The sequence below is a fragment of the Jidongwangia harbinensis genome (genome assembly GCF_020216025.1).
GTDB lineage: Bacteria > Actinomycetota > Actinomycetes > Mycobacteriales > Micromonosporaceae > Actinoplanes > Actinoplanes harbinensis.
The window spans coordinates 1-57337 of record NZ_JAIWNC010000004.1; the positions used below are offsets into that span (position 1 = coordinate 1).

Annotated in this window: 47 protein-coding genes, 3 tRNA genes and 2 pseudogenes (1 of these 52 cut by a window edge); 29 read left to right on the plus strand and 23 right to left on the minus strand. The window is 68.8% G+C overall.

Translation table 11 applies throughout. The features are described 5' to 3' along the window. Nucleotides 1-617: DUF5984 family protein (locus LDL48_RS06755; RefSeq protein WP_225254147.1), on the plus strand; the 617-nt coding region annotated here is incomplete at its 5' end. Between the two features lie 131 nt (nt 618-748). Here LDL48_RS06755 and LDL48_RS06760 read toward each other — a convergent pair. Then, nucleotides 749-1153 (minus strand): hypothetical protein, encoded by a 405-nt coding sequence (locus LDL48_RS06760; RefSeq protein ID WP_225254148.1) that lies wholly within the window; start codon nt 1151-1153, stop codon nt 749-751. A 509-nt stretch (nt 1154-1662) separates the two neighbouring features. On the opposite strand from LDL48_RS06760, the gene LDL48_RS06765 reads away from it, so the two are divergent. After that, nucleotides 1663-2109, plus strand: a complete 447-nt coding sequence (locus LDL48_RS06765) for a hypothetical protein (RefSeq protein ID WP_225254149.1) — start codon at nt 1663-1665, stop codon at nt 2107-2109. An 861-nt stretch (nt 2110-2970) separates the two neighbouring features. Here LDL48_RS06765 and LDL48_RS06770 read toward each other — a convergent pair. Further along, nucleotides 2971-3123, minus strand: coding sequence for a hypothetical protein (locus LDL48_RS06770; protein WP_225254150.1), 153 nt, complete (start codon nt 3121-3123; stop codon nt 2971-2973). Nucleotides 3124-3583: 460 nt separating this feature from the next. On the opposite strand from LDL48_RS06770, the gene LDL48_RS06775 reads away from it, so the two are divergent. The 3 genes from LDL48_RS06775 (at nt 3584) to LDL48_RS06785 (ending at nt 5228) form a co-directional block, all read left to right on the plus strand. Beyond that, nucleotides 3584-3898: a hypothetical protein gene (locus LDL48_RS06775; RefSeq protein ID WP_225254151.1), complete on the plus strand. Its 315-nt coding sequence runs from the start codon at nt 3584-3586 to the stop codon at nt 3896-3898. After that, complete coding sequence (locus tag LDL48_RS06780) at nt 3895-4389, plus strand: Imm10 family immunity protein (RefSeq protein WP_225254152.1); 495 nt, start codon at nt 3895-3897, stop codon at nt 4387-4389. The genes LDL48_RS06775 and LDL48_RS06780 overlap by 4 nt, the downstream gene beginning before the upstream one ends. Nucleotides 4390-4787: 398 nt before the next feature. After that, nucleotides 4788-5228, plus strand: coding sequence for an SMI1/KNR4 family protein (locus LDL48_RS06785; protein WP_225254153.1), 441 nt, complete (start codon nt 4788-4790; stop codon nt 5226-5228). Between the two features lie 949 nt (nt 5229-6177). Here the strand turns inward: LDL48_RS06785 and LDL48_RS06790 are convergent. After that, complete coding sequence (locus tag LDL48_RS06790) at nt 6178-6474, minus strand: putative quinol monooxygenase (RefSeq protein ID WP_225254154.1); 297 nt, start codon at nt 6472-6474, stop codon at nt 6178-6180. A gap of 111 nt (nt 6475-6585) precedes the next feature. Here LDL48_RS06790 and LDL48_RS06795 point away from each other — a divergent pair, with 111 nt between their 5' ends. Further along, nucleotides 6586-7563 carry a GlxA family transcriptional regulator gene (locus LDL48_RS06795; RefSeq protein ID WP_225254155.1) on the plus strand — a complete coding sequence of 326 codons (978 nt, stop codon included), beginning with the start codon at nt 6586-6588 and terminating at the stop codon, nt 7561-7563. 818 nt (nt 7564-8381) lie between these two features. Here LDL48_RS06795 and LDL48_RS06800 read toward each other — a convergent pair. Both LDL48_RS06800 and LDL48_RS06805 read right to left on the minus strand, forming a co-directional pair. Beyond that, a complete protein-coding gene (locus LDL48_RS06800) occupies nt 8382-9587 on the minus strand; it encodes a serine hydrolase domain-containing protein (protein WP_225254156.1) in 1206 nt (401 codons plus the stop codon). A gap of 107 nt (nt 9588-9694) precedes the next feature. Continuing rightward, on the minus strand, nt 9695-10405 hold the full coding sequence (locus LDL48_RS06805) for a TetR/AcrR family transcriptional regulator (protein WP_225254157.1): 711 nt from the start codon (nt 10403-10405) through the stop codon (nt 9695-9697). 23 nt (nt 10406-10428) lie between these two features. On the opposite strand from LDL48_RS06805, the gene LDL48_RS06810 reads away from it, so the two are divergent. Beyond that, nucleotides 10429-11472, plus strand: a complete 1044-nt coding sequence (locus tag LDL48_RS06810; RefSeq protein WP_225254158.1) for an alpha/beta hydrolase family protein — start codon at nt 10429-10431, stop codon at nt 11470-11472. A gap of 75 nt (nt 11473-11547) precedes the next feature. On the opposite strand, the gene LDL48_RS06815 is transcribed toward LDL48_RS06810, so the two are convergent. Then, a complete protein-coding gene (locus tag LDL48_RS06815; RefSeq protein WP_225254159.1) occupies nt 11548-12030 on the minus strand; it encodes a MarR family winged helix-turn-helix transcriptional regulator in 483 nt (160 codons plus the stop codon). Between the two features lie 127 nt (nt 12031-12157). On the opposite strand from LDL48_RS06815, the gene LDL48_RS06820 reads away from it, so the two are divergent. After that, complete coding sequence (locus LDL48_RS06820) at nt 12158-13147, plus strand: quinone oxidoreductase family protein (RefSeq protein ID WP_225254160.1); 990 nt, start codon at nt 12158-12160, stop codon at nt 13145-13147. 481 nt (nt 13148-13628) lie between these two features. After that, nucleotides 13629-15015, plus strand: a pseudogene (locus tag LDL48_RS06825) (IS3 family transposase). Here the strand turns inward: LDL48_RS06825 and LDL48_RS44410 are convergent. From LDL48_RS44410 to LDL48_RS06845, 4 genes and pseudogenes are all read right to left on the minus strand, one after another. Next, nucleotides 14906-15340: pseudogene (locus LDL48_RS44410) on the minus strand (transposase); the annotation flags it as partial. The pseudogenes LDL48_RS06825 and LDL48_RS44410 overlap by 110 nt on opposite strands. Before the next feature lie 271 nt (nt 15341-15611). Further along, complete coding sequence (locus LDL48_RS06835; RefSeq protein ID WP_225254161.1) at nt 15612-16643, minus strand: hypothetical protein; 1032 nt, start codon at nt 16641-16643, stop codon at nt 15612-15614. Between the two features lie 831 nt (nt 16644-17474). After that, complete coding sequence (locus LDL48_RS06840; RefSeq protein ID WP_225254162.1) at nt 17475-18488, minus strand: hypothetical protein; 1014 nt, start codon at nt 18486-18488, stop codon at nt 17475-17477. A 64-nt stretch (nt 18489-18552) separates the two neighbouring features. Beyond that, complete coding sequence (locus LDL48_RS06845; RefSeq protein WP_225254163.1) at nt 18553-24750, minus strand: RHS repeat domain-containing protein; 6198 nt, start codon at nt 24748-24750, stop codon at nt 18553-18555. Between the two features lie 403 nt (nt 24751-25153). Here LDL48_RS06845 and LDL48_RS06850 point away from each other — a divergent pair, with 403 nt between their 5' ends. Further along, nucleotides 25154-25762, plus strand: coding sequence for a hypothetical protein (locus tag LDL48_RS06850; protein WP_225254164.1), 609 nt, complete (start codon nt 25154-25156; stop codon nt 25760-25762). A gap of 342 nt (nt 25763-26104) precedes the next feature. Next, complete coding sequence (locus LDL48_RS06855) at nt 26105-26635, plus strand: hypothetical protein (protein WP_225254165.1); 531 nt, start codon at nt 26105-26107, stop codon at nt 26633-26635. Nucleotides 26636-26746: 111 nt separating this feature from the next. Here the strand turns inward: LDL48_RS06855 and LDL48_RS06860 are convergent, their stop codons facing one another. Next, on the minus strand, nt 26747-27160 hold the full coding sequence (locus tag LDL48_RS06860; protein WP_225254166.1) for a hypothetical protein: 414 nt from the start codon (nt 27158-27160) through the stop codon (nt 26747-26749). 144 nt (nt 27161-27304) lie between these two features. Between LDL48_RS06860 and LDL48_RS06865 the strand changes: the two genes are divergently transcribed. The 4 genes from LDL48_RS06865 (at nt 27305) to LDL48_RS06880 (ending at nt 30699) form a co-directional block, all read left to right on the plus strand. Further along, nucleotides 27305-27745, plus strand: coding sequence for an SMI1/KNR4 family protein (locus tag LDL48_RS06865; protein WP_225254167.1), 441 nt, complete (start codon nt 27305-27307; stop codon nt 27743-27745). 199 nt (nt 27746-27944) lie between these two features. Next, on the plus strand, nt 27945-28274 hold the full coding sequence (locus LDL48_RS06870) for a hypothetical protein (RefSeq protein WP_225254168.1): 330 nt from the start codon (nt 27945-27947) through the stop codon (nt 28272-28274). Nucleotides 28275-28390: 116 nt separating this feature from the next. Beyond that, nucleotides 28391-28810: a hypothetical protein gene (locus LDL48_RS06875; RefSeq protein WP_225254169.1), complete on the plus strand. Its 420-nt coding sequence runs from the start codon at nt 28391-28393 to the stop codon at nt 28808-28810. A 1100-nt stretch (nt 28811-29910) separates the two neighbouring features. After that, entirely contained in the window at nt 29911-30699 is a 789-nt protein-coding gene (locus LDL48_RS06880) for a HEPN domain-containing protein (protein ID WP_225254170.1), read from the plus strand. Nucleotides 30700-31784: 1085 nt separating this feature from the next. Here the strand turns inward: LDL48_RS06880 and LDL48_RS06885 are convergent. Further along, nucleotides 31785-31857, minus strand: a tRNA-Arg gene (locus tag LDL48_RS06885). A gap of 36 nt (nt 31858-31893) precedes the next feature. Beyond that, a tRNA-Ser gene (locus LDL48_RS06890) sits at nt 31894-31983 on the minus strand. Nucleotides 31984-33136: 1153 nt separating this feature from the next. Here LDL48_RS06890 and LDL48_RS06895 point away from each other — a divergent pair. Beyond that, a complete protein-coding gene (locus LDL48_RS06895; protein WP_225254171.1) occupies nt 33137-34030 on the plus strand; it encodes a hypothetical protein in 894 nt (297 codons plus the stop codon). Between the two features lie 4 nt (nt 34031-34034). On the opposite strand, the gene LDL48_RS06900 is transcribed toward LDL48_RS06895, so the two are convergent. Next, nucleotides 34035-34784: a CPBP family intramembrane glutamic endopeptidase gene (locus tag LDL48_RS06900; protein WP_225254172.1), complete on the minus strand. Its 750-nt coding sequence runs from the start codon at nt 34782-34784 to the stop codon at nt 34035-34037. A 129-nt stretch (nt 34785-34913) separates the two neighbouring features. On the opposite strand from LDL48_RS06900, the gene LDL48_RS06905 reads away from it, so the two are divergent. Further along, complete coding sequence (locus tag LDL48_RS06905) at nt 34914-36026, plus strand: globin domain-containing protein (protein ID WP_225254173.1); 1113 nt, start codon at nt 34914-34916, stop codon at nt 36024-36026. Between the two features lie 6 nt (nt 36027-36032). On the opposite strand, the gene LDL48_RS06910 is transcribed toward LDL48_RS06905, so the two are convergent. After that, the gene (locus tag LDL48_RS06910) at nt 36033-37592 is read right to left on the minus strand and encodes a peptide deformylase (protein ID WP_225254174.1); all 1560 of its coding nucleotides are present in this window, start codon (nt 37590-37592) and stop codon (nt 36033-36035) included. Nucleotides 37593-38043: 451 nt separating this feature from the next. Here LDL48_RS06910 and LDL48_RS06915 point away from each other — a divergent pair, with 451 nt between their 5' ends. Further along, nucleotides 38044-38760 carry an IucA/IucC family C-terminal-domain containing protein gene (locus LDL48_RS06915; protein WP_225254175.1) on the plus strand — a complete coding sequence of 239 codons (717 nt, stop codon included), beginning with the start codon at nt 38044-38046 and terminating at the stop codon, nt 38758-38760. Between the two features lie 1256 nt (nt 38761-40016). Here LDL48_RS06915 and LDL48_RS06920 read toward each other — a convergent pair. Then, nucleotides 40017-41990, minus strand: a complete 1974-nt coding sequence (locus LDL48_RS06920) for a DUF6311 domain-containing protein (protein ID WP_372472060.1) — start codon at nt 41988-41990, stop codon at nt 40017-40019. A gap of 266 nt (nt 41991-42256) precedes the next feature. Between LDL48_RS06920 and LDL48_RS06925 the strand changes: the two genes are divergently transcribed. Continuing rightward, nucleotides 42257-42970 (plus strand): class I SAM-dependent methyltransferase, encoded by a 714-nt coding sequence (locus tag LDL48_RS06925; protein WP_225254177.1) that lies wholly within the window; start codon nt 42257-42259, stop codon nt 42968-42970. 63 nt (nt 42971-43033) lie between these two features. On the opposite strand, the gene LDL48_RS06930 is transcribed toward LDL48_RS06925, so the two are convergent. The 3 genes from LDL48_RS06930 to LDL48_RS44415 form a co-directional block, all read right to left on the minus strand. After that, nucleotides 43034-43564: a YbhB/YbcL family Raf kinase inhibitor-like protein gene (locus LDL48_RS06930; RefSeq protein ID WP_225254178.1), complete on the minus strand. Its 531-nt coding sequence runs from the start codon at nt 43562-43564 to the stop codon at nt 43034-43036. A gap of 358 nt (nt 43565-43922) precedes the next feature. After that, complete coding sequence (locus LDL48_RS06935; protein ID WP_225254179.1) at nt 43923-44570, minus strand: GNAT family N-acetyltransferase; 648 nt, start codon at nt 44568-44570, stop codon at nt 43923-43925. 42 nt (nt 44571-44612) lie between these two features. Further along, the gene (locus LDL48_RS44415) at nt 44613-45380 is read right to left on the minus strand and encodes a C40 family peptidase (RefSeq protein ID WP_225254180.1); all 768 of its coding nucleotides are present in this window, start codon (nt 45378-45380) and stop codon (nt 44613-44615) included. A 411-nt stretch (nt 45381-45791) separates the two neighbouring features. On the opposite strand from LDL48_RS44415, the gene LDL48_RS06945 reads away from it, so the two are divergent. From LDL48_RS06945 to LDL48_RS06955, 3 genes are read left to right on the plus strand one after another with little or no spacing between them, the layout of a single operon-like run. Continuing rightward, nucleotides 45792-46133 (plus strand): YciI family protein, encoded by a 342-nt coding sequence (locus LDL48_RS06945; protein WP_225254181.1) that lies wholly within the window; start codon nt 45792-45794, stop codon nt 46131-46133. Continuing rightward, nucleotides 46130-47356, plus strand: a complete 1227-nt coding sequence (locus tag LDL48_RS06950; RefSeq protein ID WP_225254182.1) for an RNA polymerase sigma factor — start codon at nt 46130-46132, stop codon at nt 47354-47356. Before LDL48_RS06945 ends, LDL48_RS06950 begins: the two co-directional genes overlap by 4 nt. A 24-nt stretch (nt 47357-47380) precedes the next feature. Next, the gene (locus LDL48_RS06955) at nt 47381-47893 is read left to right on the plus strand and encodes a P-loop NTPase family protein (protein ID WP_225254183.1); all 513 of its coding nucleotides are present in this window, start codon (nt 47381-47383) and stop codon (nt 47891-47893) included. Here the strand turns inward: LDL48_RS06955 and LDL48_RS06960 are convergent. Beyond that, a complete protein-coding gene (locus LDL48_RS06960; protein WP_225254184.1) occupies nt 47877-48293 on the minus strand; it encodes a YciI family protein in 417 nt (138 codons plus the stop codon). The two genes, LDL48_RS06955 and LDL48_RS06960, sit on opposite strands and share 17 nt — an antisense overlap. A gap of 502 nt (nt 48294-48795) precedes the next feature. On the opposite strand from LDL48_RS06960, the gene LDL48_RS06965 reads away from it, so the two are divergent. Then, nucleotides 48796-49470, plus strand: coding sequence for a hypothetical protein (locus LDL48_RS06965; protein ID WP_225254185.1), 675 nt, complete (start codon nt 48796-48798; stop codon nt 49468-49470). Between the two features lie 166 nt (nt 49471-49636). Here LDL48_RS06965 and LDL48_RS06970 read toward each other — a convergent pair. After that, nucleotides 49637-49724, minus strand: a tRNA-Ser gene (locus LDL48_RS06970). 117 nt (nt 49725-49841) lie between these two features. Between LDL48_RS06970 and LDL48_RS06975 the strand changes: the two genes are divergently transcribed. Continuing rightward, a complete protein-coding gene (locus tag LDL48_RS06975) occupies nt 49842-50816 on the plus strand; it encodes an NAD(P)H-quinone oxidoreductase (RefSeq protein ID WP_225254186.1) in 975 nt (324 codons plus the stop codon). 10 nt (nt 50817-50826) lie between these two features. Here the strand turns inward: LDL48_RS06975 and soxR are convergent, their stop codons facing one another. Next, complete coding sequence (gene soxR / locus LDL48_RS06980; RefSeq protein WP_225254187.1) at nt 50827-51267, minus strand: redox-sensitive transcriptional activator SoxR; 441 nt, start codon at nt 51265-51267, stop codon at nt 50827-50829. A 45-nt stretch (nt 51268-51312) separates the two neighbouring features. Here soxR and LDL48_RS06985 point away from each other — a divergent pair, with 45 nt between their 5' ends. The 5 genes from LDL48_RS06985 (at nt 51313) to LDL48_RS07005 (ending at nt 54398) form a co-directional block, all read left to right on the plus strand. After that, nucleotides 51313-51996 (plus strand): thiamine pyrophosphate-binding protein, encoded by a 684-nt coding sequence (locus LDL48_RS06985; RefSeq protein WP_225254188.1) that lies wholly within the window; start codon nt 51313-51315, stop codon nt 51994-51996. After that, a complete protein-coding gene (locus tag LDL48_RS06990; protein WP_225254189.1) occupies nt 51993-52877 on the plus strand; it encodes a transketolase family protein in 885 nt (294 codons plus the stop codon). Before LDL48_RS06985 ends, LDL48_RS06990 begins: the two co-directional genes overlap by 4 nt. A gap of 95 nt (nt 52878-52972) precedes the next feature. Continuing rightward, nucleotides 52973-53308 (plus strand): hypothetical protein, encoded by a 336-nt coding sequence (locus LDL48_RS06995; protein ID WP_225254190.1) that lies wholly within the window; start codon nt 52973-52975, stop codon nt 53306-53308. A 12-nt stretch (nt 53309-53320) separates the two neighbouring features. After that, nucleotides 53321-53863, plus strand: coding sequence for a hypothetical protein (locus LDL48_RS07000; RefSeq protein WP_225254191.1), 543 nt, complete (start codon nt 53321-53323; stop codon nt 53861-53863). Next, nucleotides 53856-54398 (plus strand): hypothetical protein, encoded by a 543-nt coding sequence (locus LDL48_RS07005; RefSeq protein WP_225254192.1) that lies wholly within the window; start codon nt 53856-53858, stop codon nt 54396-54398. Before LDL48_RS07000 ends, LDL48_RS07005 begins: the two co-directional genes overlap by 8 nt. Here the strand turns inward: LDL48_RS07005 and LDL48_RS07010 are convergent. Continuing rightward, nucleotides 54358-57337, minus strand: partial view of a trypsin-like peptidase domain-containing protein gene (locus LDL48_RS07010; protein ID WP_225254193.1) — the 3' portion only. 542 nt of this gene lie beyond the right edge of the window; only the last 2980 of its 3522 coding nucleotides appear in the window; the start codon falls outside the window, past its right edge; the stop codon is at nt 54358-54360. The genes LDL48_RS07005 and LDL48_RS07010 overlap by 41 nt on opposite strands.

Genomic DNA, 57337 nt, shown 5'->3' on the forward strand with positions numbered 1-57337 from the left:
GGAATCTCGAGCGGAGGCATCCCGATTACTACGTCGCCCGCCTGTGGGAGGACGTCATCGGGCTGCGTTGGGCGCTGCAAGAGCCTGTGCCTGAGGACTTGGTCCCGTTTGTCGATGGGACCTTTCTGCCCCGCGGGTTCCCGGATGAAGACGACGTCGGTGACGACGTGGACGCTGCCTTTGAGATCCAGAGCGACTACGCCTTGGATCTCGGCTATCTGACGGATGCCCCGGACCTTCGCTGCTGGCGGCATGCCGTCGGCGGCGCGGACTTGGTGACGCTTCGCCAGCAGATTGAGTCGGCGAGGCGCGGTACGTTCGAGGGGCCGAACCGGTTGGATGCCACTATGCCGGCGACGGAATTCTTCGCAGCGGTCGAAGACTTCGATCGTCGATTCATCAGGGCGATGGGCGATCGGGTCTCCGAGCTGGAACACAGCGGGCCGCCGCCCGGTGTCGATCTGGATGTGCGGCAGCTGCGAGCAGAGCACGAGCAGCGCAGTGGCTGGCTCGCGCAACGTTTGATCGTGCGTCGCGATGTCAACTGGGTGAAGGTGCGCGCCGGTGCGGCCAAGGTGCGCTCATGGCGGCCACTGACCCAGGACGACGGCGACTGACGACGTCGACGACGACGATCCGATTCCGGCTAATCGCGTGCGCTGGTGACGACACATGCCCCGAAAAGTGACAGCCGCCGGCCGGTCGGCGCGCTTACAGCGGCAGATGAGGACGGCTCCGGCAATTTATGTCAGGTGAGTCGCCAGTCCTGAGTTTGTGTGGCTGAGCCCGGGTGGAGGCTTAGCCGGAACCGGGTGATCTCAATATCACCTTTGATTTCGAAGACGACGACGCGGCCGTTCCACGACTCCGGGTGGAGGGTGGAGGCAGGGTGTAGCTGACGCCCGTCGGTCATTTCCTCATTACGCGGGTAGGTGTGGCCTGCCTTGTCGACGAGCCAGGTGTGCTTCTCGATATCGCCCAGGAAGGGGACTCCGCCCGTGTTCTTGACGAGCACGTGGATCGCGACCAGACGGTAGCCGAGCCTGAGTGGGAGTTCCGGGGCGCTCGGGTTGTTCGGGTCTCTGGCCGGCGCCGCGTTGTCGACGCGGACGACGGTCAATTTCATGTCCTCGCCGGAGTCGCCGTGCAGCATCACGCTGCCGTTGGGCGGAAGGACACTGCCGGCGCGGACCGACGCCGGCGGGGTCGTGCTCGGCGCGATGGTAGGTAGCGTCCGCGAGGTGGGCGTCGTGGTAGGTGGAGTCCCAGTCGATGTTGCTCGCGGCGCCCAGTCGTGGACATTCGAACTCGCGGCAGTAGTGCGGGCCGTGGTGTCGACGTTCGCCGGTCGGTGGAGGGTAGCCGTGAGGACGCCGAGGACGAACGCGACGGTCAGGGCGACAGACACGATGAGATCGCCGCGATCAGCGTCCAGCGCGAAGTGCTGCCCACGACACCTCGTTCGGCGCTGCGGCCGCGGACTTGAGGCAAACGCCGGTTTGGCGCCCACTGTCATATCTGTCCTGACCTAAGAACCTCATCAGGTACGTACGCCGCCACGGCGGCATGAGAGCGCGGTCCCGTTTCCACGAGGAACCGGCTCGGTCAGGTAGACCGCTGCGGCTGTCACGAAATGTCGGTTTCCCATTGCATACTGTCGTCATGCGCAGCTGGGTGACGGACCTGCTCGCTGCGTGGCGTGGCGAACGCATCGTTCTTTCCTCCCGGATGCCTGTCGAGGTGGCCTGCCGATGGCTGTCCGGAAATTCGGCCTCCGGAGCCGGTGACGTCATCCGGCGATCAGCCGCGAAGCTGAATACCAGAAGCGCATGGCGGCCGGTGCTGAGAGGTCGGCTCTTCCCGGCCGACTCCGGTTCGAGGTTCGTCGGAGTGCTGGGCTGGGACCCGGCCCTCAAGGTGCTGACTTGCTGCCTGTTCGGGGCGTTCGCCGTGCTGCTTCTCACGGGCTCCACGGTCGCTGCCGTTTCGGCGGCGCATGGGGGATGGCGGGCGGCTGGGCCGGGCCTGGCTATGGCCGGCCTCGGTCTGTTCGGAGGGCTCACCAATCGAACGGTTACCCCTTGTAGCAAGAAGTCTTCATCTTGTTGATTCACCGAAACGCCGACCACTGAGATGAGGCTTTCGGCATCGGGGATCCGACGGGCACTCGTGAGCATTTGAACGGCGAACGAGATTCCTCGCACGGCCGCCCTATTCAGATATGTTGCACTGTCAACCACGAGGTCGGACAATGAACCGTAAACATCATTCACCTCATATTCGTAAGAGCCGACCTCCTGTGGATCAATTTCGGTACGCCATCCGGTACCCCACAGAGATTTGAGAAGAATTGTCCCTCGAGGTCCAACTACCCATCCACCCTGCGCCACCTCCTTCAGATCGGATGGGAAATCGGTTTCTAGTTTCCCAGAACCGGGCTTCAACACTTCTGACATGTGCGCATTCATTTTCACGGTCGTGTATTTCCTAGATAATGGTAGGCCCTATTGATGGCGCCTTGGGGGACTTGGCTCGCTAGTCTCGGAGAAGCACTCCTCCTTCTCGGAAATCCACTTACCCGTGTCCTGATGGTAGAAATACTTGCCCGAGGCGCCACGCCCCATAGGTTGTAGGTGAATGTTTGCCCCAAGCCGACCTGGAGTTTGGTTCTCGACATCGATCCGGAAGCGGCCATTCCTGTCCTTGTGGACCGTGTGGCTGTTGACTTTCGGAGCATCAGCGCTACTTGTGAGGCGAGCGGCCACCGGACACGAGTTGTGAACAAGGACGGGCATGTCGCCGGTCAGCGCATAGTACGTGTGAATTTCGTCGATGGTGAGGTTGTATGCAGCACCGCGCCGGGGAGAAAGCTTGTTGATGTCGTCTACATGGCCGTGTTCACCGTTGGGGGTGCGTAGGAGGTCGCTGGGGCTGAGTTGGTCGGCACGCTGCCAGGCCCCGGCAAAGTCGTCAGTTGATGCCGAGCAGGGCGAGTGCGCGGATGCTGTCGCGGGCGTGATGGCGGTTGGCGGCGGCGATGTTGGTGGCGCCGGCGAGGCGTAGGGCGCCGATGGCGGCGTTGCGCAGGGCGGCCATGACCTGCTGTCCGGTGCCGGTACGCATCTGGGAACGGTCCTCGTCGTAGGTAACGTCGCGAACCCAGTGGATTTGTTCTCGATGGACCAGTGCCCGCGGATCCACGCGGCGAGCTGGGCCGGTTTGGCCTGCTGGACCTGTAGATCGGTGATGGCGTAGACGGTGTCGGTGGTGAAGCGTTTCGGCTGGTCGAGGCGTCGGCGGCGGTGTCGGACCTGCAGGGCCTGGGCGGCGTGCGGGAAGTCGATGCCAGTGGGGACTGTCAGGATCTTGCACGTGCGGATCTCGCGGCGGCCGTGCCCGCGGTCGTCGTCGCGGGCAGCGTCCGGGACCGCCTTCCAGGGTGGCCGCCCACACCGGTTCTCGTCTTCCTCGACGCGGCGGGTTCCGTGCTGCTTATCGTGGCGCCCGCCGCCCTTGCCTGGGCCGCTCCACCGAACACAATCTCCTCCCGCGGCCCGCTGACACGCCGCTCGAGTCGAACAGTGTGGGAGTCACCCCGTTGCCAGCGATCACCGTCGAGCTGAGAAACGCTGATCCGGACCTGACGGCGTTGCTGGCCGAGTTCGTGGCCGGCCAAGGGTGGAAACCAGGCGGGCTACCCGCCACGATCCTCGTCGAGACACGCACGCAGTGCGACACGATCGGAGCGGCCCTGGCCGAGTTCGTGGCGGCGCACCCGGGACCCTACGAGATGGTGGTGGACGGGCCGGCGGCCATGTGTGAAATCTTCCAACTGCACACGGTCGATAACACGAACGCGATCGTCGGAGCGCTCGCCGCGTCCTCGGGACTGCTGTGAAGACCGTGCCAGGGCAGACCCTCACCGACGTCCACGCTGACGAATCCGACCCGTTCATCATCGGTCTACGGGAGAACACCACCCCGCAAGCGTGGAGCCTGATGCTGATCGAGGCGGAACAAGACCCTGACGACCAAGACCTCGACCTCAACATGGACTCCTACGCTCTGCTGACCTACCCCGGACAGGCAACTACCTACGGCGGCGTCCTGGAATGCGAATTACGCGATACGTCGTTACGGCTACGGCTCACCGACAGCGCCGCCCTGGCCCTCGAGATGCCACCCGACACAACGTTCCCACTCGACCTGAGCCCGGGAGCACACGGCCACACTGCGCCGCGGCCTGCGCCGCGTCTTCAACTCCGGACAGACCACGCAGCGGCCACGACAGAGCGGACTCTGACGATCCGTACACCGCCGCGTCGTACCCAACGCCCGCGAGCACTCTCGGCGGCGGAAGCGGACACCGCTGTCGAGGTGTCAAAGTGACCACAGGATCGAGTTGTGTGCTGACATGCTGTTCGCGTGGATCACCGAGATGATCAGGATTCGGATGTCCGGCAACTACTTAACGAGTTGTGTGTACGCCTTGGCTTTTGCCTACCGCCTGACGAGATCCAACGGCTGGATCAGTCACCTCCGAGGGACGTCGACAGCTTCACAGATGCGGTATTCGAAGCTGAGGGCATGGGCGACATGAGCTACACAGACCTCCGCCGGCAGGTGCGTGAGGTCGTCGTTCGGCACATAAGGCACTGGGCAGAGGCCAGACCCGGAGGCTGAGCCGCTGGACCGTAGCCGCGCGGTCAGCGGCCATGAGAGGATCCAGGGCTGCTGCCCGGGAAGCCTTTCGCGGATGCAAACGGCTGCTTTGAGAGGTGACGATCGTGTGGGTCGAACTGGCCGCCACGGCCTATCCGGAGGCCGAGTTTGCCCCGCCGGCAAGCACAGAGGCAATCAATGACATTGAGCGGAGGCTAGGCGATTCGGTCCCCGCCGACCTGCGGGCGCTGCTGTTGGAAACGGATGGCGTACTTGGCGAGTGGGCGTTAGACGTCGTGTGGACAGCGCAGCGTATCGCCGAAGACAACGCACAGTTCAGAACAGACCCCTCGTTCGCCGAGCTGTACCAGCCATTCGACGGCCTGCTGTTCTTCGGCGACAACGGGGGCGGCGACCAGTTCGCCTTCGTTGCGGATGATCTACGAGCTGGTGTGATGGTGTGGGAACACGAAACGGACACCCGGCGCAAGGTCGCTGACAGCCTCGCGGACTACCTCGGGCAGATTCTGACTTCCGAGAGCGACGAATGGTACGAGCAACGGTGATCAACCGTCATAGCCCAGTCTGGTAGTCCGCACGCTCTCCTCGGCAGATCAGTAAGCAGGGTCTTGTTCTTTCGGCTGTGTTCGGTGACGCGGGGCGCGGCCGGACGCCGGCACTGCGGAGGCGGCAGTGCTACAAGGGAGCGGATTAGGCCGGGGGTGCGCTCGCACGGTCCGCGCGTTGGGCTTTCCGCTCGCGTTGCGGCAGGACTTCCAACCGGTCCGACGCCAGTGCTGTGAGCAGCCCTCTCCTGACCCTGTGAAGATCCATCCGGTCGGCCGGCGGCACTGAGGCGGGCCACGTGGTCGTAGCGGAACCGGCGCGGCAGGACTGCCTGCACGATCACGACACCCCGAGCATGATCCGTCGGCTACCCATCGGTCATCGCCGCCGGCTGTCCCGGGACGGCCTCGTGAACCGGATGTCCCGCACGACTGACAGGCTGCCCGCCGCCGGCCGCAGCCATCACCACACTGCGGTCGACACCGACATCCCCTCGCCTCCGGATCCACGGCGCCCGCCGCCGCCACCGGACACTCCCGGGTCATGGCGACGCGACCCTGCGCGGCATCCGCAGACGGCTCGCCCCGTGCCGGCCACCGCACCAGGGCACAGACCTGCACGGCCCCGTAGTAGCCCTCACCGGGACACCGAACACCGCGCAGACGTAACGCACAGTAGCCGGGGCGACCGCGGGTCCGGCCCTGCTTTCGCGAGACGAAAGTCCGTAGTCGGATCCGATTCGGCGCATTTGCCGCCGAAGCTATGCCTGCCATCCCTGCTCTGAACGCACCTACGCCGGACCGCCGCAGTCAGCGCATTCACCAACCGCTTCTCCGGGTACGGTGGCGGCCCGACGGGCGTCCTGTTCGCCGCCCGTCGCGGCGAGCATGACGGCCCGCTCCGAAGGGTCGAGCGGGGCCGTCGCGCCCAGTCGGGGGCCGTGCCCCGTCAGGTGGTCTTGGCGCCCAGAAGGTCGACCTTGGTGATGACCGGGGCCGAACTCAGCATGGTCTCCGCGGAGCCCATCAGCGCGGCGGCGATCTTGCCCTCCAGGTGGCTCTGCCGGCCCTGCTCGTCGTCGAAGGTGTCGAACACCCCGAACGTCGTCGCGTTCTGCCGGAACGAGTACCAGGTCACGGTGCCGGGCTCGTCCTCGGCCAGCTCCACCGCGCCGCGCAGCATCGCCTCGACCTCGTCGGCGTGCTCCGGCTTGGCCTCGATGTACGCCAGCAGACCGATCTTCATGGTGTCTCTCCCTGTCGGGGAACTGCCGGCTCGTTCCGGCTGACATGAACCTATGGCGCCCCGATCGAGGGCGTCAGTGGCGGAAGCGCCATCCCTGATAGCGTTTCCGACATGAGGATCGCCGTTCTCGTGTACGACGGGGTGTTCGACTCGGGGCTGTCGGCGGTCCTCGACGTGCTGGACGCTGCCAACGCGATGGGCGAGGAAGCCGCCTCGATGGGGGTGGATCTGCCCGACGCGCCGCGGTGGGACGTAACAACGGTCGGCTTCCAGCCACACGTGCGCACCGGCGCGGGGCATCTCGTGACGGCATCGCCCGTCGCCGACGCCGACGCGGCGGACCTCCTCATCGTCCCGGCACTGGCCGAGCGACGCCCCTCGGCCCTGCTCGACCAGGTCGCCGGCGAGCGGACCCGGCCCGTACGCGAGGCGATCGCCCGGCAACGCGACCGGGGCACGGCCGTCGCCTCGGCGTGCACCGGCACCTTCCTGCTGGCCGCGACCGGCATCCTCGACGGCCTGGAGGCGACCACCACGTGGTGGCTGGCGCCGATCCTGCGGGCGCGCCACCCGAAGATCCGGGTCGACCAGGACCGGATGCTCATCACCTCGGACCGGGTCACCACCGCCGGGGCGGCGTTCGGCCACGTCGACCTGGCCCTGGCGATCGTGCGCGACCTCAGCCCGATGCTGGCCGACCTGGTGGCCCGCTACCTGGTGATCGACGACCGCCCGTCGCAGTCCGCGTACATCATCCCCAGCGCCCTGGCCCAGAACGATCCGGTGGTGGCAGCCTTCGAACGCTGGGTCAGGGAACGCCTGACCGGCCCGATCAGCATCCCCGACGCGGCCGACGCGATCGGGGTCAGCAACCGCACCCTCCAGCGCAGCGTGCAACGCACGGTCGGCACCTCACCGATCCGCTTCGTGCAGGACCTGCGGGTCGAGCAGGCCACCCACCTGCTGCGGACCACCGAACTGTCGCTGGAGACGATCGCCCGCCGGGTGGGCTACGAGCACCCGAACACTTTGCGGGTGCTGCTGCGGGAACGTACCGGCCAGACCACGACCACCCTCCGCGGAGTCTGACGCGGCGGCCCTGGCAGCGCGCCGAGGTAATCGCGGGGGCTCGAGCCGGGGTGGCTGGGCAGCGCCCAGGCAAAAGTCATCAGGTGATTCCGAGCAGGGCGAGCGGGCGGCCTTTGGTCGTGGCTGGCCGGGCAGCCGAGGTACAAACCGCTGATCAATGCGTACGGGTGGGTCCCGGCGGACGTCTACACCGTCGCCCACCAGTACCTGCGCGGCCAGACCGACCGGGACCCGCTCCGGCTCTCTCCACGCCACCGCGGCGGCCGAGCACCGCGCCCTGTCCGAACAGGGAGTTGTATCCCTGGCCGGCCAGTTCCTCACGGCATTGCTCGAGCCGTGGAACTCGACGGACAGGTCCGCCACGGGCGCGATGCGCGCTGATGGTGTCAAGGCAGTCCGCCGACGGTTGTACGCGTGGTCGAGCTGCAAAAGACCGGCCTGACTCGGCCGGATGGCATTGGCACAGCTGGAAATAGTCCCTCGCCTCCGATCATGAACCACCGATCGCCAGGCCAACCCGCACGGAAAGCGGCTACCTATTTGCTGGTCGTACGACCGCAGCCGGCCAGGCTTGGTCGAGGTGACCGGTTGGATCGCTCGCTCGCGGCCGTCCACCGCAGGTATCGGTGTGACTTTTCATCTGGCATGCGCCTGCCGGTCACCGCGGCGCGGAGTGGCTCAAGAGGGGTATGCCCAGCTCAAAGTAGCGCTGCCCTCCCGTCGGCCCATCGTCGGATCGAGGGATCGTGCCTTGCCGACATCGAGCGGTGGGGCCGCGCCCCCGCGAACGGGAAGGCGCGGCCCCACTGACGACGGGCTTAGCGGGCGTTGCAGAGGGCGTGGTCGAGCAGTTCGGTGGCCACGTCCACGGTGGGCAGTTGCACTCCGGCGTCCGGGTTGAGCGAGTCGGTGTTGATCGACACCGTGACGCTGCGCGAGCCGTCCGGGGTGACGCCGTTGCGGGTCATGAAGCCGGGGATGTCGCCGCCGTGGGCCCAGAAGCCGCCGCACGAGTTCGTCCCCCACAGGATGCCCAGGCCGTACCGGGCGCCGGGGTACCTGGCCCGCACGGCGTCGCTGGTCTCCACGGTGCGCAGCATCTCGGCGAGCTGGGCACGCTTGAGTACCTTGCCGCTCATCAGTGCCCGCATGAACTTGTTGGCGTCGTCCGTGGTGCTGATCATCTCACCGGCAGCGTCGGCCATGGAGGGGTTCACCACCGTCGCGTCGAGGCCGTAACGGGGATCCGGGTTGCCGGCCGTTCCGGGGAACCGCTGGTAGCCCACCGCGTGCGGGAGCGGGATCGTCGGCTTGGTGCCGGGCAGGGACGTGTCGTGCAGGTGCAGCGGCTTGACGATCCGCCTCCGCACCTCCTGCTGCCAGCTGCGACCGGTGACCTTCTCGATGACCATCCCGGCCACGACGTAGTTGGTGTTGGAGTAGTCCCACTTGCTACCCGGCGCGAACCCGGACGGGAACTTCATGGACAGGTTGACGAGGTCGACGTCGGTGTAGGTGCGGAACCGGGTGTTCAGGAAGCCCTCGGCGGTGTCCGAGTCGGTCACGCCCATGAAGTACTCCGGCAGGCCGCTGGTGTGCTGCAGAAGCTGCCGCACGGTGATCTTCCGCCCGTCGTTGCCCTTGCTCCGGATCAGGCCGGGCAGGAACCGCTCGACCTTGTCGTCCAGCGACAACTTTCGTTCGCCGACGAGCTGCAGCACGGTCGCCGCCACGAACGTCTTGGTGTAGCTACCGATCCGGAACTTCGCGTCCCACGGCACCGGAGTGCGCTTGGCGACGTTGCCGTACCCGCTGCGCACCCGCACGTCGCCGCGCGGCGTATCCAATTCGACCAGCACGCCCGGCGCTCCGTATTTCCGCAGTGCGTCGGCGTCGGCCTGCAGGGTCGCGGTCAGGCTCGACCGGAACTCGACCGGCGCCGGCAGGTCGCCGGTCCTGGCCTGGGCGACCCCGACGCCGACCATGGCGGTTCCGGCCACCGTCGCCGCGATGATGACTGCCATAGGTGATTTCCTCATGCCGATGACGCTAGAGAGATCACTGGGGGAAAACGTCCCCACGGAGTGGACAGTCGGCCGTCCCTCGCTCGGGGGACAAGCTCCCGGAGCCGCTAGTGAGACGCCATGCGATTCAGCAGCTCGCGCAGCAGTAGCCGTTCGCCGGGGGTGAGACCGCCGGGCACGTCCCGATCCGGGGCGGCGAGGGTGGTGGCCAGCGCGACGGCGTTCGCGCGGAGATCACCGGCGGCGGGATTCGCCTTGGTGCTGAGGATGCGGTCGAGCACCGCGTCGCGCAGCACCGATGAGTCGAAGTTGTCCCGATCGGCCTGCGGTAGCGAGAGCGCGTGGAGCACTGCGCCCATACCGGCCGCGTGGATGGTGGACACTGCCTGCTCGACCGGCACCACGAGCAGGCCGGCCTGGGCGACGTGGACCATGAGCCGCCGCAGGACCGACAATGCCGTCGCGGCAGCCGTGTTCTGCCGGTCCGGGCGATTCTCTCGGTAACTGAAGATCAAAACGTAGACCGCCGGGTTCTCGATGCCGAACCGAACATGGAGATCCCAACCCGAACGCAGGGCGCTGACCGGATCGCCGCCGTCGGGCAGTACCTGTTTCTGCTCGAGATAGCGGGCGAACGTCTCTTCGGCCACGACGTCGAGCAGGCCCTGCATGTCCCCGAAGGCGCGGTAGATGGCCGCCGGTTGAACGTTGGCCGCCGCGCTGACGGCTCTGGTGGACACGGCATCGCGACCGCCCGCTGCCAGCAGATCGACGGCAGCCCGGCGGATGCGATCACGGGAGGCATCGGACGACGGCACGGATGAACGCTATCACATCACTGATGTCGTCTCGCGCGACATCAGTGTTGCCACGATTCTCGATCCGTGCTTACATCGGTGATGTCAGACGAAGCGACATCAGCGATACCGCGAAGGAGTGCCGCAGCATGACCGACCCGACCTCACCCCCGGAAGAACAGATCGCGAAGACCCTGCAGACCCTGGCCGAGAGCTTCCGCACCTGGACGCGAGCCCCGATTTTTCATCGCCCCGACGAGGTCGCTCTCGAGTACGAGGACGTCACCTTTCCCTCGGAGGACGGCACGCCGCTGGAAGGCTGGTTCATCCCCGCCGCCGGATCCGACAAGATCGTCATCGCCAACCACCCGCGCTGGTTCAACCGCGCCGGGCTCCCCTCCCACCTGGAACCGTGGAAGTCTCTCGGCGGTGCCGCGGGCAACGACTTCGAGGTCAACTTCGTGCCCGACTATCGGATCCTGCACGACGCCGGCTACCACGTCCTCGCCTACGACCTGCGCAACTTCGGTCAGAGCGGCGAGGCCAACGGCGGCCTCTTCACCGTCGGACGGTTCGAATCCCGGGACGTCATCGGCTCACTGGACTACGTACGCGGTCGCGCCGACACCAAGGACCTGACGATCGGCCTGTTCAGCCGCTGCGTCGGCGCCAACTCGACCATGTTCGCGATGACCCGGCGGCCCGACGTCTTCGACGGCGTGCGCTGCATGGTCGCCCCGCAGCCACTCTCCCCCGGCGTGTCCCTCGGGCGCGCACTGGAACGCTTCGGCATTCCGCAGCGCTACCTGGACGACCTGGACGAGCGGATCCGGCTGATTACCAGCTTCCGGCTGAGCGAACTCTCCCCGGTGCCGTGGGCGAAGAACGTGACCGTTCCGACGTTCCTGTACCAGGTTCGCGACGACGTCTACACCCGGCCGGACGACGTGCAGTCCATGTACGACAACCTACCCACCGAGAAGGAGCTCCTCTGGATCGACGGCACCACCCGACGCTGGGACGGCTACACCTACTTTCAGAAGGATCCCGCTCCCATGCTCGAATGGTTCGACCGCTACATGAAATGACCGGTGCGGGGAGGCCGGCGGCGGTCACGTCGGTAGCCGGCGGCTTCTCCACCGCCGGCCGAGGGTGTCTGCGCTTCAGGAGCTCTTGCGGCGCGCCTTGGCCAGCGCGCGTTCCAGGGTTTCCAGGGCTGCCAGCAGGCCGTCTTCGCCGTCTTGGCCGAGCGTCGAGACGGTCAGGGCCTCGAGTTGCTCCCAGATTTCGGCGAGGCGGGGTTGCAGCGTCCGGCCGGCCGGGGTGAGCGAAACAATCATCGCTCGCTTGTCGCGTTCGTCCGGACGCCGGCTCACCAGCCCGGCATCCTCCATGCGCCGGATGCTGCGGGACAGGGTGGAGTGGTCCAGCCCGATCGACTGTTGCAGCGTCGTCTGGATCTGGTCGTCCCGGTCGAAGAGCCGCATGAGGATCAGCTCCTGCCCGGGATAGAGGTCGAGCGTCAGAAGCTGCTCGGCGACCAGGCCGTGCAGGGTTCGCGACAAAGCGAGCAGGCTCAACGTCAGCGGCGCCGGTCGCAACAGGCTCGGCTTGTCCGTCAGCAGCCTCGACAGGTCTTCGGGCACGAGCCCTCCTCGATCGCTTAGTTGATCTTGCCGTGTGATGACCACCACGTTGAGTTATGTGGCTAGACAACAAATACTGTGGCTAGACACATAACTACGGAGAGGCTATCTCATGAAGGCGATCCAGATGAGCGCCACCGGCGGTCCTGACGTTCTCGAGCAGGTCGACCTGCCGGTTCCGCGTCCCGCCGCGGGCGACGTACTGATTCGCGTGGAAGCGGCCGGCGTCAACTTCATGGACCTCATGCGACGCAAGGGAATGCCGTTCGACATCCCGACACCGCTACCGTTCGTCCCGGGTGCCGAGGTGGCGGGCACCGTCACCGCGCTCGGCGGCGGTGTGGAGACAGTCGCGGTGGGCGACCGCGTCTTCGGGCTCTCCGGAGTCCTGGCAGACGGCGGTTGGGCCGAGCTCACGACGGCGAAGGCGACCGGCCTGTTCCCGATCCCGCCGGGCCTGAGCGCGCAGCGAGCGGCCGGTCTCACCGTGGTCGGTGTGGCCGCCGCCGTCATGCTGATCGAAGCGGCCAAGCTGACCGAAGGGGAGACGGTATTTGTGCCGGCGGCGGCGGGCGGCCTGGGCGGCTTCGCCGTACAGATCGCCAAAGTGCTCGGCGCCACCGTCATTGCCGGAGCGGGCACCGAGGAGAAGCGACGGATCGCCCTCGAGTTGGGCGCCGACCACGCGGTGGACTACCGCGGGGACGGCTGGCCGCTGGCGGTCCAGCAGATCACCGGCGGCAAGGGCGTCGACGTGGCACTCGAGGCCGTCGGACCGCGGCACCTGGGTGAGACGATCTCGATCCTGGCCCCGTTCGGCCGACTGATCTCCTACGGCAGCCTCGCCGGTTACGACGACACCATCGACCCCGCGGCCCTGGCCAGGGTGCTCTTCAACCCCGCACCGGCACAGACGCTCACCGGGTTCAACGTCACGCACTGGCTGACCCAGCGCCCCCAGGCCGCGTTCGCAGCGGCCGGGCGACTACTGACCTGGCTCGCCGAAGGCAAGCTGACCGGACCCCGCATCACCAGTCTGCCGCTCGCCGACGCGGCGGAGGCACTGTCGCTGCTCGAAAGCGGCAAGAACATCGGCAAGGTCGTCCTCATCCCCTGACCCGGGTCGTCATCGGACGCTCACGACGGTACGTGGGCGACGGTTACGCACCGCGCATCCAGCGTCGGATAGCGCCAACCGCGCACGTGCACTGTTTCTGCCGTTGCGACACGAGGTCGCACTTTGCGAGTGGACTCGCAGTTAGGAGGGCCGACATGACGTCGGCAGCGTAGTTCCGGGCGCGTGCTCGATGCCTGGCCCCGCCCTTGGCGTGCGTTGCTGGTGACGGCAGGGGTGCGAAGCCCGAGGGGAAAGCCAAAGGACTCCCGTCCCATCCGGGGTCACGGGCGAGAGGCAGACCGGACGCACTTATTCTCGGCATATCCGCGTGTTGGTCAGCCCTGTCTGTCAGGGTAAGTTGAGGCCAGCGGCTCATAGCAACTCCGCCGGACAGGGCGAGTTCAGGATCGAGAATCGTTGAATACTGCTGTTGACGTCGTGGCCGTCCAGGATGGGGTCATGAGTCGCAAGAAGGGTCCGCGTGCGGACGGGCCGAGGACACGCCGGTCCTTCACGCCGGTCCTTCACGCCGGGGCAGAAGCTGGAACTGCTGGCCGGCTACGAGCAGGCCGTCGCGGCCGGTGAGGGCGGGGCGTTCCTGCGGCGGGAGGGTTTGTACTCGTCGTTGATGTCGGAGTGGCGCCGGTCCCGGGACGCGGGGCTGTTGCAGGGCAAACCGGCTGGTGAGACGGTCGGGCGGTCCAGCGTGGAGTAGGCCGAGATCGCCCGGTTGCGGCGGGAACTGCAGCTGGCGCAGGCGAAGCTGGCGCGCACGGAGACGGCACTGACGATCATGGGAAAAGCGCAAGAGCTCTTGGAGGACATCTCCCGGAGCGAGCCGGACGGTTCGGACGTCTTCGGGCTCGGCAAGCGCTGATGGACGCCTTCCAGGCGTTGACCGGCGCGGGGACCACGACCCGGGCTGCGGCCGTGATGACCGGCATCTGTCGGTCCAGCGCCGATCGGGACCGCCGCCGGCCGAGCCCGTCACCTTCGCCGCGTTCGGTGCCGGCGAACGCGCTCACCCCGGCCGAACGCGACCGGGTACTGCAGCTGCTGGACAGCCCGTAGTTCGTCGACGCTGCTCCGGCACAGGTCTACGCCGCTCTGCTCGACCAGGGCGTCTACGTCGGCTCGATCGCGACGATGTATCGGATCCTGCGGGAGCACCGGCAGATCCGTGAACGTCGCCGGCTGGCCCGGCATCCGGCGCGTGCTCGTCCGGAGTTGGTCGCTACCGGGCCGCGGCAGGTGTTCAGCTGGGACATCACGAAGCTGGCCGGCCCGGTGAAGGGCTCCTACTTCGACGCCTACGTGATGATCGACGTCTACTCCCGCTACATCCTCGGCGTCCGGGTGCACGCCCGTGAGTCCGGCCCGCTCGCGGCGTCGATGATGCGGGAGGTGTTCGATGTCCACGGCATCCCGCATGTGGTCCACGGCGACCGGGGCACGTCGATGACCTCGAAATCGGTGGCGGACCTGCTCGAGGACCTGACCGTGACCCGGTCGCACTCGAGGCCGAAGGTGTCCAACGACAATCCGTACAGCGAGGCCTGGTTCAAGACGTTGAAGTACGCGCCGGTCTTCCCGGACAGGTTCGCGTCCCTCACGGACGCGCGGGTGTTCATGACCGGCTTCGTGACCTGGTACAACAACTGCCACCGCATTCCGGAATCGGCCTGCACACCCCCGCCGAGGTTCACCACGGGCGCCACCACACGGTCCGAGCCGGCCGCGAGGACACCCTCGCCGCGGCCCGCGCAGCTCACCCGGAACGCTTCGGCACCGACCGGCTCCTACCCAAGATCCTCTCGTCACGGCCGGAACATGGTTGGCGGCCCGGATCGACTGTGTGTCCAAGATGATCGCGGACCGGTCCTCCCGGCGGCCTACCTTCTCCCCGGCCTGGCAGCGCAGCAGGTCATGGATCGCCTGGTCGGTGCCGTCGTCGCGCCACAACGCGAAGTAGTAGTACGTCGCGGATTTCGGCGGCAGGTCATGCGGCAGATACGCCCACTGACAACCGGTCCGGTTCTGATAGAAGATCGAGTTCAGGATCTCCCGCAACGAGTAGCGGCCCTGGTGCCCCGACACCGACGGATGCTTCGCTTTCCACGCGTCCAGGAACGGGCCCACCACTGCCCACTGCTCGTCGGTGAGGTCACTCGGATACGCCTTCCGCTCGCCCATGACCAGCTCAACCCGCACACCTGCCAGCAGGGCATCGGCGCAGCTCAAAGGTCACGACATCGAGCGATGACGAACTACGGAAACCTCACAAACCGCCCTCTGAAATCTCCGCCCTGCGGTAACACCGATATCCGCCGGGCTCGATCGGCTCGCGATGGGGCGCCGCAAGGCGTTGCTGTCCGGTCGGGTGGGACTCGGCGGCCAGATCAGTACGAGTAGAGGTTATAGAAAACACGTGCCACTGCGTTGGCAGAGGCTTAACCGTGTCGAGCTAGAGGGGAAAGCCGGACCTTCCCATCTCTGATTCAGTAAGGTGGAGGTAGCGGTAGTCGTGCTCGATATGACCAGGTTGACGAATCGGTGCGCTGGCCACGTTCACTGCTAGGCCACTGACGACGGCAAGTGTTGCTACACCGACACCGAAGCCGGGAACATCGAGAAGCTCGCCTGCATACTCGGCCGCAACTGCTACCGTCACCAGCGCTCCTTTGCGAAGCGACAAGGGGACACCGGATTCTTTGCCGTACCGGGCGATTTGCTCTCTGGCGTGGTTCAGCCGGCGCTCAACGCGTGTGTAAGCGTCCTGCGGGTAGAGGCCTTGGAGAGTCCCGAGGAATTCCATGATTGCATTCATCATCTCCGACCGTGCCTGATCGTGGCGCTGGCGAAACTCCCACAGACTACTTATTTCGACCCCCGGACCCGGGACTGGCAGGAGCGGCCCGATGTCGACCCTCCAGCCGTGAGAGATTTCGCGTCCTGCAACCGGATCCGCGTTCATCCGAAAGGCGGCTGCGATGTCCGTATGAGGGTGTAGCCCGTCGGGCCCTTCGCTACCATGCCTCCGGTTATTATCTGCCGCAACCTGAGCCGCAATGATGCTAATTAGGAGGTGCATCAGTTGCGGTGAGCCGTAGAGTCGCCAAGGCGAGTCCGGGTGCCGGGCAGCGTATCCCCGCGATATCAACATCTCCACCACGCTATCCTCCAATTTCCCGGTATGAAGCATGGTTTTGGAGTCGAGGGCTGGCGGCTGTTGTGGGATCAGGGCTGCTTCACCTATCTCCCGGACCGCGTGTTCCAGTTCCGAGCTGATCACACCTTCCGCCAGCACGTCGTTGAAATGGTCATACGGTTGGATCGGCGTATAGAATTCTCGGTCCCTCATTGCCAACATCTCGGGCTCTAGCCGCGACTCCCACCCTGGGGCGACAACGGTGCGCAGCCCATCCCAGTAGAGCACTGCTCGCTGAATTACAGGGGTCGGTGCGGCGGCGAGGGGATAGTAAAGCATGCTTGGCATCGCAGACCTCCTACTCGGCATGATTCGAGGCGGCTAAGATTACCTCACTGCCGAGCAGTTAAGCGTCAGTTTACCGACCGCACCCCCTACCCAGCCGTTAAGTTCGGTGCCGCAATCGAGCGCAATCATCTCGGCTAGTTGAGTGATTTCTGGACACCTGAGTTCGGTCGGTCCGAGTGCCAACCGTCGTCCGGCGGCCGGGGTGCTGACCGAGAGGCCTCGAGCACCATAATCGGGGTTATGGTGCCGGCGGCGCCGCAGTTCGGCCCGGTCCCGCAGCGCGCACTCGGTGAGGCTCGGCCGGCTACGAGCCCGAGGGGCGGGAGGCGCAGAGGGTTACCGGAGACCCAGTCGACGGTGACGGCGACGGCGACGGCGCCATCGAACCGCGGCGGCAAGGACGACGGCGCGGAAATCCTGGTGGATGTCGGCGGCGACTGCGGGACCGACATCATCGAAGGATGGTCCGGATCGCCGCCGCGAAGAGCTTGACGTATCCGTGTTTAGCCCCATGGGTCATACCGCGCGCGATCGATCCCACGGAGTGCCGGTGATGAGCCAGACGTCCGAATCGGAGCACTATCAACGGCGGGTGGCCCCATCTACCGGGCGACGCGCAACAGCGATCCGCCGCGACACGCTCGATCTGCTCGGGTCATCTCGTACGGTGCGCTCGCCTTCGAATCCCAAGGACACGCTGCGGACCCGGCTCGGTGATTTCACGGCCTACCCGCCAGCAGGCACCATTCCTAGCCGTCGGCCCGGTCAAGCCGTCACCCTTAGAAACCCCGGCTGGCGGCGAGCCCGCAACTGCAGCATCGAGCCACGCGGTCAGTTGGCGGTGGCGAGGTTGTAACCAGCTTCGGCTACGGCCTTTTCCGCGTCGGTGATGACGGTGTCCACTGCCGTCGTGTCGGAGTTCCACCAGTCAGCGATGGTGGTCAGTGCCAGCGTCCAGGACAGGTACCGGTCCTTGTTGGAGATACCTTCGAGGGGTACGACCTCGCCGAGTGCCGCTCGCGCGAGGAATTCCGTCTTCATGAGGTCGAGTTCTTGGTAGAAGACGTCGCGGGTGAGTTTGGCCAGCGCGGCGATCTCGCGGACGTCGGGATCGGGGTGCAGATAGATGGGCAGGGCAGTGGCGAACGCCGCCTGGTAAAGGCGAAGCAGGTCGGTGTCGGAGACTTCGTCGACGCGGGCGCGTTCTTCGGGGTCGCGCAGGAGTACGGCGCGTAGCCGTCGACCTGCCAAGGTCGACGGCTGTGGGCTGCGCCCGCGTCGTCCGTGCTTTCGGGCCTTATCGCCGTGATACCCGCGAGGTTCGCGGAGTGCCGCGAGCCGGCTCGGCAGTAGGCCTTCGTCCGGCAGGAGCTGCTGCCGGGTGCGTCGGTGCATGCCGAACGTTAGCGCTGGTGCGTCGGCGGGGCCTGGTGGTGGGGTCTGGACGCTGCGGTATGCCGCGGCGATCTCTCGCTCGGCGTCGGCGAGGAGTTCGTCGGCCTGCTCATCGGTGAGTCGCAGGTCGTCTATCAGGGCGAAGAGCGCGGCGTACATGACCGGACCGGCACGCTCGCCGTCAACGGCCGTGAGTAGCCAGTCTTCGCCGAGCGCGCCGCGAATAACGGCCTCAGCGTCGCGGTGCGTGAATGCCTCGGCCCCGGGGAACGCCGTCAGGAAGCGCCGGACGAAGTGCGTCACGGTTCGGCGGTCATGCTCCCCGAACCTGCGGCGGGCAGCCAGGATGAACGAGACCGGCATGACCTCGTACCACCAGTCGCCCGAGAGTTCGGCGTCACGGATGCGGTGCCATTCGCGCTCGTCGCCGCGTAGCTCGGCGCTGAGCATCCTCGCCTCCGCTGACCGCACTGCCGCGAGTTCGGGACCGCCGAAGTCCTGGGACGTCACGGTGTTACCTGCCCTTGTTTCGGAGAGCACGGATAGCCGTCCACACTAGTGCGGCTATGAGGCTGAAGGTACTGCCGGGGTCGATGTCGTCGTCGCCGGCCCGGTTGAGTTGGGGGAATTGCTTGCGGGGTTCGACGACCGTGCCGGGTGCCCTTGCCCCCGCCGCCAAAGAATCGGCGAAGTCTCGAACGGAGCCGATCCCGTCGTCGGGCGTCCCGGAGTCGAGTATGTCGCTGGCCTTCTTCTCAGCCTCGTCCTTCTTTTTTCCGGTCTCTCTCGGCAGGTTTGGGTGTCGAGGTCGCTCGAACGGGGGTTTGCCGCGACCGGTGGACGGCCTATTGCCTTTACCGCGCCCGCCGCCTTTACCCTTCCCGCCGCCCGCGCTCTTACCTGGCTTTTTCCCTTTGCCGCTGTTCTTCCCTTTCAGGTGGTGCCTAGACTTGGGGGTGGGCTTGTGCTTACTGGTTTTCGGTCGGTGCGCCTTGGATCGGGGCTTGCTTTCTGCACGTCGTTTGTTGGCTTGTCGTTTGTGGTGCCAGATGTTGTCGCGTTCAGCTTTGCGGTCGGAGCGTGAGTGTCTGCCCTGGTGCCGTTTCGGCTTGGGTGCGGGTTTCGGCTGGCTTCGTGGGCCGGGCCGGCCGGCGCTGTTGCCGGCGTTGCTGCCTCCGCCTGTCTGGTTGTTGCCGAACCCGCCGGCTCCTCCGTGGGAGGGCTGTTTGGCGCGGAGGCCGTCCGGGTCGTGGTAGGTGATGGGGCTGTTGTTGGCGTAGGCGTAGCCGTGCAGTTGTTGCGGGTCGCCGGGGGTGAGCAGGGGGTCGGGGGTGATGAACCGGCCGGTGGTGGAGTCGTAGAGGCGGGCGCCGAGGTGGGTGTAACCGGTGGCGTCGTTGGTGCCGCCGACGAAGCCCTTACGGTCGGGCCAGGCCGGCGGTGTGCCGCGGGTTTCACCGAAGGGGGTGCTGCGGCGGCGGGTGGTGGCCAGGGTGGTGGCGTCGACGGCGAGTTGCGCGGTGCCGCTGTAGTCGTCGGTGGTCCAGGTGAGGCCGCTGGTGGTGGTGCGTACGGCGTTGGGGTAGTAGCGGGTGGCGTCGACTTCGCCGGTGGTCTTGTTGCGGCGTAGTTCGGTGGTGCCGAGGTAGGCGGTGACGGCGGCGGGGTCGTCGGCGATGAGGCGTTCACCGAGGGCGTCGTGGATGTAGGTGTGGGCAGCGCCGTTGGTGGTCAGTTTGGCGAGTTCGCCTTCGGGGTCGAATTCGTAGGTCTCGTTGAGGCCGGGCGCGGTGCGGGTGGCGAGGTTACCGGCGTTGTCGTAGGTGTAGTCGGTGGTGGCCCCGCCGCGGGTGGTGACTTTGGTGAGGGTGTGGGGGCGGGGGGTGCCGGCGGTGGGGGTGGTGTAGTCGCGGGCGGTGTCGCCGCCGGGCTGACGGCGGGTGTCGGTGAGCCGGTTGCCGGTGGTGTCGTAGGTGTAGGAGTGCCAGTACGGTTGCGGGCCGCCGTTGTCCTGGGCGGGTGTGCTGGGGCAGTTCGCGGCGGTGGTGGTCCACGCCTCGGTGAGGCGGCGCAGGTAGTCGTACTGGAAGCACTGCTGGGAGACGACGCTGCTGGCCGGGGTCTCGGTGACCTCGTTGATGGCGAGGACGTTGCCGGCGGGGTCGTGGCGGTACAGCTCGGTGAGTTGTTCGTCCCAGGTGTCGGCGGCGCCGGGGTGCTCGGTGTGGACCTGGCTCTTGGTGAGCCGGCCGGTGGCGTCGTCGATGTCGGTGGAGAGCCGGACGCGTTTGCCGCCGGCGCCGAGGTGCTGTTGCTTGACCTCGCCGCTCCAGCGGTAGGCGATGCCGGACAGGTAGGTGTCGAGGCCGGCCGCGCCGCTGAGGTACCCGCTGTCGCCGTAGGTGTGGGTGACGGTTTCGGCGGGCAGCCCACCGGCGGCGGGATAGCCGACGGTGGCGAGGGAACCGTCGGGCTTGTAGCCGTAGCTGGTGGTGTAGGTGCCGGCGAGGCCGCCGTGGGCGGCGGTGTCGGGGATGGTGACGGACACCCCGGTCGGGTCGTCCAGATCGGTGTAGCCGGTGACGGCGGTGGTGTACTGCTGGCCGTCGTGCCGGCGGGTGGCGGAGGTGGGCAGGCCGGTGCGCAGTGTGTCGTAGGTGAAGGACGTGCGCAGGTTGCCCTCGGGGGTGTCGTCGTGCAGTTCGCGGATGCGGCCGAGGGCGTCGTAGACGGTGGCGAGTTTCTCGCCGCGGCCGTCGGTGCTCAGGGTGAGCTGGTCGGCGTGGTCGTACTCCAGCCGGGTGGTGCCGGTGTCCGGGTCGGACTGGGTGCGCAGCCGGCCGCGGCGGTCGTAGCCGCGGGTCCAGGTGTTGTTCGCCGCGTCGGTGATGGTGGTGAGCCGCCCGAGGCGGTCGTACTGGTAGGTGGTCTCGTCGTGGTCGTCGCCGGTGGCACGTTTGTACTGCCGCAGGGCGGTCACCCGCCCGTCGACGTCGGTGATGACGGTGGTGGGAGTGTCTCCGGCCGGTGGGGTGGTGTGGATCCGGTCGCCGCCGTAAGTGGTGATGGTGGCCCACTTCTCAGTGCCCCGCGACCAGAGTATTTCGGCGAAGGGGCGTTCGAGGGCGTCGTAATTGGTGCGGGTCTGTGACGGCACGTCGGCGTCGGCGAACGTGACCAGTGTGCCGGTGGGCGCCGACGCGTTGTTGTACAGCTCGGAGACGGTGACGGGCAGGTCGCGGGAGTCGTAGCGGGTGTCGGCGATGACGCGTTTGCCGTCCGGCGCGGTGCTCTGCTGCTGCCGTAGCCGGTCCAGGCCGTCGTAGATCTCGAAGGAGCTGATCTGGTTGCCGTTCGGGCCGAGTTCGCGGGTCTCGGTGTAGCTGGGCGCGGCGGTGCCGCCTACCTCGTACAGGTACTCGGTGTTCGGGGTCTGGCTGGTGGCCCGGCCGGGGAGCCAGAGCTTGGTCAGGCGGCCGAGCGGGTCGTACTGGACGGTGGTGGTCTTGCCGTCGTGGTCGGTCTCGGAGGTGGCGTCACCGCGGACGTTCAGCGCCGTGGTCGTGCGGTGCCCGGCGGGGTTGGTCTCGACGACGGTGGTGACCGGGCCGCCGGTCGGCGGCGTGTAGGCGGTTTCGGTGGTGCGGTCCAGGGCGTCGGTTTCGGTGCGGACGCGGCCGTGGGCGTCGTAGCCGGTGGTGCCGGTGGTGACCCACATCGGGCTGGTGCCGGTGTAGGAGTCCAGTTCCTTGGTGCGCGTTTCCAGGCCGCGGCTAGGTGCGGCGCCGAGGGTGTCCGAGCCGTCGTAGTAGCTCTGTTCGCCGGCCAGGACGTCGTCGGGGCCGGGGGTGGCGGCGCAGTTGGTGGTGATCTCCTCGGCCGGGTAGTCGATCAGCCAGGCGGTGGTGTTGCGGGCGTAGCTGGTGGTGGTGCACACGTCGTCGTCGCCGGTGGTGATCAGGCCGCGGTCGGTCTCCTTGGTGACCTGCCCGTAGGTGGGGTCGAAGGTGTACTCGACCTCGCTTTCGCGCCACGTCTCTTCGATCTCGAGGTAGTCGAAGCTCTCCTCGATGAAGGTGTCGGACATCCACGCCTCGGTGAGGGCGGGCTGGGAGTGCTCGGGGACCTCGACGCGTTGCGCGGTGCGGCTGCGCCACGGCTGGAAGCGGACCTTGTGCAGCGCCGTGGTGTCGTCGCTGTCGTAGGAGACGCGTTCGAGTAGCTGCCCGGCGAGGTTGTTGTGGTCGGGGAACCCGGCGTTGTGGGAGTCGCTGACCGTGACGTTGCGGGCGGTCTCGCCGGCGTCGGTGCTGTCGCCGTGCAGGCCCCGGAAGTACCGGTAGTCGGTGCGGGTGCGGGTGCGACCCTCGGCGCCGGAGTACACCTTCACGGTCGGGTAGCCGCGCCAGTCGGACCAGCTGCGTTTCGGCATGGGTAGCGACCACCTTGCGGCGTCGTTGTGGTGCCACAACACCGAGGTGTTGTTGCCGGTGGTGGCGTACTCGTAGCTGTGCACCACGGTCGGTGATCCACCGACCAGGTCCTGTTCGGTGACCTGCCGGACGCGGTACTTGTTCCACCACGACCAACCGGCCTCGGCGTCCGGTGGGGCGTAGTACTGCGGGAAACACCGCTTGCTGTTGACGTCCGGCTCGGCCTGCCCGTTCACCGTACAGTCCGAGCCCTCATAGGTGACGTTGATCTGCCCACCGGTCTGAGTGGTGATCTTCGTCAGGCGGTACTTGTTGGTCTGCGGCACCGCGCGGGAGGTGTTGTAGTCGGTGCGGTTGGCGTACCGGGTGCCACCGAACACCGTCTTCGGCAGCGCCTTGGTGCCGCCGGCCCGTCCGGTGTGGGTGACCGAGTCCAGCCACAGCGCCGGGTCGACGCTGCTCTCCCCGGTGGCGGGGAACGTGTGGGTCAGCGTCCACTCGTCCACCGGCTGGTCCGTGCTACCGACCCGCACGAACGTGGCGACCTTGCTCAGGCGCCGGGTGGTGAAGAACGACGGTGTCGGGTTGTTGTTGCACGGGGCGGCGTTGCACTGCAGATCCAGCGGCGCGTCGGGCCAGTTCGCCTGCACCGGGGTGCTGCCGTTCCAGCAGTTACTCAGGCACCGGTCGGCCTCGGTGAACACGACCTTCATCGGCGCCGGGGTGCTCAACTCCGTGCCGGCGCGAGTGCCGTACTCGATACGCTTGAGGAAGCCGCTCTTCTCGTACTCCTTCACCGCGGTCGTGCCGGCGAGCTTGGTGTTGCTCTTCTCCTTCTGATACCAGTACGACATCGAGTTGCCGTCCGGGTCCACGACATAGTCGAGGTTCCACCGCCACGCCATCGAGCAGTACGACCCGGCGAACCCGCCGGTCCGGTAACACGGCTCACCGGTACGGTTCGCGAACACCGGCGCACCCCACACCGACTCGGTGACCGCGTTCCCGCTCACCCAGCCGGGCAGCCGGGTCTTACCGAACCAGTACTGCGTGCCGTCGGTCGTGGTCAGCTTCCAGTGCTCGTTGTTGTGCAGACCCGTGACCGTGCCGGTGGTGACCAACTCGATGCGGGACCCGTCGTCGTCGGCCAGCCGCCACCGGCCGCTCGCGTCGTCGAGGACCAGCTCGGTGGACTTACCGTCCAACATCAACACCGCGTTCTGGTCGCGGAAACACAGATCGCCGGTCGCGTTGGTGTACTGCGCCGGCGTCGCACCGGCCACGTCGTCCTTACACGCCCGGTACGAACGTTCGATGTAGCCGGGGTCGTAATCCCAGCCCTCACCGATCCCCGACGGCTGGGTGTTCTCCGCATTGGTCCGCCCGTCGACCATGCCCGAGGAGTACCCCAGCGCCACCTCCGGTTCCAGCCCACCCGGCGACGGCGGCGCCGGCATGTCATACGACCAGGCGAAATTTCCCGACGACATACCGGCCACCCACGACGCGGAATCCGCCAGATTCGACTTCTCGAACGTCCCGGTATCGGCGCTGACAGCGGCCGCCGTCACCGCCAGCACGGTGCCGTCCACCGCCGCGGACTCCGCCGACGGCGCCACGGACACGTCCGCCACCAGCACCGACCGGTTCAGGTCATTGCTCGCCTCCACCGGCTTCGCCGTCTGACACGCCGCGGCCTGCGGTGTCTGCGCCGCACACGCGGGCAGTTCCACCAGCTGCAGCCGGCGCGCCCAGTCCCCGCCGTAGGCGTGTCGGAACGACGAATAGTCGATTTCCACCGTCAGCGGCGCCGCCGCAGCGACGTCGTCCACGCGGGCGAGTCGCACCATCAGCCCGGGAACCCCAACCGCCTCAGAGGCCGCGCGGCTCAGAACCTGCGACCTCACCTCGGCCGGCGCCGCCGCCGACCTCATGGCCACGGCTCCGGCCCGGCCGATCTTGACCGGCTGACCGGCCACCGCCGTCCGGCCGCTCCCCGCGAGCACCACCGACGCCGTGCCCGGCGCCGGCCAGCGCACCGGCTCGGGCTCCCACACCTGCTCGGCCGACTGCGACGGTGAAACCGGCCGCGGCTTCACCGCGCTCACCTCGACCGAACGTTCCCGCTCGGTTTTCAGCGACACCCCGGGATCAGCCTGAGCCACCGAAGCGAACGGCACCGATGAGACGAGGAAGACCAGCAGCACCATGCCGATACCGCGGCGGATCCACGGCCAGGCACCCTCGAACAGACACGACGAACCGAACTCGGAAGCCATCCCCGGCCCTCCCCCGTAGGCCCTCGAGCGAAGGCCCCCGGATCGTAGGGAGGCCAAAAGATCCTCCACAAGGGAGGAACACAACTGGTAAACGCAAGTCGGACTCAACACACATTCAGGCGCGTCGACGTCACGCTGCGTTGCGTTGCGAAATCCGCGCTGTGGTTGTGTCCATAGCTTCGGACACCGGTTGAACGTCAAAATTTGGCACCGCAAGATCGTTGCCGGATTTCGCGTCTGCAAGTTCCGACACCACGGCATTACAGCGGTTCCTCTTGCCGGGCGGGCCGCTGCCCAGGGCCGGCGGCGTGGGCCGGGGTGGTGCTGGTCGCCGCCGGGCTGCCGCTGAGCCCGCGGTGGGGGTCCTGAGCGAACGACTCGGACGACCACCTACGGTGTCCACGTGATCGATACCCGCCCGGTCCGGGCCGGCCTCGTGGCCACCACGCTGCTGCTCGCCGGATGCGCCGGTGCGAAGCCGGCCGGGGAGCCGGCAGGCCCCTCGGCGCCGGCCCGGTTCGCGACACCGGCCGCGCTCGGTGACGTCCCCCGAGCCGGCGACCCGCACTGGACCGAGAACCGGGAGGCGCAGTTGAAGGTGCTGCGGCCTTTGGTCGCGGATCCCACCGCGGACTACGCCGAGGCCTACATGGAAACCGATCCGGCGAAGATCAGCTTTTCTAAGGGCACGCCGGTCATTCATGTCCGGGCGGTCGCCGGCACGGTGGCCGATCCACACGGGACCGTGGAGCGGCTGATCGCCGCGATGCCGTTCCCGGCCATGTCCGACGTCCGGCCGCTCGACGACGCACCCGGCGGGGTCGCGGTCCGGTGCGGTGCCGCCACGGAAAATCTGAGTGACTCGCACCGCAGCGATCCCCGCGAGACGCTGACCGTCTGCTTCTGGGCCGATTCGGGCAGCGTCGGCTTGTACATGCACCGCGTCCCGGGCGGTGCCGATCGCCGTGCCGACTTCCTCGCCCACTACGCGTCGGTGCGCCCGGCCGGGTAACCGCCGCGGCAGGTGACGTGGCAGCGGGGGTCCCGGTGCCGACCGCCGCGTGGCCCGGGCCGATCTGACGATCGAGGTGACCAAGCCGGCCGCGACCAATCTCCGACCACCGCCACGCACTGCGCACCGGCTGGCAGCCGCGCCGACCAGGTCCAGCATTCACGCTGTCGCTCGACGAAGCGTAGCGACCACCTCCGCCCACCGAGCATTATCGGCGGCAAATGAATACGCGTCGAGCACAGCGCACCGCTACACAAGAGCACGGCCGAAATGACCGTCGTGCACGGTCATGGCGAAAGTACATGCGCCGTGCACTCACGGCGGGAGATACTTCTGGACGCCATGGACACCGAAGCCGCGATCGCGACGCTGCGCAAGGTGGCGATCAGTCAGCTGGTGGGGCGCCACGTCGGTTCTGACAGACTCATCCAGCTCGGGCTCGACGCCCTACTCGCGGGAATCGACACTCCTTCCCTGCCCCGTCTGGCGGGATTGACCCGCGTGGAAGAGCCAGACGCGCAGGAGCTGTTCGTTCGGGTAGTGGCTGAGCTGGGACTGATCCCGGACAACCTGCCTGCCTTGCCAGTACCTCGAGCTTGGGCATTGGTGCGGTGGTGGGCGCAGCTGATCGTCGAGGGCGATGTGGATGTTCGCACGGGTGGGGATTACATCTACTGCTACGGCTGGTCGGCTATCCCGTACACCGACTCCGAGCCGCTGCGACAATTGATCTCCAGCATCGTGCAATGCCAGGACACGACCGAGGCCTGGGCGGTTTGGGACGCCGATTACGCGACCCGGGTTCTCGACGCGGAGGCGAAGGTTGTCCAGGAAGCTAGAGATTTCATTCAGGGGCTACCGAGACACGGGTAGCAGCGAACGGCTCAGACCTCGCATGCGACCGGTGTGATCGGTCACCCGGCCGGCAGCATCGTCGAGCTCAGCGACCACGCATTGCGGCAGAAGAGGATGCGTGATCTTGGGTCAGTCCCAGTAGTTGAATAGGGCCTCGCCCAGCGTCTGCGGTTGCCAGTAGCGCATGTCGTGTCGGTTGATCTGTGGCCATTCCGCCACGTCGACCGGGCCGTCCAACTCCGTGGTGGCCAGCAGACGAAACCCCGGAGCGAGTGTCAGTACGGCGGCCAGGTCGGGGACGTTGACGAAGGTTAATGGATCCGCTTTACGTGCTGGCGTGGGGTCGATGATGCGGGGAACGGCCAGCGCTAGAAGCGGGGTGTCGCGGACGCTGACCGCCGCGACGTCTCGGCCCGGGTAGGCGATGATCGCCTGGTGGAAGTTCGGCGTCGGCTTGTCGCTGATCCGGAACTCCGTCAGCTCGCCGCCGCTTCGTCGTGCGGCCTCGTAGCAGGCGCGGCGGAACGCCTTCAGGTCAGTCACGACGGCCAAACCTACCTGCCGGCGCGTCAGCAGGACACCTACTACGTCGCCGACCGTGCGCCGCTTTGCGGCATGAGAGGATCCAGGGCTGCTGCCCGGGAAACCTTTCGCGGATGCGAACGGCTGCTTTGAGAGGTGACGATCGTGTGGGTCGAACTGGCCGCCACGGCCTATCCGGAGGCCGAGTTTGCCCCGCTAGCAAGCACAGAGGCAATCAATGACATTGAGCGGAGGCTAGGCGATTCGGTCCCCGCCGACCTGCGGGCGCTGCTGTTGGAAACGGATGGCGTACTTGGCGAGTGGGCGTTAGACGTCGTGTGGACAGCGCAGCGTATCGCCGAAGACAACGCACAGTTCAGAACAGACCCCTCGTTCGCCGAGCTGTACCAGTCATTCGACGGCCTGCTGTTCTTCGGCGACAACGGGGGCGGCGACCAGTTCGCCTTCGTGGCGGATGATCTGCGAGCTGGCGTGATGGTGTGGGAACACGAAACGGACACCCGGCGCAAGGTTGCTGACAGCCTCGCGGACTACCTGGGGCAGATTCTGACTTCCGAGGGCGACGAATGGTACGAGCAACGGTGATCAACCGTCATAGCCCAGTCTGGTAGTCCGCACGCTCTCCTCGGCATGTCCGCGTGTTGGTCAGTGCGGTGGCGCGACGGCACGCCGTCCACCTATCTGCCTGATGTTTCCGCTCCGCGCGCAAGATTATTCGCCGGTCGCTGCGCGGGTCCGACGATAAGATGCGTGGGCTGGGCTCCGCGCCGGGATGATCTGTCGTGTGCGTCCCTTCCCGGTCGCGGCGATAGTCGTGGGTGCCGCTGTCACCGTCTCGCTCGCAGCGGACGTGTTCGATGCCAGCGGCGTGCAGCTGACGGCGAGGGCTGTCGCGATGCTGGCGGCGGCCGGGTACGTGGTGACGGCCGGCATCTGGGCGCCGAGAATGCGTTGGTCGTTGGGTGTTTTTCTGCTGCTGTGGGCGGCCGTGGCCATGGCCCAGCTGCTCGGGGAATTGGCGCCTGAGCCGGCTCTTGCGCCTCTGGGTGCGAACGGGTGCCCGACCGGCGTGGACACCAGTCTTGGCGTACGAAGCTGCGTTTCGCTCAACTGACCGAGGCCCTGCGTTTCCTCGCTCTGGTGGTGGCTTGCTATGGCATCCGGGCTCTGCCGCGGTCGGCGGCTCGGTTGCCTCGGCCGCGCCAGGCGGTCGCTGTTTCCGTGTTGGCCGTGCTGGCTGTGTTCGGGCTTTCTCCGCTCGTTGCCGCGATCGATGACGTACGGGTGCTGGCGGTGGCCGCACCGGCTGTTCTGGCCCTTCTTGCGGCGGTCGCGCTGACGGTCGTTGCCGCGGCTCGCGGCGGGGAATCTCGACCGGGTGGGCGGTTGCTCGCCGTAACGGCACTGCTGACCGGGCTTCCGACCATCTTCGCCGTGGATGGTTTGCTGAGTGACTGGTACCAGGCGAATTACACCCCGCCCGACCCAAGTGTCATGCACTTTTGCAGCTTCGCGATTAGCGCGGAATCGCCGCCGGAACCGGCTCTCGTCTTCCTCGCAGTGGTGGTTTCCCTGCCGTTCATAGTTGCGCCCGCCGCTCTTGCCTGGGTGGCTCTGAACCTGAGGGCGTCACCTCTGGCGGCCCGCTGACATGCCGCTCGAGCACTGGCCCCGTCTCCGGTGACGACGACGACCTTGGTCTGCGCGCACGACTCGCGGCAGATGCGGACACTCAAGCGAACGTCGCAGAGCCGTGATGGTCGGCAATGGACTGCGGCTGCGCTGGCGCTGTAAGCCTGGTACCCAATTTATCCGAGTGCCCAGAATCAACAGAGCCGAAATATCAGGAGACGATCCGACTTGCGCTTCACTGACTTACCCTCAATCGGCGTTCCGATCGTTTGATGCGAGGGCATAAAGGCCTAATGCGATGTCTGGACGGTCCAGTGGATCAATCGGCGCTAGCCCATTAGAACGCAGCGTACGTAGCACTCGGATCGCGGCGGTATTGATCATCGCTCGATCGATCCTGCCGCCTTTCGAATCCGCTCCGGCGAGCGAATTCCCGAAACGTTCTCGCAAACGCCAAGTTTGGAATACGCTCTCTGCGCTGCTATGCTTACGGTCAGTTTCGGATGCAGATAGAGCGCGAGAGAAGCGGTGCAGTGGAAGAGCAGATAACTGCTTGGCTGGGCTCCGTTCAAGCACGGTTTGTGAAAGCTGCCAGGCAGGGACGACTATCCCCGTTCTCCCTACGCAGCATCCCGGTGGCCGTTCGTAGCGAGAGCGGAAATGGGGTCGGCGTGGAGCAGGAAGAGCGGCAGTTCTCTAGCTTTCGAGAGATTGCGCCCGCATTGTGTGAAGTTGCAGGACCCATTCAGGACCGTCAAGCCGTAGAGCTCGCCGACGAGCTGGCCGATATATATGCGAACCCTGAACGAGAGTGGCTCCCTACCGCAAAGCTCTGGTCCCCCGAGAGCGCAAAGAAGCTCATTAAAGAGAGTGGAGTCGATCTGCGCTCAGATGAGATTCGGGCAATTCACGTTCTGGATCTGCTTTATAGCTGCGCGAGGGAAATGCTGGAATCTGGTCCCTCTTTAAGTAGAGGCACCCTGAAGTGGAGGCGCCTTGCGGCGAGGGCCCTCGTTGATCACCTCAAATCGGGATTTGTTCCAACTGTTACGCGACTCCCAGTCTCTGGCCTTACGAACGACAAGCGGGTATCGCGAGGGCTGGTCACAGTGCGTCCGATGACATCCGAAGAGCTGGGGCACTCTCTGGACAACTCCTCGTCCGGCTCTGGCATTTTCCGCCGCTGGCGTGGTGGGACCGAGCGCCATGTGCTCGAAGTCGAGAGTACGCACACCGTTGAGGAACACCGGCTATCTGAAGGGGGCGGGCTGGAGCCCATACTCCTCTCCTTTGCCTTGCATGGCTACAATATTGGAACGACGTTTCATGCAACCGTCGAATCCACGCCGAGCTGGCTACTGCTCGGTATGCGACGCGCGGGTCCTCCTGTCGGGTTGCCCGAATTAGTACGATCTGAGAGCGAAAAGGCAATCACCGCCGCGCATCTTAATTCAATCGATAAGCTTGCTGCCAGCGCGACGATTAGAAATATGGCCGAGGCGCAGGATGCTGGGGGCTTTGCTTTGCGGAGGTTCCAGCTCGGAGTAGGGCGTAACAACAGCAGCGACGCCTTAGTCGACTTCGTTGTCTCACTCGAGAGCATCCTCCTTCGCGAGCAAGGCGACGGTGAAATGGCCCACAGATTTCGCACTAACGGTGCTTACTTGCTGGGATCGAGCTATGAAGAACGAGAGGACATCAGCGTTCGACTTAACAAGGTTTACGGGGCGCGCTCAAGGTTTGTTCACGGCCCTCGGCCGGGCGGAAAAAAGCAGCAGCTTTCTTCAGCAGAGATTGCGGCACTGTCCACCGATGCTCGCCAGCTTGCTACAGAGGCCATTCTCCGAGGGATTGATAGGGGCTGGCCTGACGCAGGCGATTTTCGCAGGATGTCGCTCGGCGGCTAGATTCAATCGAGCTACACAACACGTGGGCGATCTGACAGTCGTTTACCGGTCATTGAAGCGATTAGTCATCGGTGGACCTCTCGTCGGCTAAGATCGAGCGTCAACGCTGCGCGAATCCTAGAGCCTCGTCACGTTGCCGTTTCAACACTTCGACGTTGTGCAACATTACGGCGGGGTCGTAAGCATGGGTCACCCTCAGCCTCAACATTCGATCGAGCACCTCATCATCGGTCCAACGCACTGTTCTCGGCAGATCAGTAAGCAGGGTCTCATTTCTTTCGGGTGTGTTCGGTGACGCGAGCGCGGCCGGAAGTCGGCACTTCCGAGGCGGCAGGGCTACAAGGGAGCTGACCAGGCCGGGGTGCGCTCGCACGGTCCGCGCGTTGGGCTTTCCGCTCGCGTTGCGGCAGGACTTCCAACCGCCCTGCACGGTGCGACGCCGCAGCTGTGAGCAGCCCTCCCTCCTGACCCTGTGAAGATCCATCCGGCCCGCCGGCGGTACTCGCGCGGACCACATGGTCGTAGCGGAACCGGCGCGGCAGGACTCCCTGCACGATCACGACACCCCGAGCATGATCCGACGGCAACCCATCTGTCGTCGCCGCCGGCTGTCCCAGGACAGCCTCGGATGTCCCGCACGGCTGACAGGCTGCCCGCCGCCGGCCGCAGCCATCACCACACTGCGGTGACACCGCCTCCCTCGCATCCGGAGCCACGCGCTCGCCATCGCCACCGGACACCCCCGGATCATGGCGACCCGACACTGCCCGGCACCCCGCCGACGGCTCGCCCCGTGCCGGCCACCGCACCAGGGCACAGTCCTGCACCGCCCCATTAGCCCTCATCGGAACGCCAGACACCTCGTAGGTGTAATGCACAGTAACCGGCGAGACCGCGGGTCCGGCCCTGCTTCGCGAGACCAAAGTCCCTGCTCAACGCACGAATCCACTATGGACGGAACACGCCAGCGACACGCGATCACCATCCGATCACCACGCTCCCACCAGGCGGGATTTTCGGGGCCGGAAATGGGAAGAGAGAAGGCCGTGACCCTTGTTTCCGCAGGTCACGGCCTTGATCGCTTGCGCGCCCGAAGGGACTCGAACCCCTAACCTTCTGATCCGTAGTCAGATGCTCTATCCATTGAGCTACGGGCGCTCAGTGCTCAGCCAGCATACACACCGGCTTGACACGCGGAGACTCCGGGATTCGAACCCGGGAGGGGCGATAAACCCCAACCGCATTAGCAGTGCGGCGCCATAGACCGGACTAGGCGAAGTCTCCCCCGGCAGCCTCACGGACCACCGCTCGTCGAGGATACCGGACGGCTCTGGCGCCGGGCAAAGCGGCCACCATCCCGCCACGCCGGGCAGATATGGGCGGTGTCGGCGCGCAGCTAGTGCGACAAATCGACCGTCAACACCGCTTTCCAACAGGAGAAACGCTGCCCGGCCGACTAGGCTCCCACGGCATGGAGGAGAACCCGCCCACGCCGGCCGGCTCGGACAAGCCGCGCCCGCGCACCCCCCGGGCCGCGTTCAGCACCCCGGAGCAGGCCTCGCCGCCGAGCAAGCCGGCCGAGCGCGCCCCTCGGCGCGCCGCCAAGGCGCCTCCGCCGGTGACTTTCCAGCCGCCGTCGACGGACCGCACTCCACCCCGCAAATCCCCATCGGGTACGCGGTCCGACGCCCCAACCGCAACACCGGCCGACCAGGGTCCGCCGGACCAGGCTAGGCGCGGCCGCAAGTCCACGCCCCGTAAGGCCCAGGGTGCGCAGAAGGCCGCCCCGGCCAAGGCGACTCCGCCTGACGCCGCGCCTCGCGGCACCGCTTCCAGCAACGCCACCCCGGTCCAGGCCGCACCGGCAAACCCCGCCCCGGCCGAAGCAGCACCCGGCAGCTCCTCCGCCCCGCCCAAGGCAGCACCCGCCGGCCCGCCGCCGGCCACACCCGCGAAGACCGCGCCCACCAAGGCAACACCGGCGAAAGCCACACCCGCGAAAGCCACCCCGGCGAAGGCCGCACCCGCGAAAGCCACCCCGGCCAAGACCGCACCCGCGAAAGCCACCCCGGCCAAGACCGCACCCGCAAAGTCCGCCGCGAGCGATCAGGTCCAGCCCGCCAAGACCACCCCCCGGAAGGCCAGCCCGCGCGTGGAAGCACCAGCCAAGGCGACACCCGGCCGCACCACCGCGAAGCGAACAGCCCCGAAACCGGGCTCCACCTCCGCGAAGCCGACCGAACCGACCCCGACCCCCACCCCGGCAAGACCAGCGGAACCGACACCCACCCCCGCCGCCGGGAGCCCGACCGAACCGACCCCAGATCCCACCGCGACAGGACCGGCGGCGCCAGCACCCACCCCGGCAGGGCCGGCGGAACCAGCACCCGCCCCAGCAAAGCCGGCCGAACCAGCGCCCGGTCCCGCTTCCAGGTCCGTGGCCGCCGCCGGGTCAGCGCCCGGCCCGGTCAAGGCGACCCCGCCCCGTGACAAGGAACGCGACAAGGAAATCGCCGGTGCACCGGCCCAGCCCTTTCCGAGCGAGACCACCGCGCCGGTCGACCCGCCCCCGCAGCAGCAAGCCACACCGGTGAAGGCCGCCCCGCCGAGGAAGCCCGCACGCAAGGCCGCAGCAATGCAGCAGCAGCCCGCCGAACCGGCCGCCGCCAGGACCGACACCGACGTCGCGGTTCCGCGGTTCACCGCTGCGGTGCGTACCGACGCCTGGGCGAAGCTGGTCGCCGACCCGGGGCACAGCCCGGAACTCCTCGCGCTGGCCGCCGTGCAGACGATCGGTCCCCGCGCGCAGGAGTGGGCGCTGCGGACTCGGGAGTCGTACCCGAATGCGTCGGCCGAGTCGCTGGCCCGGCTCGCCCAGCGGCAGTTCGTCCGGTTCGGCAGCGTGGGTGGGTTGTTCGCCGCGGTGGCGGGCACGTACGCCCCGATGGCGCTGCTGGCGTCGAACGCGCTGACGTACGCGGAACTCATTCTGCATGTCGCGGCCGCCTACGGCATCGACCCTACCGACGAGCGCCGCGCCGCGGATCTGCTGGTGCTGGCGAACGTGCACCCGAGCCGGGAGGACGCCGAGGCGGCTCTCGCGGCGGCGCGGCAGCCGGCGTATGAGGACGACGCTACGCTGACCGACGCGGTCTGGCGGCTGGGGCGGATGGTCGCGGTGCAGGCGGGGGCGTGGATGGCGGTCCGGGCGGTGAACCGGGTGCTGCCCGGGACGGCGCTGCTGGCGGCCGTCATGACCAGCCGGAACGGGGCTCGGACGATGGGCGGCAAGGCGACCGCGTTCTACCGGGCGCAGAGTCGGCGGGGTTGAGCACTCAGAGCCAGGACAGCCAGTCCTTCGGCAGCAGCGTGTAGCCCACGAACGCGGCCACGTCGAGCAGGGTGTGCGCCACGATCAGCGGCATCACGCGCTTGGTGCGGAGGAAGAACAGGGCGAACACCACGCCCATCACGGCGTTGCCGATGAAGGCGCCGAAGCCCTGGTAGAGGTGGTACGAGCCGCGCAGCACGGCGGAGCACGCCACGATCGCCACGGTGCTGAGGCCGAGCTGGCGGAGCCGGGTCATCAGGTAGCCGACCACGATGACCTCTTCCAGGACGGCGTTCTGCACGGCGGCGAGGATGAGGACCGGCACGGCCCACCAGACGGGTTGCAGGGCGGCCGGCACGATCTGGGCGTTCAGGCCGAGCGTCGCGGCCACGTACACGAGCAGCAGGCCGGGGATGCCGATGGCCGCGGCCAGCGTCGCACCCCAGCCCGCGTCGAACGCGGGCCGGTCGAAGGACAGACCCAATGAGGTACGTGCGGAGCCGAGCAGATACAGCGCGAGCAGCACCGGGACGAGCGCGAAGAAGATCCCGAGCAGTTGGTACGTGAGGTCGAGGTACGGCCGTGGGGACCTCGACGGGTTCAGCGTGGCGGTCTGGGACGACAGCGGTCCGGCGGTGAGCTTCGCGATGATCGACACGAGTGCGTAGACGGCGGACTGGCCGAGTGACAGCAGCAGGACGATGACGACCTCGACGCCGAGGGCGGTGCGGGTCACCGGACGATCAAGGGTCACCGCACCACCATAGGGCTAAGCACATTCGCACCAATTGGGGCAGGCGACTCGCCGGGGACCGGCGAGAAGGCGTGATGCATCGCACTGTCCGTGCGATGGCCTGATGAGATGAATGAGCACGCTTATCGCATGGGAGACCTCGCGCGTTTGCTCAAGGAGAGCTGGAGTCTCGTCGAGGAGAACCAGGACAAGGTCGCGAGCTACTTCTACGCCCGCATCTTCCTCTCCCATCCGGACCTGCGGGACCTGTTCCCGGTCCACATGGACGTGCAACGGGCCCGCCTGCTGAACGCGATCGTGACCGCGGTGCAGACGCTCGGCGACCCGGAGAAGTTCGACGACTATCTCCGGGCGCTGGGCCGTGACCACCGGAAGTTCCACGTGGAACCGGAACACTACGAGGTGGTCGGCGGCGCGCTGATCGAGGCGATGCGGACGTTCGCCGGCGAGCAGTGGGGCGTCGAGTACGACCAGGCGTGGGCCGACGCGTACGCGGTGATCGCGGCGAAGATGCTGGCCGGCGCGGAGGCGGACACCAACCCGCCGTACTGGTACGGCGAGATCGTCGCGCACGAGCGCCGCGCCACCGACATCGCGGTGTTCACCGTGCGGCCGATGCAGCCGCTGGAGTTCCGCGCCGGGCAGTACGTCAGCCTGGAGTTCCCCCGGATCCAGCCGCGGCTGTGGCGCACCTACTCGCCGGCCAACGCACCGCGCCGGGACCACTCGCTGGAGTTCCACGTCCGCGCGATCGGCGCCGGCTGGGTCTCCAGCTCGCTGGTCCGCCGGATGGAGGTCGGCGACATGATCAAACTGGCCGCGCCGATGGGCTCGATGAACCTGGACCGGCGGTCCACCCGGGACGCCGTCTTCGTGGCCGGCGGCACCGGGCTGGCGCCGATCAAGTCGCTGCTGGAGGAACTCACCCGGTACAACCGGACCCGGTGGGTGCACGTCTTCTTCGGCGCCCGCAACCGCGACGAGCTGTACGACCTGGCCGACCTCAACCGGCTCGCGGCCCGCTACCCGTGGCTGTCGGTGGTGCCGGCCTGCAGCGAGGACCCGACGTTCCCCGGCGAGCAGGGCAACATCTCCGACGTGGTGGCGCGCTACGGCCCGTGGAACGAGCACGACTTCTTCGTGTCCGGCTCCGGCCCGATGGTGAAGTCCACCCTGAAGACCCTGGCCGAGATGCAGGTGCCGTCGATCCGCATCAAGTACGACAGCTTCAGCGACATCTGAGGGCGCTCAGTAGGCCCACGGCTGGCCGGACTGCTGGTATTCCGACATCGGTACCAGCGTGGCGTCGGCGGCCATCCGGTCCACGTACAGCCGGCCCTCGAGGTGGTCGATCTCGTGGCTGACCAGGCGCGCCATGGCCTGCTCGAACGACGTGATCACCCGGGTGCCGTCGTACCGGGCGTGCTCCACCTCGATCCACAGCGGCCGCACCACCAGGCCGCGGTAGTCGAAGAAGGACAGGCACCCCTCGTACTGCTCGTCGGTGTCGTCGGACTCGCCGATCAGCCGCGGGTTGAGCAGCACCACCGGTTCGGCGTCGCGTTCCGGCGGTTGTACGACCGCGGCGGCCGCCGCCAGGCCGATCTGTGGCGCGGCCAGCCCGACGCCCTTGCTGAACTCGTGCAGCGCCTCCAGCCGCTCCAGCGTGGTGAGCAGGCTGGTCACCGCGTCCCGGGCGGACCGTTCCTCGCGCGGCAGCTGGAAATGCCGCGCCCGCTGGCGCAACAGATCAGACCCGCGCTGCACGATGCCGATCCCCCGCATCCGGTGGGAGGCCCGCTGTTCGGGTACGGAGAAGGTGTGGCCGTTCAGCGGCTCGGTGGCCGGCGGCGCGGTCTCCTCGTACGTCGGAGCGCCCGCCCCCCGGAACCGCCACTCCAGCCGGTACCGCGCGTTCAGCAGCGGCGCGCCGGTGGACCACTCGAAGATCGCCCGGTCGTTCTCGTTGTGCCGTTCCAGCGGCGTGCGCACCGGCACTTCCGCGGCCAGCGAGGTCTCCAGGCCCCACACCTGCGGTTCGAACTCCACCGGGAAGTCCAGGCGGACGGTCAGGTGCCGGGTGGGCAGCCGCACCGCCCGCTGGAACCACTGACCCCACTTCTCCGCGCCGACCGTGTAGGCGTACTCGATGGTGGTGCGTTCTCCCGGGTAGAGCGGAAACTGGCCGTGGTCGTTGGCGAACAGCAGCCAGACCTCCTTGGCCGCGTCCCGGTCCAGCTTGAGCCGCCAATGCATGGGCTCGACCGCCTCGCCCTCGCCGGCGACCGCCTCGATGTCGAGTTCGTCCCAGGTGAGCGGGTGTTCCCGGTGGTGCCGGTTGGAGCCGGCCGGGTCGTGCGGGTACCGGTCCACCGCGATCTTCATCAGGTACCGGGTGACCGGCTCGTTGCCCGCGTTGTAGAGCGCCCGCCGGACCCGGCAGCGGTAGCCCCCGTCGATGTACGTCAGCGCGGCGTGTTCGCGCTCCACGATGAGACCCGTGCCGGGTGGCATCCACTGCGCCGGCACCGGCGGATCCCGGTGCACCGGGGTGGCGCGGGCGTGCCGCAGTTCGTCGTACTCCTGGAATTTCTGCCAGATGGCGCCACCGGCGGCCAGCACCGCCTCGGCCCGCCGGGCGAAGTCCTCGGTCGGCTTGTGGCGGCGACCCTCGACGTGACTCACGTAGGAGGGATCGAAGCCCATGCGTGCGGCGAGCTGCTTCTTCGTCATCCCCCGTTCGAGGCGCCACTGCGCAAGAGCCGTCACGAACTGGTCGGCAGCCCGTTCGACGGGCGAGGTGGTCATCACGAATGTCCCCTTCGCGACGGGATTTCAGTGTCGCTGTCTCCCGGTGTCCGCAAGGGGCTAGTAGCGCGTTGCCGACAGATACCTTGACGAAACCGGCAACGCCGCAACGGTGCGTCAGGTCACCCTCGCACCGGGTGTTGGCACGAAGAACACCTGATGGAGGCGGTCAAGGGACCGCTGGGGTGGCGCGGTTAGGTTAGCCTTAACAAGGTACGGTGAGTGCTCGGCGATCCGGCGGGTACTAACCCCGGCAGACGACCCCACGGCCCGACTCCACGGCCCGACTCCACGGCGAGGTGACAGCGGTGCACCAGCGAATGACGCGCTCGGCGGCGCAGCCGCTGCTGAACGGCGCCCCCCGGTGACCGCGGCCCTGGACCGGTCTCCGCTCGCCGACCCCTCGTCCGCAGAACAGCCGCTCGCTCCGGTCACGGCGACGCTACGGGCCATGTTCGGCACCAGCACCCAGTTGCCCGGGCTCGCGCCGGACCTGCTCGTACCGGACGCCACCGACTGGATGCCCACCACCCAGCTGGCCGGCGCCCAGCTGGAGACCCTGCTCGGCTCCGCACGCCAGCGGTGGAACGCCCAGCCACACGCCGCCGCGGCGCTGGCCTGGAAGGCGTACACGTACTGGCTGGCCCTGCCCGCCGTGCTGGGCTGGGCCTCGGCCCGCCGGGTCCCGCTGCTGCGCGCCGACGACGTGCTGATGCACTTCCGGGACTCCCGCCCGCTGGTCACCCTGGGCCTCCGGCACGACATCCCGGTCGCGGTGCTCGCCTCCGACCCGCTCGCCCTCAGCGGCCTGCCGCAGGTACGCGTGATGCCCGACGAGGCAGCACTCCTGGCCGCCTTCCGCACCTCTCTGCTGGACGAGCACCTGACCCCGCTGCTGGAAGCCATCCACGGCCGGGTCCGGATCGGCCCCCGTACGCTGCTCGGCTCCGTGTCGTCCGGCGTGGCCTACGCGGTGCTGCGGTCGGCGGACGTGCTGCCCGGCTCGTCCGCGGAGACGATCGGGACGCTGCTCGGGGCGCTCGGGGTGGAAGACCTGATCGAGCTGGTGCCGGGGCGTAACGGCAAGCTCGATGTGCAGCGCAAGACCTGCTGTCTTGCCTTCACCCTGCCGTCGCCTAAGGTCTGCGCGGGTTGCTGCATTAAGTAGGTCTGGCGGTCGGTCGTCGCCTGGGCTGACGCGCGGCCGCTCGGCGTCCCCTCCCGCCGCGGGCGCTCCCGCCCTAGGCATCCAGCCACAGGCCATCACGCCGCAGGCACTTCCGCCGCAGGCCCCGCCTGCCGCAGGCCCGCCCACCACAGGCCCGCCCACCACAGGCCCGCCCACCACAGCCCGCCCACCACAGGCCCGCCCGCCACAGGCCCGCCTGCTGCTTGGCCGCCTGCCGCTAGCCTCCGCACGCCGATCGCCCGCCTGCCGCTGGGCCGCCTGCCGCTGGGCCGCCTGCCGCTAGCCCTCGCACGCAGCTGGCCCTGCCGCTAGCCCGCACGCCGCTGGCAGTCCCCTCGATCTTGGACTTGTGGTGCCCGATTTGGCAGCGCGATGGGCTCTTTGTCCCCACCACAAGTCCAAGATCGCTTCCTCCGGGGTGGGCCCGATGGGGGAGGTCGAGTCGTGGCAGAGGGGGTGGGGGACGCGGCGGGGCGACGGGCGACACGCGGCGCAACAGGCCGGGCGGCGGGTGACGGGCGCGACGCGGCGCAACAGGCCGGGCGGCGGGTGACGGGCGCGACGCGGCGCAACAGGCCGGGCGGCGGGTGACGGGCGCGACGCGGCGCAACAGGCCGGGCGGCGGGTGACGGGTGCGACGCGACGAGCGACGAGGCGACGACCGACGAGGCGAGCAACGCGATGGGCGATGCGCGTGGCTCATGGCGGGCCGAGCGGCTCGCGGGTGGACGTGGTCGGCTCTGGTAATCCGAAAGCCGGTGGCGTCACGGGCAGTGGGCCGTCGTCATCGCCATGAATCTTGGAGGGCTTGGGCAGATCTTGGAGGTGCGGCGGGTCACAAACGGTAGTGCTCGGACATCTGACTGCTACCGATCATCGAAGTCCGGCGCGCGGCAACGTGTCGCAGGCGCAACAGGTCGCGTGGCATGACTTTCCGCAGTACCGAGCGCGCCACAACTCCGCACGCCGGGCTGGGGGGGTGACTCCGTGTGTCGTTCCCGGGCGCGCAGCGCGCCGCAATTCAGCACGCACCGGCTGAGTGACGAGGGCGCGTGGAGTTGCGGTGCGCAGCGAGCCACTGCTCCACACGCCCCGAGCCGAAAGGAGGCTGGGTGATGCGCCGAGTCCCGTCCACCACGCGGACTGGACTCCGCCCCAGACCCGCCGCCGATCTGGCGAACCAGCGGAACCGGTGCCGGGGCGGGGCGGGGCGGAGCGGAGCGGAGCGGGCGAGGTCAGCCGATGTCGGGGCCGGTGAGGACGGCGTTGGGGTCGTCGACCAGCGCGCGTACGTCCCAGAGCCAGGCGCCGCCGGTCCAGGTCGGCTCGAAGCCGAGCAGGTCGGTCATCGCCCGCAGCATCTCGATGTCACGCATCTGCGGGGTGAGGACGATGACGCCGGCCTTCCAGTAGCGGAGGTCGGCGAGGGTCATCTCGCGCCGGGTGTCGGTGATCTCGGGGATCGGGTTGCCCTGGCGGATGGACGCCATCAGGCCGCTGGTGGGTCGCCACGGCGGGGAGAACAGCGCGGTGCGGTCCTCCGGGTCCAGCGGGTTCTGCGTGGGCAGCAGGGCGTACGCGCCGGCGATCCGCATGTCGTGGCCGGTGTACGCGGTCCAGCGCAGCGGGTCGGGGTAGCTGGAGTCGGGCAGCGGCAGGGTGACCACGGTGTGGTTGTCGTCGACGAACTGGCGCCACTGGCCGGTCGTGACGAACTCCGGTACCGGGGACATCGGGACGGTCTGCAGGGGCGTCGGGATCAGCGGCACCAGGGCCATCGCGACCGCGGTGATCATGGCGACCTGGACCGGGCTGCGGGCGGACGGCTGCTGGCGGACCAGGTCGACGGCGCGCTGACAGCCGAGGGCCAGCACGATGCCGACGACCGGGGCGATGGCCAGGGCCCACCGGGTCGGCACGGCCGAGTTCAGCACCGGCACGCTGTGCAGCAGGGCCCACGGGCCGGGCACGCCGGTGTTGATGCCGTTCAGGAAGATCCGCGGGCCCAGGGACATGGCGGCGAACAGCAGCGCCACGCCGGTCATCGCGAGGACCGCGGCGCGCCGGCGCATCCAGACGACCAGGCCGAAGAACAGGATCACCAGGCCCCAGCCGAAGAACGCGTTCTCCTCGGCCGGGTTCTGCGACAGGCGCGCGGCGGTGAGGCTGTCGCCGGCCACCGAACGGCTCGCGTACGCGGTGAAGGAGCCCAGGTCGGCGCCGAAGCCGCGGACGAAGTGCGGCAGGCCGTGGTACGACTGCGGGCCGAAGAACTGCACCGACAGCGGGTACGCCAGGACGGCGAGCGTGACGGCGCCGGTGACGCCGAGGCCGCGCAGGAACGTGACGATCTCGCCGGGGTGGCGGCGGCGCCGGGCGACCGCCATGACCGCGCAGAACACGCCCAGCCCGACCGCGGTCATGAACAGGATCTCGAGGTTGATGAACGCCTGCCAGACCAGCAGCCCGGCCAGGATCAGGCCGTTGCGCACCGCCCGGCCCGGCACCCGGAGCGCCAGGCACCGCCAGATGATCAGCGGGACGAGGAACTGGGAGACGATGTTCGGGTGGCCGCCGGCGTGCGAGATCATGCTCGGCGCGAAGGTGCAGAACAGCGCGCCCACCCAGGCGGCCAGCCGGGAGGCGACGAACTGGCGGGAGAGCACCAGGTACCACGAGATGCCGGTGACTGCCAATGCCAACGTAAGAAATACGTTGAACGCCACATGTGGGCCGAACATCAGAGTGACCGGCGTCATCGGGAGTGAAACGGCCAACACCGAGGTGTTGGCCATCATGTTCACCCCATCGGGGTAATTCATGCGATCGGAGAAGAACGGATAAACGCCATCCGTAACCACCCGCGCACCGTGCGCCAACATCCACTCGAAGAAAGCTTGATCTTGAGGATCGTCCCGCAACTCATGATCAAGATTGGTCCACAACGGTGCGGTAACCATCACCGCTACCGCAATGAAACTCAGAATGGCGAGCGCATCCCGCCAGGTGAGAGAGCGCCAGAACCCCCGGCGCTCGACCGGCTCGGCCTCGGGCTCAGCAGCGGGTATGACCGAGATCGGCGCGGCAGCCACGTCCGTCTCGAGGGCCAGCAGCTCCGCGTCCAGGTCATCGGTGTGGGTGCCGCCCTGCCGGCGCGCGGCGTTCCCACCGGCCGACTGGCCTGTCGAGTCAATACCGGTAATCGTCATAGCGTCGGCGAGCCTAACGGAGGTTGGTAACGTTGTTGTGACGGGCGGCCGATGCGTGATCGAGCCGATATGTACGAGTGCATATTCGGCTACCTTTCACAACCGGTGCCCACGGGCTAACGGGGCCGGGCCTCCCGGAGCAATGTCTCAATCAGGCAAACAAAGAGCGGACGTCCCCGCCTCAACTTTCGGTTGCGAGCGGCGGATGGTTAACTCTTCCGGTCCCGCTGTCAGCTCGGATCAGGCAAGACGAGGGAACCTTACTTATGGCAGACATCACTGGAGACCAGCGGATCCAGTCCGAAGTGCTCGAGGGCCTCGCCACGGCCGTGAACCACCGTCGATGGTTCGTCGAGCTCGCTCTCCCGTACCTGGGGGACAATCCCATCGAGATCGGCAGTGGCCTCGGCGACTACGCGCTGGAGTGGGCCGAGCACCTCCCGCGCTTCACCGCGACCGAAGCCGACCCGGACCGGCTGGTGCTGCTCAAGGAGCGCCTCGCCGACCACGCGAACATCGACGTCCGGCAGATGCTGCTGCCCACGACCGAGGCCGCCGGCGAGTACAGCGCCGCGGTGTCGTACAACGTGCTGGAGCACATCGAGGACCACGTCGGCGCGCTGCGCAGCATGGCCGAGCTGGTCCGCCCCGGTGGACGGATCATCCTGATCGTCCCGGCGTTCATGTTCGCCATGAGCCAGGTCGACATCGCCACCGGCCACATCCGTCGCTACACCAAGAAGACGATGCGGGCCGCGATGACCGAGGCCGGCCTCGAGATCGAGAAGCTGCACTACGCGAACGCGCTGGGCCTGATCGGTTACTACGGCGCGACGAGCATCTTCAAGCTGGCCCCCAAGGAGGGGCCGATGGTCAAGGTGTACGACTCGCTGGTGCTTCCGGTCACCAAGGCCGCGGAGAGCATCGTCAAGCCGCCGTTCGGCCAGTCGGTCTTCGTAGTGGCGCGCACCCCGCGCTGACCGATCCGGACGAAAAGCCCGCCGAGGTACGTACCCGGCGGGCTTTGTCGTGTCCGGCAGCGGTCAGCCACGCACCTGGAAGGTCGGCCGGATGGTGGCCCGGGCCAGGGTGTGGAAGGTCAGGTTGAAGCCGACGTACGCCGGCGACGCCTGCTCGGGCACCTCCAGGCGGTCGACGTCGAGCGCGTGCACCGCGAAGACGTACCGGTGCGGCCGGTCGCCGGGCGGCGGGGCGGCACCGCCGTAGCAGAGGTCGCCGTAGTCGTTGCGGACGCAGAACGCGCCCTCCGGCAGCGGGTCGACGCCGCGCTCCAGCTCGGTGACCGACACCGGCAGGTTGACCAGGGACCAGTGCCAGAAGCCGCTGCCGGTCGGCGCGTCGGGATCGAAGCAGGTCACCACGAAGCCGCGGGTCTCCGCCGGGAAGCCGGACCAGGCCAACTGCGGCGAGAGGTTCTTGCCGCCCACGCTGGGATGCGCGTACAGGTCGTCGAACGGCTGGCCGTCGGTCACGTCGCTGCTGGTCACCGTGAAGGACGGCACGGACGGCAGGAGATCGTACGGATCCGGAGCAACGGGGCGATCGAGACTCATGCTGTGTGTCCTTCCGGCAGGTCGCTGAGAACCTCAGCTGGATTCCCCGAAACGACCGACCGTAACCGGGCGAGATGTCCTACCTCTTACCATCTGGTTGCGGCGGGCGGACCGCTCTACCGGAAAAACGCACATCCGGTGTGCATGACCAGGCGTGACGCGGGCAATAGTGGTGTCAGACATCCGACCGGGTGTGCGTGGCAGGAGATCCCCGCGCCTGGTTGCGATCGGGCCGCCGTTCCGGCGGTGGCCAGCAAGTCGGCACCCGCCTAGTGGTCGGGTGCCGACTGCTGTGTGGGCCGGGACGCCGTTCGCCGCGGCCGGCTCAGGCCGGCAGACCGAACATCGGCAGGCGGGCTCAGGCCGGCAGACCGAACATCGGCAGGCACGGGGCCAGCCCGGTGACGGTCACCGGCACGGTCCGGTGCGCCAGCCACGCCGCCCGGTCCAGTCGCAGTCGCCGGCCGAGTGCGGGCCGGTCCCGCACCAGGTGGCGCTCCACCCCGTTGTCGGCGTAGCCCAGCTTGCGCGACACCCGGTACGACGCCTCGTTGTCGGCGAACGCCTCCGAGGTCGCGTACACCGCGCCCAGCCCGTCGAAGGCCAGCTCCAGGACGGCGGCGCGCATCTCGGTGCCGTACCCCCGGCCCTGATCTCCCCGCCCCAGCCACGAGCCGGTGCCGACCTCCCGCAGCGCGGCGAACCGGTTGCCGCCCACCGACTGGGTGCCGATCACCCGCCCGTCCGCGACGACCACGAACGCCAGCTCCCAGCCCTCCGGCGACCAGCGGGACCACTGGTGCCACTGCCACTGCAGGACGCTCCGGGCCACCTGCTCCGGCGGGCCGTCGGTCCAGGCGGCGACGAACGGCTGCCGCTGCGGGTCGTGGATGCCGGCGGCGGCGAGATCCGCCAGCGCACCGAGGTCGTCGTGGTCCGGAACCCGGAGTTCCAGGCGCGGGGTCAGCAGGCGCAGGCCGAACAACGGCCAGTGGTCGGCGATCACGCCGATGATTCTGGTCCGCCGTCCGGCCCGCGGTCACGCGATTTAGAACCGCTCGATGTGCAGCCCCGCGTAGAGCCTCCGGTAGACCACTCCGGTGCGCCGGTTACCCGCGTCGATCATCATTCCGCGGCCCATGTACACACCCACGTGACCCCGTCCGACGACCAGGTCGCCGGGGCGTGCCGCGGAGCGTGGAATAGCCCGCGCCCGAGCCGCCTGTGCGCCCGAGGAATGTGGCAGCCGAAGGCCGATCTGGGCGTAGGCACGCTTGGTGAATCCGGAGCAGTCGAACGCATTCGGTCCGTCGCCGCCGGGCGCATAACGCTTTCCGAGTTGCGACCGCGCGAAGCTCACCACGGCCGCCATGCGGCCGGACACCCCGGCGGACGACCCCCGCGTGCGGTACCGCTTGGTCGACTTGCGGACCTGCGTCCGGCGGACCACGGTACGGCTGTTGCGCTCGCCGCGCTCACCCCGCTGGACCGACCGGCGCACCTCCGCCCGGCGCTCGGCCCGGCGCTCGGCCCGGCGCTCGGCCCGGCGCTCGGCCCGGCGCTCGGTGCGCTGTTCGGCACGGCGTTCGGCCAGCTGACGGGCCTGCGCACGGCGTTCGGCGGCACGCTGCTCGGCGCGGCGCTGCTGGGCTGCCCGGCGTACCGCGGCGATCGTCGCCCGCTGCCGTCCGGCCGCCTGCCGGGCGGCCTGCTTGACCGCCGCGGCGGCCGGCCGCACCCCGGCGGGCCGCACCGTGTACGGGCCACGAGCGCCGGAGCGCGATACCCGGGAAACGCGCTCGGACCACGCCGTCACGGGCTCGAATTGCGGCGTCCGCGCCTCCGCGGGACTGCTCGACGGCATTGCCGTGCCGGCTTCCGACTGACGTTCGGACGAATCGACGTTCGGCGCGATGACGGCGAGTGCGAGTGCACCCGCGGTCAGGACGCGACGAGGGGACGGACGAGACAGTTCGGCCTCCGTGTTAGGTCCGGGGCACTCACGCGAATCCCATTTACTGCCAGCGCCGGCCTTTGAGGGACGGCAATGGGAACCCGGACGACTTCGGTAATTCCGTCGACCATGCCAACACATGATTACCGTGCCGATGGGGTGGATTCGGATAATTAACCCGGCGATTCTTCAAAAGAAATCTCGGCGCAGGTGTCGATCGAAGGCGGTCGCGTTCGTGTGGAGGGTAGGAAGGACACACGACGAAGGAGTGCCATGAAGACCTACCTACTCGCCATCCAGCAGCCCGTCGGTGCGGCACCGGAGCCGGAGACGCTCGGCCCGATCATGCAGAAGCTGGCCGCCATCGGGAAGGACCTGACCGACGCCGGAGCGCTGGTCTTCACCGGCGGGCTGCACCAGCCGGACGCCTCCACCGTGCTCCGGCCGCACGGCCCGGACGTGCTGGTCACCGACGGCCCGTACACCGAGGGGAAGGAGTTCGTCGGGGGCCTCTGGGTGCTGCGGCTGGAGGACCTCGACGCGGCGCTGGCCTACGGCCGCCGGATCGTCGAGGCGACCGGGCTGCCCATCGAGGTCCGGCCCTTCGCCGGATGACCGGGCGGACCCCGGCCGCGCCGGCCGACCTGGAGCGGGTGTTCCGCGCCGAGTACGGGCGCGCGGTCGCGGTCCTCACCCGTCTCCTCGGCGACCTCGACGACGCCGAGGAGGCGGTGCAGGACGCGTTCACCGCCGCCGCCCGGCACTGGCCGGTCGCCGGTCTGCCGCCCAGCCCGGCCGGCTGGATCATCACCACGGCCCGCAACCGCGCCATCGACCGGCTGCGCCGCGAGGCCGGCCGCGACACCCGGGAGGCACAGGCCGCGCTGCTGGCCGCCCCGGACGCCCCGGACGAGGAGGGACCCGTGCCGGACGACCGCCTGCGCCTGGTCTTCACCTGCTGCCACCCCGCGCTCGCCCAGCCCGCCCAGGTCGCGCTCACCCTGCGTCTGCTCGGCGGCCTGGGCACCCCGGAGATCGCCCGGGCCTTCCTGGTGCCGGAGGCCACGATGGCGCAGCGGATCGTGCGCGCCAAGAAGAAGATCCGGGATGCCGGCATCCCGTACCGGATACCCGGCGAGGCCGATCTCCCGGACCGGCTGCGGCCGGTCCTGGCCGTGCTCTACCTGATCTTCAACGAGGGGTACGCGGCCACGTCCGGCACCGGCCTGGTCCGCGACGATCTGAGCGCCGAGGCGATCCGGCTGGCGCGCCTGCTCGCCGCGCTGATGCCGGACGAGCCCGAGGTCCTCGGGTTGCTGGCGCTGATGGTGCTGATCGACGCCCGCCGGCCGGCCCGGACCACGCCGGACGGCGCGCTGGTCCGCCTCGCCGAGCAGGACCGCAGCCGCTGGGACCGGGCGCTGATCGCCGAGGGGCAGGACCTGGTCCGCCGGCTGGTGCGGCGCAACCAGCCGGGCCCGTACCAGCTGCAGGCCTCGATCAACGCGGTGCACAGCGCCGCGCCGAGCGCCGCGGCCACCGACTGGCAGGCGATCCTGTCGCTGTACGACCAGCTCGGCGCGCTCACGCCGAGCCCGGTCGTGGCGCTGCACCGGGCGGTGGCGGTCGCCGAGGTCGCCGGTCCGGCCGCGGCGCTGGCCCTGGTCGACCGGCTCGACCTGGACGGGTACCACCTGACCCACGCGGTACGCGCCGACCTGCTGCGCCGGCTGGACCGCCCGGTGGAGGCCGCCGACGCCTACGCGGCGGCCGCGGACCGCACCCGTAACCCGGCCGAGCGGGCGTTCCTGCTCCGCGCCCGGGAGACGCTGCGGTGAATCGCGCGGTGCTACGGTCCGGCGGTGCACCGGGTGCTCGTGATCGGCAACAGCGGAGCCGGCAAGACCACGACGGCACGCCGGATCGCCGCGGCACACGGGCTGCCGTTCCACGAACTGGACCAGCTGATGTTCCGGCCCGGCTGGCAGCCCGATCCGGCGTACCCCGACGAGGTCGCCCGGATCGCCGCCCGGCCCGCGTGGGTCCTCGACTCCTGGGGCGACCGGCGGGTACGCGCCCTGCTGTGGGCCCGCGCGGACACCGTGGTCTGGCTCGACTATCCGCTCCGGACCGTCCTCCCCCGGCTGTTCCGGCGCTCGGCGCGCCGGACCCTGCGCCGCGAGCGGATCTTCAACGGCAACGTCGAGGCGTACCGCGAGTGGTTCAGCCGCGACCATCCGCTCCGGTCCGCGCTGCGCGACCACCGCCGGCGCCGGGCGGAGACCGGCCGGTTGATCGCCGCCCATCCGCACCTCACCGTGATCCGGCTGCGCCGGCCGGCCGAGACGGACGCCCGGCTCAGGCGTCCGGAATGAGCATCTCGACGTCCGCGGCGTCCATCACCCGGCGCACCCCGACCGGCTGCTGCAACGGCACGCCGCCCGGACCCGGCACCCGGGAGACCTGCGCGGCTATCTCCAGGGCCCGCTCCTCGGACTCCACGTCGACCAGCTGGTAACCGGCCAGCATCTCGGTGGACCCGGCGAACGGTCCGTCCCTGACCGTCGGCTCGGTGCCCGCCCCGGCGGTCACCACCTTGGCCCGTTCCGGACCGGTCAGCGCCAGCGTCTCCAGCAGCTCGCCGCTCGCCCGGAGCTGGTCGTTGACGGCAGCGTGGTAATCGAGGTGCGCCCGGATCTCCGCGGGCGTCCATCCGGTCATTCCGACATCCGTCACGCTGCCGCCGAAGCCCACCGTGAGCAGGTATTTCGTCATGTCGGCTCCGCCCTGTCACTGCGCCCGCACGGTGACGCATCCACCCGGAGGTCGGAGCCGGCGACGCGTTCTCGACACCGCCGGCACCGCTGGGCGTTATCGGCTCGTTATCCGCGTACGAGAACGGCGGCCCCGGGTGCGGCATCGGACCAGATGACAGGGCCCCACGTCTCTCACGGAACGGATTCCCATGTTTACGCTCTCTGTTCGTCAGCGCCGTACCGCCGTGGTACTGGTCCTGCTGGCGGCAGCCGTGGTCCGGCTACGGTTTCGCTCTCCGCCGGCCCGGCCTCCGCCGCGCGGCCGACCTGCACCACGACGGAGACGGCCCTGAGGCGGGCCCAGTCGTCGGCCGGCGTCACCGCCGACGGAATCTACGGACCCGTTACCCGCCGCGCCATCGAGCATCCGTTCGCGGGCGACTCGCCCTGCGGCCGGGTGAGCTGACGTAGCCGGCACCGCACCGGCGTAGACAGATCCACAAGCGACGAAGGGACAGGCAATGCGAGCGATCACCATCACCGGGGCGGTCATCAGCGCGGTACTGATGACCGGATGCAGTGCGGGCGTCGAGCAGGTGGCGGGGGACGCCGTGCCGGCCGGCGGGCAACCCGCCGCGTCGGCCTCTCCGAGCCTGGCCGCCCCGAGCCCGGCCGCCTCGGCGCCGGCCGGGACGGCGGCGGTGACGAGTGCACCGGCATCGCGGCCGACGTCGTCCCCGCCGACGGCCACCACGCGACCGGTGCGCACGACCAGCCCGCCGCGGACACTCGGGCCGGCCGGCCTCGGCCCGCTCAAGCTGGGCATGACCCGCAAGCAGGCGGAGGCCACCGGCCTGCTCGAGGGGTACGAGGTCGCCGACTACCTGGCCCGCTGCGGCGTCTCGAAGGTGCGGGGCACGAGCCGCGCGACGGTCTTCATCGACCCCAGCCGCGGTGTCTCCTACATCGCCCTGTACGGCACCGTCCGTACGCCGGAGGGCATCCGGCTCGGCAGTTCGGTGAGCGCGGTCCGCCGCGCCTACCCGGACTGGGAATTCATCCTGGGGGACAGCGCCTCCGGGGAGGGCGCCGTGCGGGTACCGGGCAACAGCAACGCGGGGTACCAGATCGACATCGAGGACGGCAAGGTCAGCTACCTGGCACTGAGCTCCGAGAACCAGCGCTGCACCGACTAGCGATCAGGACCGGCACGACTGCGTACGATCGTCAGCCGCAGCGTCCAGGGGCGGTCATCCCGCATCCACCAGGCTCGCCGCCACGTCCGCGGGGCCTGCTGCGGAGCTGCGCACGAAGTGCCCCCGCTGACCGATGGTTCTGCTGGTCAACGGGGGTTCTGCCGGGCGGAGGGCGTGGGATTCGAACCCACGGAGACGCGGAACGCCTCACCGGTTTTCAAGACCGGCGCCATCGGCCACTAGGCGAGCCCTCCCGTGCCGCAGAGCCCAGTTTGCCAGACCCGTGCACCCGGCCGTGCCCCGGCGCGACGTTGTGCACAGGGCCGGTGATCCGGTCGGCGCGCACGCCGGGGAACCGACAGACTGAGGTCATGCACGCGATCGTGATCGAACGGCCCGGCGACCCCGACGTGCTGCGCTGGGCGGAGGTGCCGGATCCCGCGCCGGACCGAGGCGAGGTGGTGATCGAGGTGACCGCAGCGGCGGTCAACCGGGCCGACCTGATGCAGCGCCGGGGCGCCTACCCGCCGCCGTCCGGCGCGCCGGCGTATCCGGGGCTGGAGTGCTCCGGTGTGATCACCGCCGTCGGCCCCGGGGTGGACGGGCACCGGGTGGGCGAGCGGGTCTGTGCGCTGCTGGCCGGCGGCGGCTACGCCGAGCAGGTGGCGGTGCCGGCCGGGCAGCTGCTGCCGGTGCCACAGGGCATGTCGGTGCAGGAGTCGGCGGCGCTGCCCGAGGTGGCGTGCACGGTCTGGTCGAACGTGGTGGACATCGCCCGGTTGCGCCGCGGGCAGACGCTGCTGGTGCACGGTGGCGGCGGCGGGATCGGCACGTTCGCGATCCAGCTCGGCACGGCGCTGGGGGCGACCGTGCTGGTGACGGCGCGCGCGGCCAAGCACGACGCCCTGCTGGCGCTGGGTGCGAGCGTGGCGATCGACTACACCGAGGAGGACTTCGTCGCCCGGACCCGCGAGGTGACCGACGGCCGCGGGGCCGACGTGATGCTCGACATCATCGGCGCGAAGTACCTGGCCCGCAACGTCGACGTGCTCGCGCCGGACGGGCGGATCGCGGTGATCGGCCTGCAGGGCGGGCGCCGAGGCGAGGTCGACCTCAACGCGTTGATGGCCAAACGCGGGTCGATCTCGGCGACCACGTTGCGGGCCCGGCCGGCCGCGGACAAGGCCCGGATCGTCCGCGGCGTCCGCGAGCGGGTGTGGCCGCTGGTCGACGCGGGCGCGATCCGTCCGGTCATCGACACCACGATGCCGATGCCGGACGCGGCGGCGGCGCACCGCCGGATGGAGGCGAGCGACCACCTCGGCAAGATCCTGCTCCTGCCCTGACCGGAGCCGGTCACTCCATCGGGGCCAGCAGCGTGCGCGGACCGGGGCCGAACTCGGCCATCCGGTCGCTCGGGTTGATCAGCTTGCAGCGCTGCATCGACAGGCAGCCGCAGCCGATGCAGCCGGTGAGCTGGTCCCGCAGCCGTTCCATCAGGGTGATGCGCTCGTCCAGGCGGCGACGCCAGCGGGCGGAGAGCCGGGACCAGTCCGCCTTGGTGGGGGTGCGGTTCTCCGGCAGGGAGGCCAGCGCCTCGCGGATCTCGTCCAGCGAGACACCGACCTGCTGGGCGATCCGGATGAACGCCACCCGGCGCAGCTCCGACCGGTGGTACCGGCGCTGGTTCCCGGTCGTCCGGGTGGACCGGATCAGCCCCTCCTTCTCGTAGTAGCGCAGGGCGGACGGCGCGACGCCGCTGCGGGCCGCGAAATCACCTATGGCGAGCGTCTCCATGGCACCCCTTGAGTTGAAGTGAGCTTTAACTTGCAGGCTAGCCACATGACCGCGACGACTGCCAACACCGACGTGCTCGGGTCGTTGCTGACCCGGCTCACCGGCGACGAGAAGCACGCGCCCAGCGCCAACTCCACATTGGATGTGCTCTGGGTGCTCTACGACCGGATCCTGCGCATCACCCCGGACACCGCGGACGCGCCGGACCGCGACCGGTTCCTGCTCTCCAAGGGGCACGGGCCGGCCGCCTACTACGCCGTCCTGGCGGCCAAAGGTTTCATCGGCGAGGACTGGCTGGACGATCTCGGCGGGCGGCACAGCCGCCTCGGCCATCACCCGGACCGGACCCTGATCCCCGGGGTGGAGGTGGGCACCGGCTCGCTCGGACACGGCCTCGGGCTGGCCGTCGGCACCGCACTGGGGCTGCGCGCCCAGGGCTTCCTGGACACCCGGACGTTCGTCCTGCTCGGCGACGCGGAACTCGACGAGGGCGCCAATCACGAGGCGATCGCGTACGCCGCCGCGGTCCGGCTGCCGCTCACCGCGATCGTGATCGACAACCAGTCCGCCACGCACGGCTGGCCGGGTGGCATCGCGGCCCGGTTCCTCGGCTGGCCGGCCTCCATCGTGGACGGCCGGGACCACGACGCCCTCGCCCACGCCCTGGCCGCCCGGCATCCGGACCGGCCCAACGTCGTGATCGCCACCGTGGAAAGGAAGGGCCGATGAGGGAGACGTTCGTCGCCACCACCACCGCGCTGCTGGACGAGGACCCGCGGACCGCCGTGGTGCTCGCCGACATCTCCGCCGACGCGTTGGCCCCGGCCATGCGCCGGCATCCCGACCGGGTGCTGAACGTCGGCATCCGGGAACAGCTGATGACCGGGGTGGCCGGCGGGCTCGCGCTCACCGGGCTGCGGCCGTTCGTGCACTCGTACGCGCCGTTCGTGATCGACCGGACCTACGAACAGATCAAGCTGGACCTGGGGCACCAGGACGCGGGCGCGGTGCTGGTCAGCATCGGGGGCTCGTACGACGGGTCGAACGTCGGCTACACCCATCACTCGCCGGGCGACGTGGCGCTGCTGGACACGTTGGACGGCTGGACCGTGCACGTGCCCGGTCACCCGGACGAGGTCCCGCCGCTGCTGCGCGCCGCGGCCCGCACCGACGACCGGGTGTACGTACGACTTTCCGCCCAGCAGAACCAGCGGGCGTACGGGACCGGGACCAGGCTGCAGGTGCTCCGCCGCGGCTGGGCGGGCGCGCCGGTGGTGCTGGCGGTCGGTCCGATGCTCGATCCGGTGCTCGACGCGGTCGCCGGGATGGACGTCACGGTCGGGTACACGGCGACGCCACGGCCGTTCGACGCGGACGGGCTGCGGGCCCTGGTCAACCGGGACGTGATCGTGGTGGAGCCGTACCTGTCCGGCACGTCGAGCCGGCCGGTCGCGGAGGCGCTCGCCGACGTGCCCCACCGGGCGCTGCACCTCGGCGTGGGACGGACCGAGGTCCGGCACTACGGCAGCATCGCGGATCACGCACGCACCCACGGCCTGGACCCGGCCGGCCTGCGCCGGTCGATCGGCGCATTCCTCGATGGACGCTAGGCCGGTCGTCCGGCCGCCGGGCACCGTTCCGCGGACCGCCGGAGCCCGGCCTCCCCCGTATGCTCTGCCTTGGCAGCGCACCCCGAGGAGGTCGGATGATCCACGGCTTCGTGCCCACCATGCTGATCGGCATCGTCGGTGCGCTGTTGGCGGAGGTGATCCGCGCACTCCCGGCGATCCGGGCCGGGAAACCGCCGCGCGGCTGGGAGCTGGTGGCCGCCCTCTTCCAGGTGCTGCTCGGCGGCGGCGCGGTCCTCTTCGGATGGGATCAGGAGCAGTCGGCGTTGCAGGTGGCGGTGATGGGGGCGGCGTTCCCGCTGCTGTTCTCGGCCGCGGTGAACGGCGCCAAACCACCGTCGGACGGCGGCACCGGGCGCGACGTCGCATACGGCGGGCGTTCCGTGTCGGACTATCTGGCGGGCCGGTTCTGAGCAGCGCCGGCCATGCTGCTCCCGGGAGACGAGAACAACCCGATCCTGCACATCGAGGAACTGCCGCGCTTCCCCTGGCGCCGGCCGGCCCGGGTGCCGGGCGCGGTGCACGTCTACCTGAGCCGCGGTGACCGGTTCTTCTGGCCGGCCGGCGGCTTCACGCTCGGCGAGCTGTGGCTGATCCGGCCGAGCCGGTTGTACGTGGTGGACGCGGCGCCCCACGACAGCCAGATGCATCACGACGTGACCAGCACCTCCACCGGCACCACGGTCAGCCTGCTCGTGTCCTTCTGCTGGCGGATCGTGGACCCGCGGTTCGTCGTCGAGTCCCACCTGGTCGACGTGATGGCCGTGCTGCCGCACCACCTCGGCGCCGCGATCGACGCCGCGGTCGGCAAGGTGGCCTGGCAGGACGGCACACAGCTCGACCGGGCCCTGCGATCCGAGGCGCTACCGACGTGGGTGCGCGCGGACGGCCTGGAGGTGTCGTCGATCCGGGGCACCGTCGTGTCGCTCGGCGAGGAACCACCGGCCATGGCGGGCATCGATGGTTGACGACGCGGCGGGATGGGCCGTCGACTGGATCTCCTCCCGCACCGCCGACGACTGGCGACGCTACGCCTGGTTCGCGACGGCCCTGCTGATCGCCTACTACACGGTCCGGTGGCTCGTCCGCCGGTTCGTGCCGTGGCTGGTCGCCGAGATCGGCCTCCGGTTCGCGTCCGGGCTGGTGACGGCGATGTGCATAGCGCTGCTGGTGGTGCAGGCCACCCTGACGCTGCCGTTCCGGCCGCTGCGGGTACGGCCGCCGATGCTGTTCTTCACGGTGGGCGACCTGGCCGGCGGGACCGTCCGCCGGACCCGGGCCACGGTGCCCCGGCTCGCCGCCGGCGTGTACACCCTGCGGCAGACGCACCGGCTGGTGATCTGGGCGCTCCTCGCCGGGCTGCTCTGGGCCGGGCACGAGGTCACGTGCGAGCGGGCGCCGGCCTCCCTGTGGTGCCGCAGTCCGCTCAGCGCGGTCACCGCCCTGGGCGGCGACCTCCAGGTCATCGGAACGGATCTGGTGTTCGGCCGACCTTCGTCATGAGGTCCGCCCAGGCGCGCTGCAGCGGCTCCCACAGGCGCTCCTCGATCGTGTGGGTCAGCCGGTCCCCATGGGTCAGATAGTCGGTGATCGGAGCCAGCACCAGGCAGGCACGCGCCGCCATCGCCAGGTACCGCGCCCGCCGCCCGAGGCCGTCGTCCCCGGCCAGGTCGCCGAGCAGCGTCCTCGCCCGGTCCATCGCACCGGTCTGCCGGCCGAGCGCCGCGGCGGCCTCGATCCGGAACGTGGCTTCCACGGACGGGTCCTTGGCGACGTTCGCCAGGAACGTCGCGCCCGACGGGCCCCGGGTCGCCAGCGTGCCGAGGGCACACAACCGGGCGGCCGGTTCGACCCGTGCATTGCGGACCAGCGCCCGGAGCATGGCGTCGGCGCCGGTGGGGTCGCGGACCCGGCGTTTGACGTACCAGGCCATCAACCGGAGCGTGGCCGGCCGCTCCGTGTCGTTGAGCAGTAGATCGGACCCGACGTGGCTCAGCCCGGCCGCGTCCAGCGAACGGGCCGCATCCTGCCGCACGGCCCAGCTGATCGACCGGTCGTGCATCAGGGCCGACATCGCGGCCTCGAGGCGGTCCGCGCGTACCAGGCCGGCCAGCACGACAGCGCGTCCGACCAGCGAGTACGCCGCCCGGTTCTTCTCCCTGCGCTCCACCGCCGTGAGGGTGCGGGGCGCCGACCAGACACCGGCGATCGCGGGTCGCCGGCTGCGGGTGGGTTCCGAGTTCGGCCGTACCGCCTCCGTCGCGAGCCATTCCGCGGTCAGGTCCTCGAGCGCGATCACCTCGCTGGTCATGGTCTGCAGGCGGGCGCCCTCCAGGCTCGGGTCGACCAGGCGCCCGGCCATGGCCACCAGCGCGTCCGCGGGTTCACCGACGTGCACGAGGATGGCCATCGTGGCGACGCGGAGATGCGGCTCGGACCCGCTCCGGCTGATCGCGGTGAGGTGCTGCAGGGCACTCCGCCGCTCGCGGTCGTCCCCGGTCTCGGCCAGGGCGCGCAGGGCGGGCAGCCGGTCCTCGGGCGGCCGCCCGCCGCCGTAGGCGAGCTGGGAGAGCACCCGCAACCCGTGCTGCCGGGTCGCCGGGTCGCCGTCGGCGAGCAGCACCGTGGCGATCTCGATCCGTTTGGGTTCCGGGGTCGCCGGGTTGGTGATGAGGCCGACCAGCCGGGTGGTGTCCGGTGCCCGGTGCAGCACGGCCCGGGCGGCCTGGCCCACCGCGCGCAGGGTCTGGGTCGGCTCCGCGGCGGCGTTCTCCACCGCCTCCATCGTGAGGTCGGCCAGTTCCCGGCCGTCCGGCGCCTCGGCGGAGCCGTCCGCGAGCACGGCGGCGAGCTCGGCCAGTTCCGGGTACTGACGATCGGGGCCGGGGTGGGCCAGGGCACGCACCACCGGCACCGCGTCGTTCCCGGCGTCGGCATAGGCACCGATCGTGAACAGCGCGGTGCTGGTCGCCCCGTGCGCCCGGACCTGCGCGAGCCACCATTCGCCGTCGAGGTCCCTCGCCCGTTCCAGGCCGTACAGGTACTCCGCGATGCTCTGGTGGGTGAACTCGAGGCCGTCGCCCCGGTGCACGATGAGACCGGTGCTCAGCAACGCATCCGTGAGGTGCTGGTCGGTGACGTCGTCCGGGACGCCCACCCCCTCGGCGGCCAGCCAGGCGCGTACCGCCCCGATGCTCGGCTGCCGGTCGTGCGCCAGCCGCTGGACGGCCAGGTGGGTCACGCACCGGCGGCGGAGGCTGAACAGCCGCTCACCGAACTCCTCCGCATCGGCACCCAGGTCCTGCAGCTGGTGCCGGAGCTTGGTGCGGACGTCCGGGAACGTCTGCCGTCCCTTCAGGAGGGTGTCGACGAACCGCCGGTAGAGGCCGGTCCGTCCCTTGGGGAGATCCTCGTCCGGATGGTGCTGGTGCACGTCGGCGGCGATCGTGCACAGCAGGGGTATCCGCACCATCGGCATCATCCGGTGGCGGTCGACCTGGTGCAGGAAGCTGTCCCGGCGCTGCTCCGCGAAGGCCGGGTCGCGCAGCCGGTACCAGCGGTCCGCGAACCGCTCCACGGTCACCCGGTCGAACGGGCGCAGGTTGTACTCGCCGAGTCGGTGGACCTGGTCGACGCCCGCGGCGAGCGCACGCAGGTTCGAGAACTCCGTCGCACTCAGCACCCGGCTGGACACCACGAACCGGGCCTGCGTGCCGTACGTGGCGATGTGCTGGGCCAGAATCTTGATCAGCCGCGCCCGCTTGTCCGCGTCGAAGACCTCGTCCAGGCCGTCGATCAGGATCAGCCAGTCGACGCCCGGCGTCGGCTGTCGCTCGAACAGCGAGGCGGTCACCGACGTGGCGAGGAAACCGTGCAGGTCCGCGTTCACCGCCTCGGCGACCGAGTCGAACCAGCCCCGTCCGGTCAGCAGCCGGGTGGCCGCGCACCGGATCGCCACCACCGGGCCGATCGGCGGCTCCTCGCCCTCTCCGGGCTGTTCCGGCTGCAGCCACCAGGACGCCGACTCGGCGACCAGGTGCTGCAGCAACGTCGACTTGCCGCCGCCCGGTCCGCTGACCACGAGCGCGTTGCGATGCCGGTTCAGCATCTCGGTGGCCGGGATGACCGAGGGCTCGACCGGCGCCGCCACGCCGCGCACCAGGGCCCGGCTGCGTTCCGCCCGCCACGCCTCGGCGCGCTGCTTGACGTAGACGTCGGAGAGCGGCACCTCGCCCTCGACGACCCGGTACGGCAGTTCCTCGGCCACCCGTCGCTGGGCGAGCAGCATCCGGTGCAGCGGGCTGCCCGGTTCCGGCAGGTAGAGCGTGGGTTTCCGGGGCTGGAACCGCCCGATGAGGGAACGGATGTGGTCCAGGCGCTTCTCGAAGTCGAGCGCGTCGATGAGCCAGGCGGCCTCCTGCTCGAAGTCGTAGAACTTGAGC

What these genes read in the sequence shown, in the direction of transcription:
- LDL48_RS06760 (WP_225254148.1), bottom strand. Translation starts at nt 1,153, where the DNA reads ATGCTGCACGGCGACTCCGGCGAGGACATGAAATTGACCGTCGTCCGC.
- LDL48_RS06765 (WP_225254149.1), top strand. Translation starts at nt 1,663, where the DNA reads ATGCGCAGCTGGGTGACGGACCTGCTCGCTGCGTGGCGTGGCGAACGC.
- LDL48_RS06770 (WP_225254150.1), bottom strand. Translation starts at nt 3,123, where the DNA reads ATGCGTACCGGCACCGGACAGCAGGTCATGGCCGCCCTGCGCAACGCC.
- LDL48_RS06790 (WP_225254154.1), bottom strand. Translation starts at nt 6,474, where the DNA reads ATGAAGATCGGTCTGCTGGCGTACATCGAGGCCAAGCCGGAGCACGCC.
- LDL48_RS06795 (WP_225254155.1), top strand. Translation starts at nt 6,586, where the DNA reads ATGAGGATCGCCGTTCTCGTGTACGACGGGGTGTTCGACTCGGGGCTG.
- LDL48_RS06800 (WP_225254156.1), bottom strand. Translation starts at nt 9,587, where the DNA reads ATGGCAGTCATCATCGCGGCGACGGTGGCCGGAACCGCCATGGTCGGC.
- LDL48_RS06810 (WP_225254158.1), top strand. Translation starts at nt 10,429, where the DNA reads ATGTCGTCTCGCGCGACATCAGTGTTGCCACGATTCTCGATCCGTGCT.
- LDL48_RS06820 (WP_225254160.1), top strand. Translation starts at nt 12,158, where the DNA reads ATGAGCGCCACCGGCGGTCCTGACGTTCTCGAGCAGGTCGACCTGCCG.
- LDL48_RS06835 (WP_225254161.1), bottom strand. Translation starts at nt 16,643, where the DNA reads ATGCCAAGCATGCTTTACTATCCCCTCGCCGCCGCACCGACCCCTGTA.
- LDL48_RS06840 (WP_225254162.1), bottom strand. Translation starts at nt 18,488, where the DNA reads ATGCTCAGCGCCGAGCTACGCGGCGACGAGCGCGAATGGCACCGCATC.
- LDL48_RS06845 (WP_225254163.1), bottom strand. Translation starts at nt 24,750, where the DNA reads ATGGCTTCCGAGTTCGGTTCGTCGTGTCTGTTCGAGGGTGCCTGGCCG.
- LDL48_RS06855 (WP_225254165.1), top strand. Translation starts at nt 26,105, where the DNA reads ATGGACACCGAAGCCGCGATCGCGACGCTGCGCAAGGTGGCGATCAGT.
- LDL48_RS06880 (WP_225254170.1), top strand. Translation starts at nt 29,911, where the DNA reads ATGACATCCGAAGAGCTGGGGCACTCTCTGGACAACTCCTCGTCCGGC.
- LDL48_RS06905 (WP_225254173.1), top strand. Translation starts at nt 34,914, where the DNA reads ATGGGAGACCTCGCGCGTTTGCTCAAGGAGAGCTGGAGTCTCGTCGAG.
- LDL48_RS06910 (WP_225254174.1), bottom strand. Translation starts at nt 37,592, where the DNA reads ATGACCACCTCGCCCGTCGAACGGGCTGCCGACCAGTTCGTGACGGCT.
- LDL48_RS06915 (WP_225254175.1), top strand. Translation starts at nt 38,044, where the DNA reads ATGTTCGGCACCAGCACCCAGTTGCCCGGGCTCGCGCCGGACCTGCTC.
- LDL48_RS06920 (WP_372472060.1), bottom strand. Translation starts at nt 41,990, where the DNA reads ATGACGATTACCGGTATTGACTCGACAGGCCAGTCGGCCGGTGGGAAC.
- LDL48_RS06925 (WP_225254177.1), top strand. Translation starts at nt 42,257, where the DNA reads ATGGCAGACATCACTGGAGACCAGCGGATCCAGTCCGAAGTGCTCGAG.
- LDL48_RS06930 (WP_225254178.1), bottom strand. Translation starts at nt 43,564, where the DNA reads ATGAGTCTCGATCGCCCCGTTGCTCCGGATCCGTACGATCTCCTGCCG.
- LDL48_RS06945 (WP_225254181.1), top strand. Translation starts at nt 45,792, where the DNA reads ATGAAGACCTACCTACTCGCCATCCAGCAGCCCGTCGGTGCGGCACCG.
- LDL48_RS06950 (WP_225254182.1), top strand. Translation starts at nt 46,130, where the DNA reads ATGACCGGGCGGACCCCGGCCGCGCCGGCCGACCTGGAGCGGGTGTTC.
- LDL48_RS06960 (WP_225254184.1), bottom strand. Translation starts at nt 48,293, where the DNA reads ATGACGAAATACCTGCTCACGGTGGGCTTCGGCGGCAGCGTGACGGAT.
- LDL48_RS06965 (WP_225254185.1), top strand. Translation starts at nt 48,796, where the DNA reads ATGCGAGCGATCACCATCACCGGGGCGGTCATCAGCGCGGTACTGATG.
- LDL48_RS06975 (WP_225254186.1), top strand. Translation starts at nt 49,842, where the DNA reads ATGCACGCGATCGTGATCGAACGGCCCGGCGACCCCGACGTGCTGCGC.
- soxR (WP_225254187.1), bottom strand. Translation starts at nt 51,267, where the DNA reads ATGGAGACGCTCGCCATAGGTGATTTCGCGGCCCGCAGCGGCGTCGCG.
- LDL48_RS06985 (WP_225254188.1), top strand. Translation starts at nt 51,313, where the DNA reads ATGACCGCGACGACTGCCAACACCGACGTGCTCGGGTCGTTGCTGACC.
- LDL48_RS06990 (WP_225254189.1), top strand. Translation starts at nt 51,993, where the DNA reads ATGAGGGAGACGTTCGTCGCCACCACCACCGCGCTGCTGGACGAGGAC.
- LDL48_RS06995 (WP_225254190.1), top strand. Translation starts at nt 52,973, where the DNA reads ATGATCCACGGCTTCGTGCCCACCATGCTGATCGGCATCGTCGGTGCG.
- LDL48_RS07000 (WP_225254191.1), top strand. Translation starts at nt 53,321, where the DNA reads ATGCTGCTCCCGGGAGACGAGAACAACCCGATCCTGCACATCGAGGAA.
- LDL48_RS07005 (WP_225254192.1), top strand. Translation starts at nt 53,856, where the DNA reads ATGGTTGACGACGCGGCGGGATGGGCCGTCGACTGGATCTCCTCCCGC.